The sequence below is a fragment of the Brevundimonas sediminis genome, from assembly GCF_048799765.1.
GTDB lineage: Bacteria > Pseudomonadota > Alphaproteobacteria > Caulobacterales > Caulobacteraceae > Brevundimonas.
On the sequence record NZ_JBLYQK010000007.1, the window covers coordinates 55386 to 106217 of the forward strand.

Here is a 50832-nt window from a genome sequence, read left to right on the forward strand (position 1 = left end):
GGGGGTAGCCGAACTCCTCGACCACCAGCGGCTTGCCGGCCTGCCCGGCCAGATCGATGTGCCGGGCCACATAGGCGCGCGACAGGTCGAGGGCGCGGGCGTGGGTGCCGGTCATGTCGGACCGGTCCAGCCAGCTCCAGTTGCCGGGCCAGACGTGGGCGGTGTGATAGTCGATGGCGTCGTCGGCCTGGGACGACTGCACGAGGCCGGGGCGCTCCATGGAGCCCATCAGGCCCTCGCCGCCGGTCGAGATTAGGTGACGGGGCGCCAGCGACTTGATCAGGCGGGCCGTGGCGCTGATCCAGCCATGGAAGTCCGGCAGGGTGCGGTCGACGGTGGCGTCCACACCGCCCGGGCGCGGCTCATTGGCCAGCTGCCAGGCCATGATGGCCGGGTCTTCGGCGTAGGGTCGGCCGGTGACGGTGTTCACCCGACCCACGATCCGGCGGACATGGGCGTGATAGCGGGCGATCGCGTCCGGGCTACGGTAGAAGCCCGAGACGAACTCCGGAAAGGCCGGCCAGGGCGCGTCGGCGTCGACGAACCGGCCGCCGTTGGTCCACAGCAGATAGGTCGCCATCCCGCCGGACCACTCCCAGAAATTGGTCAGGTAGAGCACGGCCTTCATCCCGCGCTTGCCGATTTCGGCCAGGGCGTGGTCCAGCCCCGTCAGCAGGGCCTCGTTGTAGACGTCGTCCTGACCATGGAAGGCCGGGCGCACCGCGTTCTTCAACGGCGAGAGCTCTGCCGAGGCGGCGATGCGGAGATTGGTCACCCCGTCCGACGCCAGCGCATCCAGTTCGCGCGCCAGCCGCGCCTCATGTCCGATCCAGGCCGCGTACCAGAGGTTGGCCCCGACGTAGCGGTAGGGCTTGCCGTCCAGGGTGAACTGCGTCCCCTCCCGACGCACGAAGCCGGACGAGGCGGTCTGCGCCAGAACAGGCAGGCCGGGGGCCGCCGCCACGGCGGCCGAGGCGGCGAGCAGGGCGCGGCGGTTGATCATCGGATCAGGCCTTCTCCACGAACGTGTCGATCACCTTCTTCTCGCCGGCCTTGTCGAAGGCGACGACCAGCTTGTTGCCCTCGATCGCCTTCACCGCGCCGTAGCCGAATTTCTGGTGAAAGACCCGGTCGCCGCGCGACCAGCCCGAGCCGGCCCTGGGATCACCGGTGGCGATCAGGCGACCGTCGCCCTCCAGCAGGGTCTGGCGGGCGGGCTGGGCGTTGGGCACGCGGCTGGCGGCGAAGGCCTGCCCCCGCTTCCAGCCGGGTGAGGAATAGCCGGAGCCGAAGGACGGCGCCTCGTCCCAGCGGCTCTTGGCCTCCTTCATGCCGGAGGAGGCCCCGTAGTAGCCGGTGTCCGACTGCGGCTCGACGTGGTCGATCGGCAGTTCGTCGACGAAGCGGCTGGGAAGCTGGCTGGTCCAGCGCCCGTAGACGAGACGGTTGGCGGCGAAGGAGATGCGGACGTCCGCCTTGCCCCGGGTCACGCCGACATAGGCCAGGCGGCGCTCCTCCTCGAGGCCCTTCTCGCCCTTTTCGTCGATGCTGCGCTGGCTGGGGAAGACGCCTTCCTCCCAGCCGGGCAGGAAGACGAGCGGGAACTCCAGCCCCTTGGCGCCGTGCAGGGTCATGATCTGCACCGAGTCCGCGCTCTCGCCGCGGTCCAGATCCATGACCAGCGACACATGTTCCAGATAGGCGGTCAGGCCGTCGAACTGCTGCATCGACTGCGTCAGCTCTTTCAGGTTGTCGAGCCGGGTCTGGCCGGTCGCCCGGTCGGCCTTCTGCATGTCGGTGTAGCCGCTCTCTTCCAGAACGGTCTCGGTCAGCTCCCAGTGGCTGGTGGTCTGACCGAGCGCACGCCAGCGGTCGATGTCGCGGATGAAGTTGGAGAAGGCGGTGCGGGTGCGGGCCTGGAGCTCGTCCGTGCCGATCAGGTGGCGCACCGCCGCCATGGCGGACACGCCGTTCTCGCGGGCGATCTGCAGCACCTTCTGCACGCTGGTGTCGCCCAGCCCCCGTTTGGGCACGTTGACGATCCGCTCGAAGGCCAGGTCGTCGTCCTCGGACAGGATCAGCCGCAGATAGGCGTGGGCGTCGCGGATTTCGGCCCGTTCGAAGAAGCGCGGGCCGCCGATGACGGTGTAGGGCACCGCCAGCATGACGAACCGCTCCTCGAACGCCCGCATCTGGAACGAGGCGCGCACCAGCACCGCCATATCCTTGTAGGCCACGCCCTGTTTGCGGGCGGTCTCGATCTCGTCGGCGATCAGCCGGGCCTCGGCCTCGCCGTCCCAGACACCCCGAACCCGGACCTTGTCGCCGGTCTTGTCCTCGGTCCACAGCGTCTTGCCCAGGCGGCTGCGGTTGGCCTTGATCAGGCCCGAGGCGGCGCCGAGGATGTGGTGGGTCGAGCGGTAGTTGCGCTCCAGCCGGATCACCTTGGCGCCCGGGAAGTCGCGCTCGAAGCGCAGGATGTTGTCCACCTCGGCTCCGCGCCAGCCATAGATCGACTGGTCGTCGTCGCCGACGCAGCAGACGTTGCCGGTCGAGGACGTCAGCAGGCGCAGCCAGAGATACTGGGCGACGTTGGTGTCCTGATATTCGTCGACCAGGATGTAGCGGAAGCGACGGCGATATTCTTCAGCGATATCCGCATGCTGAGACAGGATTGTGAGGTTATGCAGCAGCAGGTCGCCGAAGTCGCAGGCGTTCAGACTGACCAGTCGCGCCTGATAGGCGGCGTAGAGGGCGTGGCCCTTGCCGTTGGCGAAATCCTCTGACGGCGGCAGCTTGTCGGGCGTCCAGCCGCGGTTCTTCCAGTGGTCGATCAGGGTGTTGAGCGACTTGGGCGTCCAGCGCTTGGTGTCGAGGTTGGCGGCCTCAAGCAACTGCTTGCAGACGCGCTCCTGATCGTCGGTGTCCAGGATGGTGAAGGTCGACTTCAGCCCCACCAGCTCCGCGTGACGACGCAGGATCTGGGCGGCGACCGAGTGGAAGGTGCCCAGCCAGCGCAGCCCCTCGGAGGACGGTCCTATGAGGTGGGTGATCCGCTCGCGCATCTCGCGCGCGGCCTTGTTGGTGAAGGTGACGACCAGAAGCTCCCACGGCTTCGCCCGGCCGGTGGCCAGGATGTGCGCCAGCCGGGTGGTCAGCACCCGCGTCTTGCCGGTGCCCGCGCCGGCCAGCACCAGCACCGGCCCCTCCGTCGTCTCGACGGCATCCCGCTGCTCGGGGTTCAGGCCGGACAGATAGTCGGGCGCGCTGATCGGCGAGAGCCCGTCGGGGCCGCGCGCGCGGGCGAGATCGGAAATGCGGGGGGGAGCGGAATCGGTCATGGGGCCGGGAGAACATAAGGAGACCGGCAGGCCTTGTCAGCCGCCTCGTCCGGAACTCCTCGCCGCCACTCATCGTTCTGTCGGCCGGATACAACAGGAGAGGAGGGCCCTCATGGCCGAGAATTCCAGCAACAGCAGCGGCGGCAACACCGGACTGGCGTTTATCGTCGGCGGGCTGCTGGTGGTGGTCCTTGTGATCGCCTTCTTCGTCTTCGGCGGCGGCATCCCCGGGACGCAGAAGAAGGAAGTCGATGTCGACGTGAAGCTGCCCGAGGTTTCCGCGCCTTCGATGCCGTCCGGGAACTGATCCATGACGGACCCGAACGCCCCGCCGCCGGACCGGCCCGAGGTCGTCCATCATACGACCATCAACAACCCGCCGGCCAGAAGCGGCGGCGGCGGGTTCATGGGCTTCCTGATCGGCGGCCTGGTCGTTGTGGTCGCCATTATCGCCGTGGTCCTGTGGATGCGCGGCAGCGACATCGAGACGCCCCGGGCGACCGACATCGACATTGATGTCAGCGTTCCGGACGCGCCGAAGATGCCGGACCTGCCGCCTGTCGAGCCTCCGGCCCTGCCGAGTCCCGAACCGGCGCCGGCCGGCTAACGCAACTGGTAGGTGACGGTCGCGACCACGCGGACCCGCTTGTTCAGCGAGGTGGGCTCCGGATCGATGTCCTCACGCGCGAGGATCTCGAACGAGCCCTGCGTCGCCTGCCGGATCGGCCCGAGCGGTGCGCCGGAATCCTTGGCGAACTGCTCGGCGCCCGACCGCGCCGCGGCGGTGGCTTCGCCGATCATCGACGGGCGGATCTCGTTCAGACGGGTGAAGACGTAGTTCGGGGCCGCAAAGTCCAGTTGTACGCCCTGACGAACCAGATCGTTCAGCGCCCGCTCCGTCGTGGCCACCCGCTGGACGTCAGTCGTCCTCACCGTCACGCTCTGGGTCAGGATGTACCGGATCGTGTTCTGGGATGAGCCGTATTCCCGCGCGCGGGTGTCGGTGACCTGCATCCGCCCGACGGAGATCTGATCCTCCGGATAGCCCTGAGCCCGCAGGAAGGCGCGGACGCTGGCCAGATCGCGGTCGATCTGGGTCTGGGCCGTCGGCAGGTCGTCATTCGCGGCCTTGAAGCTGAGCGTCAGCACCGCGAGGTCGGCCACGACATTCCGCTCCGCCAGACCGCGCACGGTCACCTGCCGGTTGCCGACCTGAGCGTTGACGACCCCCGAGCCGATCAGGGCGCCGCCGCCGACCATGCCGGCCGCGATCAGACCGCCGAAGACGGCGGCAGGGAGCAGGGATTTATCCAGGGTGACGGGCACGTTCGGGCTCCATGACGGGAAGCCGACGATGCGCCTGTCCTCGCCGGAGTCAATCCGTCGAACCGTGATCCGCGAAGCTGTGATCGCCACCGGCCCAGGCGAGGGCGAGGAGGCGGCAGGCCGAGGCGAGGGGAGTGCGCCCGCGCGTCTCGTCGATGCGCTTCATCAGCCCGGCGTGCGACAGGCCCATCGCGGCTCCGACCTGGTCCAGGACCATCCAGAACTCGGGCTCGAGGGCCACGGATGTGGCGTGGCCGGACAGGGAGACGGAGCGTTTCCTGAGCATCCGTCCTCCCTACGGCGATCAGGGGACGGCGACCAGCATGATGTCGGCGGCGGCCGGCGCGTTGCGGGTCAACACCGCATGGCGGGTATCCGTGGTGAAGCGCAGGGCGCCGGTCGGATCCCGGATCTCGGCGCGCACCGCATAGGTGTGCCGCGGATCGATCTCGCTGGTCGGAACGCCGATGGTGACGTGGTACGGCGGGGCCCGGCCGTCCAGCACCTCCGTATGGTCGGCCAGGACGACCGCCGGCGCATCCGCGCGGCTGACATCCTCGACGCGGACCGTGAGGACATGGCCGGTGGTCAGGAGGATCCGCTCGCGGTAGCTCGCGGTGACATTCACCACCGTCATCCCGTGCGTCATCGGCGGACGCTGCTGTTCAGCCGTCGAGGCCGGAGCGCAGGCGGTCAGCGCGAGCGGCAGGATCGTCAAAAGGAGCGTGCGGCGCATCAGGGTCCTCCATGCAGCGGTGAGTGTAACGCATGTCTTGTGTTCAGGGTGCGGCGCCGCGTCGTTTCCCTGTCCGGCGAGACGCGATATGTTGCGCCCGCCCAGCAGGAAAGTGGCCGATGACCGTCGTCGATCTCGATGCCTCCGATCGCCTCCAGCCCCAGCGTCTGCAGCCCCTGAAGGCGCTGCGCGCCTTCCGCCGCCTCGTCCGGAACAAGGAGGACACCGCCCAGGTGTTCGAGATCATGCGCGCCCTTTCGGGCCGGTCTCTGGGCAAGGGCTATAACCGGATGCTGACGACGATGGAGGGCGGTCGACAGGCCTTCCTGCGGGACGAGCTGGCCCACAGGCTGGATGACCCCGCCTGGCTGGCCCGTTTCGAGCCCGGCACGGTCGGCGCCGCCTATCGCGAGTTCCGGGAGAGCCGCGGCTTCACCGCCGAGGGGCTGGCCGACGAGGCGCGCAAGGTCGCGCCGCTGGCGGATGCGCCGCATCCGATCATCTGGTACTCGCGTCGAATTCGGGACGTTCACGACGTCTGGCACGTGTTGACCGGCTACGGCACCGATGCCCTGGGGGAGGCCTGCGTGGTCGCCTTCTCCTACGCCCAGACCCGCAATGTCGGCTTCGCCTTCATCGGTTGGGGCGCGGCGCGCGAGATCCGGCGGGAGAACCGGACGATCCCCGCCCGCCGCGCGGTTCTGCAGGCCTGGCGGAATGGCCGCGCCGCCCGCTGGCTTCCCGGGCTGGACTATGAGGCCCTGTTCGCCCGACCGCTCGAAGAGGCGAGGGCCTGGCTGAATATCCGGCCGGCGACGCTGTACGACGCCGTTCCGATCGAGGCGCGGCGCGCCCTGAAGCTGCGCGCCTGAGCCGATTCCCGCCGACACAAGCGGCGCTTATGCCGGGGCCTGAAGAACCGCGCTTGCGTACATGCAGGGGCCCGGCGCATCTGCGGTCATGACCCCGTCCGAAGCTCCCGTCGCGCGCGCCCGCCTGTCCCGGACCACCCTGCTGGGGATGGGCGGCGTGATCGTCTGCGCGATGATCTGGGGCACGACCTGGTTCGCCATCACCCTGCAACTCGGCGCGGCGCCGAACATCGCCTCCATCGTCTGGCGGTTCGGACTGGCGTCGACGGTGCTGTTTCTCGGCTGTCTGGTGTTTCGTCAGAAGCTGCGGCTCACCCGGGCGCAGCATCTGGCCGCGCTGGGGCAGGGGGCGTTCGCCTTTTCCGTCAGCTACAGCTTCACCTATGCCGCCGAGGAGCATGTCGCCTCGGCCATCGTGGCGGTGAGTTTCGCCTCCCTGACCTTCATCAATCTGGTCCTGTTCCGCCTGATCGCCCGGCAGAAGGCTGCGCTGGCTTCATGGGGCGGGGCGCTTCTCGGGATCGCGGGCGTGGCCGTCCTGTCCGGCGGCGAGGTGCTGGGCGCCGGCTTCGACCGGCGCGCCGCGATCGGCGTCGGCCTGGCCCTGATCGCCACGACCGCCTCGGCCTTCGGCAACCTGTTCGCCTGGAAGGGGCAGCAGAAGGGCTCCGCCGCCATCCCGTCGACGGCCTGGGCCATGGCCTATGGCACGGCGCTGCTGACGCTCTACGGACTGGCGACCGGGGTGGAGTTCAGCCTTGCGCCCACGCCCGCCTACATCGGGTCGCTGCTCTATCTGTCGCTGTTCGGTTCGGTGATCGCCTTCGGCCTGTATTTCATCATCGCCCGCACCATCGGCTACGCCATGGCCAGCTACATCTCCGCCCTGACGCCGCCCATCGCCATGCTGGTGTCCGTGCTGTTCGAGGGGGCGCGGTTCGGCTGGCCGGCGCTGGCGGGACTGGCGCTGGTTCTGTCGGGGCAGGCCCTGTTGATCCGCGCGCCGAAGGCCTGACGTCGGATCGCGCGATGGCCGGGCCCTAGCGCCGGAACCAGCCGCTCTTCTTCTGCTTGCGGTCCGCCTCGCGAAGGGCGTCGGCCTCTTCCGGGGTCTTCGCCGTCGCCAGCGTCTCGCGACGGATTCGTTCGGCCGTCGCCCGGCGCATGGCGATCAGGGCGATCAGGCCCGCGCGGGTCCTCGGGGCATAGCCGCCCATCTCAGTCCTCCAGCTTCGACCCATCCAGAAGCTGTTCGGCGCGCGTCCGTTCCTTGTCGGCCTTCGTCCTGTCCGCCTTCGTGCGCCCGTGAGAGGCGCGGTTGGCCGCCGCCGCCGCTTTCGCCTCGGTCCTGGCCCGTTCCTTCCGGAACCGGTTCAGGTTCACGATCTCGCCCATGACGTTCTCCGTGATGCAACCGCCCGCCGACCGGACGGTTGTCCGGTCTCACCCAAACTGAGGAGAGTCCCATGGTAGACGCCAGCCAAATTCGTGAACATCTCGAAGTCGTCGGTTCGGACGGCGAGCATGTCGGTCGGGTGGACCACGTCCACGGCGACCAGATCGAACTGGCCAAGCTGGATCTGGCGGGCGGGTTCAAGCACCACATGATCCCGGTCAGTTGGGTCGATCACGTGGACGAGCACGTGCACCTGAACCTGACCCGGGACGAGGCCAAGGCCCGCTGGACCGAAAAGCACTGAGGCGGATCAGCTTCCCTCGGGCCTGACCTGCGGCGGAATGTCGAAGGCCAGTTCGCCGGTCTCCTTGATCAGACGCCAGCTCCTGAGCCGCTCGACGAAGACGCGGTTCGGGATGGCGTCCAGCGGGGTGTCCGACATCACCGCCGACAGGTCAGACGCCATCGCCTTGCTGCGGATATAGTAACCGTGGTGCACCCAGCGATCGGCGGCCGGCGCGGCCACCCGACTGTCCACCAGCACCACCTTCTTCGGCAACAGATCGACCAGCCGGGGACCGTCCGAGCCGAGGCGGTCGGGGTTGGCCTTGGTCTTGTCCGAGATCAGCAAGGCCTTGTCGGTGGCGTTGTAGTAGACGGTGACCTGCCGCCCGAGCCGGGGCAGGAGCCGCAGCTTGGTGTCGTGTTCGAAGGTGTCGTCGTCCTCGTCCGGCGCGGCCAGCAGGATCTGGTCGAACAGGCGGATCAGGCTGTCCCGGTCCTTCACGATCAGCGCCTGGAGGCCCTGCCTCAGCACATAGGCCCCCATGCTGTGCGCCAGCAGGTGAAGGCGGCGTTGGCAGTAGTTTTCGTTGGGCGTCTTCTCGACGAACTCGGCCAGCTTGAGGAAGGCGCGCGCCACGGCCGGGCCCGAGACGCGGGCGTCCTCCCGGTCGCTGTAATAGGACATCCACGGAATGGCCGCGCCGTCGGACGGCCAGCTGAAGACCACGACCGTGACGGGACGGGGCTCCGGGTCGTCCGCGTCGCGAACCGTCTGGTCCTGCGCCAGCATGGCCCCGGCCTCCAGCGCCCCCATGAAGGAGACGTTGAAGCCGTGGATGAAGACCAGGGTGTCGGACTTTGTCGGCCCCGCCATGACCTTGCGCAGGGCTTCCATGAATTTCCAGCCGCCCTGCTTCCGGGGGTCCTGCTCGGTCCGATCCTCCGGATAGACGTGGACATCCTTCAGCTTCGGCTTCCTCGGGTCACGGTCGAAGTCAGCGTAGCCGAAGCGGAGCGCCGCAGCGCCGTCCGGATTGAAGGCGGTCCCGAAGACCTGGACCTTGTTGCCTTCAAGGTGGTTTCGATTGGTCGCGAAGAACACACGGACTTTCGCCATCGGCTCCTCCCTCGCTCCCTGTCGTTCAATCAGGGATTGTGGTCAAACTATTCCGATACCAACGGTTTATCAATCCCCCCGCGGCTTACGACGAATTCACGAGCGCAGCCCGCAGTGAAGCCTATGTTGAGGTCATGATCCGTCTGATCCTCAATCTGCTCTGGTTCTTCTGCGGCGGCTGGCTGTCGGGCCTGCTGTGGCTGTTCGGCGGCGCGCTTCTGGCCCTGACCATTGTCGGCCTGCCCTGGACCTTCGCGGCCTGGCGCATGGCCAGCTACAGCTTCTGGCCCTTTGGTCGCGAGGTGGTCTGGCAGGACGATGTGCATCCGGTCGCCGGCGGCGTCGGCGTGGTCCTGAACGTGATCTGGTTCCTGGTGGCGGGCTGGTACATCGCCCTGTCGCACCTGCTGATCGCCATCGCCGAGTTCATCTCCATCATCGGCATCCCCTTCGCCCTGAAGGATCTGGAACTGGCCAAACTGGCCCTGGCGCCGGTGGGACGGACGATCCGCGAGAAGCCCTGAGCGTCAGAAGCCGGTGAACAGCCGGTCGAGGGCGCGGCGGATGCTGTCGACGGCCAGCGCCTCGACGTCCAGATCGGCGGATCGCGCCTCGTCGAGGAGCGACTGGTCGATTTCGATGTTCAGATCGACCTTGCCCATGCTCTCGAGGCTACCCGAAAACGGCGGGCCGGCCAATCAGACCCTGTGGTCGCGGCCCTCGCGCCGGCTATGGCGCACCCTGAGCGGTCCGGCGCGGGTATGTCAGCGCGCCAGCCGCATGGCGGTCGAGAGCTTGCGGAACCAGGCCTCGGTGAGGGCGGCCTGTTTGCGGAACTGGGCGTTGTCCGGGCTGACGCCGTGGCGACCGCCTTCGTAGAACGAAACGCTGAACACTTCGTCCCCCGCCGTCAGGCGCAGACCCAACCGGCGGATGCGGTCGGGAATGTCGCCGACGCCCTGCTCGGCGACGGGGACAGGGCTGACGGGATCGCCGTCCGGCTCGGCGCGGACCAGAACCGCTTCGTCCCGGACGCCTTCGACCGCGAGGAGCGAGGCGGTCGGGATAGCCCGCGACTGCTCGCCCTTCCCGACGATAATTTGTCCGCCGTCTGCGGACAGGCCGACGAAGCTGCCGTCATCCGGCGAGACGAACAGGTCATCGACGGCGTGGGTCTGTCGGACCCGGGCTTTGACGGCGGCAGCCCCGTCTCTGCGCGCCTTCTCCCGACTGATGGAGCGGAGCGTCAGCCAGGCGATGACGCCGATGATGGCGCAGAGCAGAAGGAACCTCATTCCAGTCCTCGCCAATCAAGGCCGCCGGGCAGGTCGAAGTCTGCGTAATCGACCTGAAGGACTCGACGACGACGGTCGGCGGATGAGGGATCTGAGGCGTGCAGGATCGGGGTGCGGTAGGCCCAGACCTCGCCGACGTTGGCCAGGCAGAGGGATTGGGGCAGGCGAGCGGCCTCGTGTTCGGCCTCCCGCGCCGGGACCCGGCCCAATCGGTGCGAGCCGAGCGCGATCCGCAAGGGCGCGTTGTCGGCATCGACCGGGTCGAGGTGGACTCGCAGGGTGACCATCCGCGCCAGCACCTCGAAGGGCGGGGCGACGTGGAGACGGCCGTCCTTTGTGGACCAGGGCCCGAAGCCTTCGACCTCGATCCGCTCGCGGACGGGCAGGGTGCGGTCCTGGTGCCAGGCCACGCTCCAGTTCGCCTCGGGCGTCTTGTCGAACAGGACGGCCCGGACGGGACGGGCGGCGGGCGAGGTCAGGGCCGCCGCCACCTGACCGATGGGGCCGTCGGCCGCCAGCAGTCCATCCAGCAGAGGCTCACAGGCGAGGCGAGCGCCCGGGCGGGCTCCGATCCTGGCGTCCGCCAAGGCCCGCAAGGCGTCGAGCGCGTCAGCGTCCAGCCGACGTCCGGCGTGAAGGGCTCCGTCGCGCTCGAACGCTTCGCGATCCATCAGCTCGGCGAGATCATGTTCTCGGGGCGGACGTACTGGTCGAACTCCTCGTTCGTCAGATAGCCGCCGCCGACGGCTTCCTCGCGCAGGGTGGTGCCGTTCTTGTGCGCGGTCTTGGCGATCTTGGCGCAGGCGTCATAGCCCAGTTTGCCGTTCAGGGCGGTGACCAGCATCAGCGAGTTCTCGAGGCCGCGCTTGATGTTGTCCTCGCGCGGCTCGATGCCGACGACGCAGTTGTCGGTGAAGCTGATGGCCGCGTCGGCGACCAGACGGACCGACTGCAGGAAGTTGTAGGCCATGACCGGGTTGAAGACGTTCAGCTCGAAATGGCCCTGCGAGCCGGCGAAGGTCAGGGCGGCGTTGTTGCCGAACACCTGCACGCAGACCTGCGTCAGGGCTTCACACTGGGTCGGATTGACCTTGCCCGGCATGATCGACGAGCCCGGCTCGTTCTCCGGCAGCGACAGCTCGCCCAGACCCGAACGCGGGCCGGAGCCCAGGAAACGGATGTCGTTGGCGATCTTGAACAGGCTGGCGGCGACCGTGTTGATGGCGCCGTGGCTGAAGACCATGGCGTCATGGGCGGCCAGGGCCTCGAACTTGTTCGGGGCGGTGGTGAAGGCCAGGCCGGTGATGCCGGCGATCTGCTCGGCGACCTTCTCGGCGAAGCCGACGGGGGCGTTCAGGCCGGTGCCGACGGCGGTGCCGCCCTGGGCCAGCTCCATCAGGGCCGGCAGGGTCTGCTCGATCCGCTTGATGCCGTTCTCGACCTGCTGGGCGTAGCCGCCGAACTCCTGGCCGAGGGTCAGGGGGGTGGCGTCCTGGGTGTGGGTGCGGCCGATCTTGATGATGTGCGCCCAGGCGTCCGACTTGGCCTTCAGCGCCGCGTGCAGATGCTTCAGCGCGGGCAGCAGGTCGTTGACGACCTGCTCAGCGCAGGCGACGTGCATGGCCGTGGGATAGGTGTCGTTCGACGACTGGCTCATGTTGACGTGGTCGTTGGGGTGGACCGGCTTCTTGGTCCCCATCTCGCCGCCCAGCATCTCGATGGCGCGGTTCGAGATCACCTCGTTGGCGTTCATGTTCGACTGGGTGCCGGATCCCGTCTGCCAGACGACCAGCGGGAAGTGGTCGTTCAGCTTGCCCTCGATGACCTCATTGGCGGCCGCGACGATGGCGGCGCCGAGGGTCGGGTCCAGCTTGCCCAGCGCCATGTTGGTCTCCGCGGCGGCCCGCTTGACGATGCCCAGGGCGCGGACGATCGGCAGGGGCTGCTTTTCCCAGCCGATCCGGAAATTGCCCAGCGAGCGCTGCGCCTGCGCGCCCCAGTACCGGTCGGACTGGACCTCGATCGGGCCGAAGGTGTCGGTTTCGGTGCGGTGCGTCATGGCAGGACTTTCAGGCGTGGCGGGAAGATGCGCGGGGGTGTAGCACGCAGGGATCAGGGGACAAGAAGCGGAGATATTCGATGCACGTTCGATCCGGCCTCGGGGGCGCCGTCCTGGCGCTGGCCTTCGCGGCTTCCGCGGCGGCCCAGACCGCTTCGCCGCCTTCTGTCGTTCTGGACACCGGGGCCGGGCGGATGGTGATCGTGGTCGATCTGGAGCATGCGCCGGTCACCGGCTGCAACTTCATCCGGGCCGCCTTGCGGGGCGCCTATGCCGACGGAAGCTTCTTCCGGACCGTGGTGGCCGCGACCAACGCCAATCCGAACCCCATCGACGTCATCCAGGCGGCGACCGTTCACGGATCGGACGACGCCAGCCAGCCGGCCATCCCGCTGGAGCGGACCCGGGACACCGGGCTGCGCCACACGGCGGGCGCGGTCTCGATGGCGCGGGACGGGCCGGATACGGCGACCACCAGCTTCTTCATCGTGACGCAGGACACGCCGTCGCTGGACTTCGGCGGCGGGCGCAACCCGGACGGACAGGGCTTCGGCGTGTTCGGCCATCTGATCGAGGGGCTGGACGTGGCCCGGCGCATCCAGGCCATGCCGGCGACCGACGAGGCGCTGGACGCGCCGGTCCGCATCCGCTCGGCCCATCTGTCGGGACCGGCCCCGAGCGCGTGCGGGCTCTGATGACCGCAGGCTGGATCGGCACGGGAAAGGTTCGCGCCCGCGAGAGCGGAGACGCCGTCGAGATCACCATCGAGGGGCTCACCACCCAGGCCAAATACTACAAGCCGCTGGTCTATGAGTTCATGCGCAAGGAATGGACCTCCCGGCCGTCGTGGGGGGACTATGTGGTCGAGATCGTCATGGAGCATGTCGGCGATCCGCCCTGGATGGACCTCGACAATCTGGCGAAGGCCCTGCTGGACGCGATCAAGGGCTATCTGTTCCACGACGACAGCCAGGTCGCCCGCCTGCTGGTCGAGCGTCGCGAGGGCGAGCGCGAGCGGATCACGATCCGGGCGTTTCCGCGTCGCTGACGGGGCGAGCCTGGGCCGTCAGACCTACCCAGAGTTCGAATTGTGCACTCGAAAAAATGGAGTGCACATCGTGCACATTTTCGCCTGAGACGGGGTGTGCGGGTGGTGGCTCAACCGGTGATGTCAAAGACCGGAGTGCAGTCTGGCATGCCGGTGCGTCGTTTCTGGACGTAGGCGCGGTTTCCCCTCTCCCGAGGGGAGAGGGGCGCGGAAGCGCTACGGCGTTCTGTTGCTGAACCGGAGCGTCGGCAGGCGCAGCTGCATGTTGGCGCCGACGAACAACTGGGGCTCCGAGGGATGGTCGACGGCGTATTCCGTCTCCTTGCGGTTCACGCAGGCGCGTGCGCCGGCGGCCAGGGCGAGGAAGTCGGACGCCTCCGGCAGGGCTTCCAGAATGCAGCCGTCGAACCAAGGATAGCGTTCGTCAGCGCCGCAGCCGAAGGAGGAGCGGTCCCTGCGGGCCGCGGTCAGCACCATCCGGTTCGGACCCTGCAGGGCGCTGACGAAAATGCCCGAATAGCAGGCCGAAACGACCACCACCGTCGGCCGCTCGCCGCAGACCGCGCGGACCAGGTTGGCCATGGCGTCGGGGGCCATGCGGGGCGCGTCGCCGAACACCATGCCGTCGGGGGCGCCGTGCGAGGTGAAATAGATCAGGCAGCCGCGGGTGGCGCGGGCGGCCGTCTCGCGCAGGCTGTTCACAACGACATCGGGCGCGGTCTTTTCGAGGCTGAAGTCGACCGTATCGGCGGGGTTGAAGCCGGCGCGCCGGAACCCCTGCGCCAGATCGCGGCGGGCGTTGTCGAACGCCTCAATGGGCCGGCCGTAGCCGTCGCGCCAGTCGGCCTGGATGATGGCCGCGGTCCAGCCGTCAAAGCGGCTTTGCGCCGAGGCGGGCGTGGCGAGGGCGAGAACGCCCGCCACCAGCACAATCAGACCCCGAAGCATGCGCAACCCCCGCTGTTCCAGTCAGGCGAGGTTAGCCCATGCAGCGATCAGGGGAAGGGGCTACTTCTTCCGGAACTGGTCCAGGGACACGACCTTCGGCGCATCGTCGCCGCCCAGCGGGGGCAGGGGGGCGTCCTCGGTCTCGGCCGCCGCAACCTCGGCGGCGATTTCCTCGATCGTGGCCGGGGCCTCGAACTGGAGCAGGAACTGCACCGACGGATCGTAGAAGCGGGTGACCGCCGTATAGGGCATGGCCAGCACCTTGGGCATGCCGCCGAACTTCAGCATCACCGAGAAGCGGGTCGGCTCGACCTTCAGGTCCCAGTACTGGTGCTGGAGGACGACGGTCATCTCGTCCGGGTATTTGGCCAGCACGTCCGGCGGGACGCTGACGCCGGGCGCCCGGGTCTTGAAGGTGATGTAGAAATGGTGCGCGCCCGGGATGCCGTCGGGACCGGCGGCCCGCTCCAGCGCAGCCTTGATCACCCCGCGCAGGGCGTCCTGCGCCAGCTGCTCGTAGTGCATGTCGTCCACGGGGGGCGTTTCTTCAGCCATCAGGTCGGGGTCTCGCTGTCCAGCGGCGGTGATACCCCCCGACGGGCGAGTGCGGAAGACCGCAAAGAGGGTTAGCGCCGGGATTCTGTCCCCAACGCGGGCATTTTCCGGCGGGTGTGTGTGAAGTGGAGGGCTTCTGTTGCCAGGCGCCCGCCATCCTTCCTGAAGTGAGGAGGGCGCTTCTCAAACGATGAGGAAGTGGAGGGCTTCTGTTGCCAGGCGCCCTCCGGGCCCCGCCTGAGGATCTGAACCCCCAGGAGTTAGTTCGGAATTACCGGAACCGCATTACGCGGCGACAGCGTATTCCCCAGCGAAGTTATCGTTCGCAGTTAGAAAATGACCCGATACGGTGGGTCAGGACGAGCGAAAGCAATCCTCTTTACACGTCCGTCGATGCTAGTCGGCCCCGCACTAACCCGCTGATAACCGGGAGAGAATGGTGGAGCCGCCGGGAATCGCACCCGGGTCCGGTCCGCTTATTACAGGCACGTTTATCGCCATAGTCCGGCCGAAACCGAACAGGGGGAATATAGGCGCTAACGGGCAGGATTTGAAGGGCGAAGGTCGATGCTTCAGCGCGCCCGGCTACCGGGACACCCTCCAGTCACGGAGCTTGAAGGCGCGGCGCATCCCGAAAACATCCCGTGCGGGCTCGAATGCGCCCTGCTCGCGGAGGAGCGTGCAGGCTTGCAGGTCCTGTGCGTCGTCTCCGGTTGAAACGACGATCATGCAGCCGGCGACGGCGCCATGGGGCGAAATCAATAACTCGAACCGGAGTTGGTCGGCCGTGGGAGCCGGCAAGGCAGAGCGAATCCGGGTCCGGCTGTCGCGCGACAGGGTCGGAGGAATCTCGTTCCGGGTCACAGGCAGCATGGCTTTGAACCGGCCGTCCTGCTGGGCGATCATCAGATAGGCTGGGCTGCTGTCCGGAAAATCGTATCGGCCTTGAAGAGCTGCGTCGCAGGCGAGGGCCTGGAACGCCCGGTCACCGCCGCCTCCACGGACAGTGCATCGAGGCTGTTCCGCACCATCCCGCCTGCTTACGGCAACGCCCACCCAGGGTCCGTCGGAAGCCCGTGTCCGGTCGAACATCTCCAGTCCGGTTACCCTGATGCTGGTTTCGGCGTGGCGGGGCGGCCAGCTCTCGCCAAGTTGCAGACGGGGCGGCTGCAGAGGATCGTTGCGGACGAGCCGTGCAGGGCGCCGAGCGACGGTGTCGAAGCTGACAATGACCTCATAGCGGTCTTGGGTCGGCGCTCCGTTCGCATTCAAAGCGTGACGAAAGCGAGCGCGCCGCGTCACTTGCCGACAGATCGCGTCTCCAAGCCCGTCTTCGGTGGAGACCTCGATTTCACAACTGCTGACCCGACCGGACGGATCCACAATCAACACCAGCGACGTGTAGTCGCCTAGATCGGGGTTGGCGCGTGATGCGGTCCAGATCGGATCGGTCTCATCCAGCCAGTCAACGAGTTCGCCGATGGGGGCCGCGCGCCTCAGAAGGTCGGAATCCATCCGGAATGTGCTGGAGGGGCCTTCGGAGTTTCCCCTGATGCTGGCGACTGAATAGCCATCCGCTAAAGCCTTCGACGCAATGGCGCCGGAGGCGAGGGCGAACGCTATCGCCATGATCTTGCTGATACTCGACCGCATCGCACTCCCCCAAAGGCGGCGCGACTATTGCGGCTCACCTCGTCGTTGGGAAGACGTCCGTCGTTCCGCTCACACCCTCTTCCAGCCCGGCGTCTGGTTCCTGAACCAGGTCAGCTGACGCTTGGCGTAGTTGCGGGTCGACTGGCGAGTGGCGTCGATGGCCTGATCGAGGGTGATCTCGCCGGCCAGATGGGCGGCGAACTCGCGCACGCCGACGGCCTTCATGGCGGGCAGGTCGGGGGACAGGCCGCGGGCGACGAGGGCGCGGACCTCCTCCAGCGCGCCCTGTTCGACCATCAGGCCGACGCGCAGGTCGCAGTTGGCGTAGAGGGTGGCGCGGTCCGGCTCGACCACCAGCCCGGTCCATGAGCCGGGGGCCAGCAGGGGCGTGGTGTCGGCGGTCCAGTCGCTGAGGGCGCGGCCGGTGTGCTCGGCCACGGCGCGGGCGCGGATCAGGCGCTGGCGGTCGCCCTGTTCGATGCGGGCGGCGGCGGCGGGGTCCAGCTCGCCCAGACGGCGGCGGAAGGCGGTCTCGCCCTCGGTCTCGAAGGCGGCTTCGACGGCGTCGCGCACCGCATCCGGCACGTCGGGAATATCGGCCAACCCCTTGGTCAGGGCTGTGAAATACAGGCCCGTGCCGCCGACCAGCAGGGCCGGGCGACCGGCGTCGGCCAGTTCGTCCAGCACCGGCATGATCGCGCGGCTCCAGCGGCCCACGGACCAGGCCTCCGCCGCGTCGGCGACGCCGTAGAGACGGTGCTCGATCTCGGCTTCATCCGCCTCGGACGGGCGGGCGCTGAGCACGCGCAGGTCGGCGTAGAGCTGCTGGCTGTCGGCGTTGAGGATCACAGCCCCGGTGCGCGCAGCCATCTCCATCGCCAACCGGGACTTGCCCGAGGCGGTGGGGCCGGCGATGAGCGTGATCTGGGGCTGGGACAATTCGAGGCTCGCGGGGCGGGTCTTCCGGCGATAGAACGCAGGCCCCGCAGCCGCAACCCGCTCCCAGTTTCGGAAAGCCTGAAGCCTTGCCCGATCGCGCCACCGTCATCGCCGCCCTCGACGCCATCACCGACCCGAGGACCGGGCAGGGACTGGTCGCCGGCGGACTGGCGCAGGGGCTGGCCGTGACCGAGGACCGGGCGGGCTTCGTCATCGAGGTTCCGGCGGGCGAGACGGCGCGCTACGCCCCGGTCCGCGACGCCGCCGAGGCCGCGTTGAAAGCCCTGCCGGGCATGACCCGCGTCTCCGTCATCCTGACGGCCGAGACCGCGCCGGCGAGCAAGCCGCGCCGGACCGCCAGCCTGTCGCCGCAGGCCGTGGACCAGACCCGGCCCAAGGCCCCCGTCGCCACCGATCGCCCCGCCCATGTGCGCAGGGTGCTGGCCGTCGCCTCGGGCAAGGGCGGGGTGGGCAAGTCCACGGTGGCCGTGAACCTGGCGGCGGCGCTGGCCGCGCGGGACCTGTCGGTCGGGGTGCTGGACGCCGACGTCTACGGCCCGTCGCTGCCGACCATGCTCGGCGTCTCGGGCAAGCCCGACTATGTCGACGGCATGATCCAGCCCCATGTCGTGCAGGGGCTGAAGGCCATGTCGGTGGGGCTGCTGACCAGGGCCGAGGACGCCATGGTCTGGCGCGGGCCGATGGCGTCCCAGGCCCTGACCCAGATGCTGACCCAGACCCGCTGGGGCACGGAGGACGCGCCGCTGGACGTGCTGGTCGTGGACCTGCCGCCCGGCACGGGCGACGTGCAGTTGACCCTGATCCAGAAGACGCCGCTGGACGGGGCGGTGATCGTCTCGACGCCGCAGGAGGTGGCGCTGGCCGACGCCCGGCGGGGGCATGCCCTGTTCGAGAAGGTCGGCGTGCCGACCCTGGGCCTGATCGAGAACATGACCGGCCCGATCTTCGGCAAGGGCGGGGCCGAGGCGGAGGCCGCGCGCCTGGGCGTGGCCTACCTCGGCGACATCCCGCTGGACGCCTCGGTGCGCGAGGGCGGGGATGCGGGCGCGCCGGTCGTGCTGGCTGATCCGCAGGGCGATGTGGCGGTCCGTTTCGCGGGCTTCGCCGAACAGATGGCGAAAAAACTGGGCGTCTGAGGGTTTTCAAACGCAACGCGAACGGCCACCTTCCCGGTTCCAGTCGCTATCGAGAGCCTTCCATGTCCGTCGACGCCCTGTTCCGTCCCTTCACCATCAAGGGGCTGACCCTGCCGAACCGCATCGTCATGGCGCCGATGACGCGGTCCTTCTCTCCGAACGGCATCCCGTCCGAAGGCGTGCCCGGCTACTACCGTCGCCGCGCGGAAGGGGGCGTGGGCCTGATCGTCACCGAGGGCACGGTGGTCGAGCGTCCGGCGGCCCGCAATGACGCCGCCGTCCCGGTCTTCCATGGCGAGGCCCTGCCGGAGTGGCGGAAGGTGGTGGACGAGGTCCACGCCGCCGGCGGCCTGATCGCGCCGCAGATCTGGCACGTCGGCTCGGCCCGCGGGCAGGGCGAGGACTGGCAGCCGCTGGGCAAGGTCGACAGCCCCTCGGGCCTGGCCGGTCTGGGCCGTCAGAAATACGAGGCCATGACCGAGGAGGACATCGCCGACACCATCGCCGCCTTCGGCCGTTCGGCCCGCGCGGCGAAGGAGATCGGCTTCGACGCCGTCGAGATCCACGGCGCGCACAGCTATCTGATCGACCAGTTCTTCTGGAACGTCCTGAACGTCCGCACCGACAAATGGGGCGGCGCCACCATCGGCGAGCGCGCCCGCTTCGGCGCCGAGGTGGTGAAGGCGGTGCGCGAGGGCATCGGCCCCGACCTGCCGCTGATCCTGCGCCTCTCGCAGTGGAAGAGCGGCGCCTATGACGCCAAGAACGCCCACTCGCCGGAAGAGCTGGAGCAGTGGCTGTCGCCGCTGGCCGAGGCGGGAGTGGACGTCTTCCACTGCTCGCAGCGCCGGTTCTGGGAGCCGGAGTTCGAGGGCTCGGACCTCAATTTCGCCGGCTGGACCAAGAAGGTCACCGGCCTGCCGACCATCACCGTCGGCTCGGTGGGACTGGACGGGGAGTTCATCGCGGCCTTCGGCGGCGCGGGGTCCAAGCCCGCCTCGCTGGACGGCCTGATCGCGCGACTGGAGCGTGAGGAGTTCGATCTGGTCGCCGTCGGCCGCGCCCTGCTGGCCGACCCGTACTGGGTCGAGAAGGTCCGCGATGGCCGTCACGACGAACTGCAGGACTTCACCCGCGAGGCGATGCAGACGCTCAGCTAGGGCGCGTCGGGTTCAGGGGCGCTCGGCGGTGACGTCGAGCCCCCGCAGGACGGGCTGCCCGTCCCTGATCCAGACCTTGACCTGCATCGCGCGGGCCAGGGCGGTTTCCCTATAACCGGGGAAGGGGCCGGGGCGCGGAGTCCAGGCCTCGTCGACGCAGGGCACCGACAGGATCAGCTCCAGTCCGGCGGGCAGGTCGCCCCTCTCGACCGAGGCGATCCGGCCTTCGATCCGGCATTCGCCCTCCAGAACGCCCGGGGCCATCATCTGCACATGGCTGACATCGAACACCACCACATCCGTGGCCTCGGCGCGGGCGCGCTCATAGACGTAGGGCGGCAGCTCGGCCAGGGCGGGGCCGGCGACGACGCAGGTCGCGGCCGTCACGGCGATCAGACGGCGCGTCGGCATCAGCGTCTCTCCAGCGTCCGGAAGGTGAAGGCGTGGTCGTCCTTCTCCCCGGCAGGATGCGCCTCGGACGAGACTTCCGTCCAGCGGTCGGCGTCAAATTCGGGGAAGTGCACGTCACCGTCGGGCGCGGCGTCCACCTCGGTGATGTAGAGCCGCTTCGCGCGCGGCAGCACCGCCTCGAACAGGGCCGCGCCGCCGATCACGCAAACCTCGTCCACCCCGTCCTCTTCCGCCTGTTCGCGGGCGATCTCGATCGCCTCATCCAGATTGGTGACGACCAGCGCCCCCCTGGCCTCGCCGTCCTGGCCATAGCCCTCGTCGCGGGTGACGACGACGTTCAGCCGGCCGGGCAAGGGTTTGAGCGGCAGGCTCTCCCAGGTCTTGCGGCCCATGATGCAGGGCTTGCCGATGGTGATGGCCTTGAAGCGCTGCAGGTCGCTGCGCAGCCGCCAGGGCAGGTCGCCGTCGCGTCCGATCACGCCGTTGGAGCCGCGGGCGACGACGAGGCAGAGGGAGGGAAGGGGCACAAGGGACCTCGCGTGCGCGGTCGGCTCCGCGCTCTTTCCACGGCTGTTTGCGCGATTCAGGGGGTGAGGTTCAAGCGGTCAGGGCGCGATGCCGAAGGAGACCTCCATACGCTCCGGCGCGCCGTGGCCGGGTTCAACGATCTGGATGTAGAAGGCGCTGTGGCGGCGGATGTCGGGAATGACCATCGCGCTCCACAGCGACGGTCCGGACTCGCTGGCCCGCGGCTCGCGCCACTGGCTGACGGTCCAGCGCCTGCGCCCGGCCTCAAGGCTGTCGCGAACCGCCGTGGCGAAGGCCCCGCCGTCATCGCGCCAGTTGTCGATGCCCAGGCTGCAACCGTTGCGGCCGATGGTGATCGTCGCCTCGCGCCCGTCCGCAAGGGCTATGCGATCCCACGCGGCGGCGGGGGCTTCGGCCCGGCCGGTCATGACGGCCAGGCACTTCTCGGACAGGTCCAGAGTCGCGGCCGCGGCGTCCGGCGGCTCAGGGGTTTGCAGAACCAGGGCGGCGAGCAGTGTCAGGATCACGGGGTTTCTCCAGCCAGTGCAGCCATTTGCGCTGCATCGCCTGCTCGATGTCCACCCCCGCGGCCTGACAATAGATGAGCAACATGCCCAGCACGTCGGCCGCCTCGTCGCCCAGCTTGTCGTGATCCGCCGTCCCGCGCGCCCGGCCGGTGGTGCGCAGATGCTCGGCGACCAGTTCGCCCAGCTCCTCCTGCACCTTCAGCAGGGCCCAGTCGCCGGACGCGGCCTTGTCCCGGTCGATGCCGTGCTCGCGGGCGTAGATGTCGGAGATTTGCAGGACGGAGTCCTGCAGGGCCTTGAGGTCCATCAGACCGCGACCGGCGCCTTGATGTGCGGCCAGGGCTGGTACCCATCAAGCACGAAGTCCTCCAGCCGGTAGGCGAACAGGTCGTCCTTCGGCGTGAGGGTCATGGTCGGCAGGGGCAGGGGTTCGCGGGTCAGCTGCAGTTGCGCCTGTTCGATGTGGTTCAGGTACAGGTGGGCGTCGCCGAAGGTGTGCACGAACTCGCCCGGCTCCAGCCCGCAGACCTGGGCCATCATCATCGTCAGCAGGGCATAGCTGGCGATGTTGAACGGCACGCCCAGGAAGACGTCGGCCGAGCGCTGGTACAGCTGGCAGCTGAGCTTGCCGTCAGCCACGAAGAACTGGAACAGGCAGTGGCAGGGCGGCAGGGCCATGTCGTCCACGTCCGCCGGGTTCCAGGCGCTGACGATGTGGCGGCGGCCGTTGGGGTTGGTCTTCAGCCCGTGGACCAGCTTTTCGATCTGGTCGATGACGCGGCCGTCCGGGGCGGACCACGAACGCCATTGCTTGCCGTAGACCGGGCCCAGCTCGCCCTCGGCGTTGGCCCATTCGTCCCAGATGCTTACGCCGTTTTCCTTCAGCCAGCCGATATTGGTCTCGCCGCGCAGGAACCACAGCAGTTCGACGATAATCGAACGCAGGTGCAGCTTCTTGGTGGTCAGGACCGGGAAGCCCTTGGACAGGTCGAACCGCATCTGGCGGCCGAACACGCCCAGCGTCCCGGTGCCGGTGCGGTCGTCCCGGCGCGCGCCGTTCTCGAGGATGTCGCGCAGCAGGTTGAGGTACTGGTGCTCCGGGTGATCGGCCGGGGCGGCGGGTACGTCGATCAGGTCAAAGGCGGCGCTCATGGGGACACAGTGTCGCCGATTCGCCTCCAAGGGCAGACCATCGATTCGGTTGCTCACAGGAACGTGGTCGGCGCAGGGCCCGGTCCGGATCAGGCGCCGCACCGCCGATCGGCGTCAGGGGTCTCGGTCCGGTCAGATCCGGGGCGTCCCGGGTTGGCGCGGGCGGGGGCGAACCCCCGCCCGGCCGGGTCAGCGGGTCGCCGCGATGAAGTCGGGATCCGCGAACAGCAGGCTGATCAGCTTCTCCACGGTGGCCGGATAGCCCTGCACCGCCGCGGGGATGGCCACCGCGCCGATGAACGACGACGGCCACTGGTGTTCGCCGGTGAGCTCCTTGTCGTAGACCACCTGGCCGTCGCGGGTCAGCACGAAGCGGGCGCCGACCGCGCCGTCGCCGGTGCTGATGCCGGCGGCGTTGAGCCGGTTAGTGGTCAGGGTCCCGGACAGACGCAGGGCCGCCGCGTCGCCGAAGCGCCCGGCGTTGCGGAGTTCGGCTTCCAGCGCTTCCTGCAGATAGGTGCTGAACGTGCCGTCGACGCCGGAGCCGCTCATGGTGCTGCCGCGCAGGACGAAGCTGCGATTGCTGACGCCTTCGTTCGCGGTGAAGGCGTCGACGCCGATCATCGCCGTGCCCGAGCGCAGGGACTGCAGATTGGCGATGCTGGGCTGATAGGTCGGCGCCGGCGTGCTGACGCAGGCGGCGAGGGTGGACATGACCGCCAGGACGGCGGCGCTGCGGATCAGGCGGCGCATCAGTTGAACGCTCCCTTGTCGGCCAGCTGGTCCAGACCGTTCCAGATGATCTGGTCCATGATCTGGTGGACGCCGTCGATGGGCGTCACGGCCGTCAGGCCGGCCGGGCCGGACTTGTTGCCGATCGTGGTGTGCAGGGCATGGCGCACGTCCACCGAGGTGGTCTGGCCGGCGCGGCTGTAGGTGACCTGGGCGACGTAGACGTCGGTCACCATGCTGCCCACGGCGCCGAGGGTGAGGCCGACGCCGAAGCCTTCGGCCTCCGCGTTCTCGCCTTCCAGCGGCCTGTTGTCGATCACGACGGTCAGCAGGCCGGCGTCAGGGCCGGCGGCGTCGCGCGAGACGGACGAGAACAGGCCCGACTCGGCGGCGACCGCGATGATCCGCGGCTGGATTTCAGAGGTCGCGGCGGCGTTGATGGCGCCCTTGGTGCGGAACTCGACCGCAACCTGGACCGGGCGCGCGGTGGCCGGCGCGGCGATGTCGGCGCGGCCCACCATCGGCAGCGCGGGGTCGACATAGGATTTCATCGAGAGACAGCCCGTCAGGACGACGGCGCACGTCAAAAGAGCCAGGCCGCGAACGGCGTGGCGGACAAGATTGGACTTCACAGATCCCCCCGGGGCGAAAAAGCAGCCGAAAAACAGGCTGCTACCCGCTTAGCTCACAACCGTGGCCGTTCCAATATGGGGGTACTTGGCGAAAATACATCTTCAGGTGGTTTGTTGCGTCGGCGATTGTCCGGGGGCGGATCATCACCTATCCGCCGAATCCGCCGCCCTCCAGAAACGCCTGCTCCTCGGCCGTCGTCTCGCGTCCCAGACAGGCGTTGCGGTGCGGGAAGCGGCCGAACCTGACGATGATGTCGCGGTGGATGTGACCCCATTTCTGCAGGTCCGCGTCATCGCCGATCAGGGCCAGATAGCGGTCCTGGTCCTCCAGCCGCTCGGAATGCTCGAACGGCAGCAGGAGGAAGTTCCGCAGGTCGGTCTCGAACGCCAGATGATGGCCGCGCGCCACCGCCTGTTCGGCGAAATGGCGGGCCAGCGGGTCGGTGGCGAACTGGTGCGCCGTGCCGCGGAAGCAGTTGCGCGGGAACTGGTCCAGCAGGATCAGCAGGGCCAGCGATCCCTCCGGCGTCTCGGCCCAGTGATCCAGCTCACGCCGCGCCGCCATCATGTGGCCGTGGGCGAAGCGCTGGCGGAAGACGTCGTCGAAGGCGTCATCCTTGGCGAACCACTTGCCGGGGCCGGCCTCTTTCCAGAAGCCGATGACGTCGGAAGGCTGTAGGTCTGTGCTCATGACCCAGACCCTACCCAATCCGCTTCCCGCCTACCACGACGCCGACTGCGACCTTTCGATCATCCGCGGCAAGCGCGTGGCCGTGATCGGTTACGGCAGTCAGGGGCGGACCCATGCGCTGAACCTGCGCGACTCGGGGGTGACCGACATCGTCATCGGGCTGAAGGCGACTTCGGCGACGCGGGCGAAGGCCGAGGCGGACGGCTTCACCGTTCTGACCGCGGGTGAGGCGACGGCGGGGGCGGATGTGGTCGCCGTCATGGTCTCGGACGAGGCGCACCGCGATCTGTGGCGCGACGAGCTGGAGCCCAACATCCGGCCGGGCGCGGCCCTGATCTTCGCCCATGGCCTGTCGGTGCGGTTCGAGCTGGTGAAGCCGCGCGCGGACCTGGATGTGATTCTGGCCTCGCCCAAGGGAATCGGGCCGCGCATCCGCGACCTGTATGAGGCCGGGGAGGGGGTCTTCTGCCTGTTCGGGGTGCAGCAGGACTTCACCGGCGGCGCCCATGCCCTGGGCCTTTCCTATGCGGCGGCGCTGGGTTGCGGCCGCAAGGGCATTCTCGAGACCACGATGAGGGACGAGTGCGAAAGCGACCTGTTCGGCGAGCAGGTGGTCCTGTGCGGCGGCGTGGCCGAACTGGTCGACGGGGCCTTCATGACGCTGGTTAACGCCGGCTATCCGCCCGAGGTGGCGTGGTTCGAGTGCTTCTATGAGCTGAAGCTGGTCACCGACCTGATGTTCGAGAAGGGAATCGCCGGGGCGTTCGGGCGAATCTCCAACACGGCCGAGTACGGCGCCTATCTGACCGGGCCGCGCATTATCGGCGACGCCTCAAAGGCGGCGATGGATCAGGTGCTGGACGAGGTGCAGTCCGGCGCCTTCGTGAAGAAGCTCATGACCGACCATGACGCCGGCTCCCCGGAGCTGCTGGCCCGCCGCAAGGCCCTGGGCGAACGCACCATCGAAAGCGTCGGCGCGCATCTGGCGGCGGTGGCGTCCAAAGCGGGGGGCTGAAACGAAAAGAGCCTCCCGAAGGAGGCTCTTTCGCTTGTTTCCAGGGTCTCGGGAAACCCTTGGAAAGAATGGTCGGAGTGAGAGGATTCGAACCTCCGACCCCTGCGTCCCGAACGCAGTGCTCTACCAGGCTGAGCCACACTCCGACTTGAGGAGGGGGCTTATAGCGACGCGTTTTTGCGCCCGCAAGCGGAGAAAACGCCTTCCGGTAAATAGTTTGCGACCCGGTGATCGGCGACCGCCGCTCGCCCGAAAGCTCTCCGAAAACGGAGATGAAAGAAGCTGCGAAAAGCCTCTTGCGTCCCGCTTCGCCCCGGCGTATCTGACCGCCTCCTCGCCGCAGGGCGGGGCGACGCCGGACCTGCTGGGGAATGGTGTAATGGTAACACTCCGGTTTTTGGTACCGTCATTCTAGGTTCGAGTCCTAGTTCCCCAGCCATCCGCTTCCGGCCTTCAGAACATCCTGATCTGTCCCGCATGCCGATCGCGTGAGCGGTCGCTTGCGCGCGCCGGGGGTGACCGGGGCGGTGAAGCCCGGCTATGCACGGGCATGACCTTCGTTGAGCTCAATCCGTCGCTGAAGACCTCGCGAACGGCGACGCACTTCTTCTTTCTGAACGGGCCTTTCAGTCAGTGGCATCCCGCCGCGTTCGAGGCCGTGCTGCCCGGTGAGGGGACGCCGCGCAAGTTCAACTGCGCGGAGCAGTTCATGATGGCCGGGAAGGCGGCCCTGTTCGCGGATGCGGAGATGCTCGAACGGATCATGGCGGTCGGGCAGAAGCGCGACTGGCGCGAGGCGCCGAAGGCGCACAAGGCGCTGGGGCGGCTGGTGAAGGGATTCGACGCCGGCGTCTGGGACGCGAACGCCCGTGAGATCGTCTTCACCGGCAACCTCGCCAAATTCGGTCAGGCGGAGAACCTGCGCAAATACCTGCTGGCGACCGAGGATCTGATTCTGGTCGAGGGGGCGCACTACGACCCGGTCTGGGGCGTCGGGCTGGCGTGGGACGATCCTCGAATCGTTGATCCCGCCAACTGGCAGGGGAGCAACTGGCTGGGCGAAGCCTTGATGCGCGTCCGGACGGCTTTGGCCGCCTAGTGCGTCCGGGCGGTTTCCAGCGGCAGGCGGATGCGGACGCCGACGCCGGCGCCGGGGGCGGTTTCGAGGCTCATGGAGCCGCCGAGGTGGTCGACCAGCCCCTGCACCAGCGACAGGCCTTCGCCCGGCTGGATGGTCTCGGCGCCGATGCCTGAATCGCGGACCACCAGGCTGACGCCGCCGACCGCGCGCGAGAAGGCGACGGCGATGGCGCCGCGGCGGTCGTCGGGGAAGGCGTGGCGGCAGGCGTTGGAGATCAGCTCATGGGTGATGATCGCCATCGGCAGCAGATGGCTGTCCGGCATCAGGGTGGTCTGGCCCCGCACCTCGATGCGGACGGGCCGGCCCGCACAGGCGCGGCTCCAGAAGGCGGCGACATCGTCCAGATAGCCGGCGAAATCGAGCGGCCCGCCGGCGGTCATCCGGCGGCTGATCAACTCCATGGACGCGGTGACGTCGCTGAGCCAGGTCAGGTGGCGCAGGCTTTCGGGATCGGTCACGCTGCGCAGGCGAATCCCCACCAGCGTCTGAAGCAACTGGTAGCCCCCCAGAAGGCGGGTCTGCAGTTCGACGATCCGGTCTTCCGCAGCCGCGGTCATCTGTCCCCCGAGGGTTGAAAAGGCCGGGAATTCCTAGCTCACGCAGAACCAAATAGCCAATCATGCGTTCGCATGTCCGCTGGCGGACACAACAGTGTAAATGCGTCTGGTTAGCGTGTGTGTGGGGGAAGTCGCGTGTCCGACCTGCCGGACCTTCGGGTCATGATCGTGGAAGACCAGGCCTTGCTGGCGATGGAGCTGGAGCTCGTGCTGGGCGAATCCGGCTGCGACGTCGTCGGCTGCGCCATGGACAAGGCGGGGGCCTTCGCCATTGCGGAGCGCGAGCGCCCGGATCTGGCCCTGATCGACGTCAACCTGCTGGACGGCATGACCGGGCCGCAGATCGCGCAGAAGCTCGTGGCGGACCACGGCGCGGCGGTGGTCTTCCTGACCGCCAATCCCGAACAGATCCCGGACGGCTTCGCCGGCGCCCTGGGCGCGGTGTCCAAGCCGTTCGACGAGCAGACCCTGCGGGCGGTGGTCCAGTTCGCCCGGCAGTTCATCCTGCACCGCACGGTCGGCACGCCGCCGCGACGCTTCCGTCTGGCCCCCTGGCTGATGACGCCGCCGGACGACATCGCGCCGCACTGACGGATGAACCGTGCGAGGCTGGTGGGAGCGGAGCCGGCGAAGTGATTGGTGATTAGTGGGGGGCGGCTTCGGGGCCGGCGCCCGCCAACGACGCACTGCGCAAGCGGCATCGAACCACTAGTCACCAACCGCCAATCACTTCCCAGCCGCCGTCAGGGAAGACGCGACGTGTCCCCTGACGGCGTGTCTGCCCGCTACTGCACCTTCAGACGCATGAAGATCATGCCGCCGTCAGGGTCGCCGCCGTAGAGCGGTTCGAGCGCGCCGGGAACCTGGTTGACGCTGTACAGGGCGCCGAGGCCGAAGCGGACATTGTCGGCCAGCCGCCAGTCGTGGACCGCCCCGACCGAGGCCTTCGCCACCGTATGGAGGTCGCCGTGGCCGCCGCCGAGGCCGGGGACCAGCTCATCCGTCTCGATCCGCTCGGCGCGGGCGAAGACGGTCCAGCGGTCGTCCGGGCTGATCGCGCCCTCCAGCAGCCAGCCGTCCTTGCTCTCGTCGTGATCGTTGATCTTGCGGCCCCAGGCGACGGTCGTGGACCACCAGCCCTCGGCGCCGATCCGGCGGGTGTGGATGGCGCTGACCGAGAGCTTGCGGTCGTTCTCGTCCGGTTCGAGTTGTTCGGGGCCGGTGACGTCGGCGTACGAGGCCTGGAAGGACCAGTTGTCGGTCGGGTTCCAGGTCCCGCGGACAGCCCAGCTGTCGAACTCGGGCGGATCGAAGTCGTAGCGGTTCTGATCCGGCTCGCGCCCGGTGAAGGACGAGGCCTCCAGCTTCACCCGGTCGTGGGCCCAGCCGAGGGTGGCGACGCCGAAGACGATGTGGGTCGAATCCAGCCAGTGGTGGGTGATCGGCGCCTCGGGACTGTCCATGGCGCTCATGCGGTGCATGAAGGCGGGCGGTCCGAAGGCGGGTTCGCCGGGGTAGCCGATGTAGGCGAAGACCGTGTCCTTGTCGGTCAGCGGTCTGGCGTAGCTGGCCGACAGCTCCATCACCAGCTCGTGCGGATGCTGGCGATCGACCAGCGGGTTGACGCCATCGGCGGTCTCGCCCGCCGCGAGCAGCAGCGGATAGCCGTCCTTGCCCATGAAGGGGTCGGGGCTGAGCATGGCGCGCAGGTTCAGGGTTGAGCCGTCGGCGAAGTCGCGGCGCGCCGAACTCATGACCATGCCGCTGACGAAGGTCTTGTCGTCGCCGCGCGGGCCGTTCTGACGGTCGTAAACCAGGTTGAGCTGGAGGTGGCTCATCAGGCTCCAGTCGCCGAGGCGGCTGTGCACGCCGCCGTGCTGTGAGGCATCAGGCTGCCAGGCGGTGCCGGAGGCTTCGCGGGTCATCGGCCAGGGGCCGAGATTGCCGGTCATGGCGTGGCCGGAGTGATCCATCTCCGGCCCGTCAGGAGCGGCGGGGTTCATCCCGGACATGGCGTGACCGGCGTGGGGGGCGGCGGCGGAAGGCTGCTGTTGCGGCGCGGAGGCCGGGTGGTGGTCGTGCTGCTGGGCCGCTGCCGGAAGGGCGAGCGCGAGCAGGGAGGCCCCGGCGAGGGGGGCGAGAAGGCGGGCCATGAACGGCTCCTTGAGTGCGTGTCTGATCCGGCGCCGGGGGTCCGGCGCGTGCGAGAGGGCTCGGGATCAGGCGCGGGGAGGACCGTGCTCGGGCGTCGGGGCCTGGCCGATCAGACGGGCCACGGGAAGGGGACTCAGGTCCGGCGCCGCAGCGGCGCGGGCGGCCTCGACCGGCGCCGGGAGCGGGGCGGTGACGCACATGACGCAGCAGGCCATGACCTTGATCGCCTTGGCGGGCGCTCCGGAGGGAGCCTCGCCATGGTGCACGGAACCGCTCCTGGCGCGGGCCGGCGCCTCATGGCAGGGCGGCGCCGCGGGCCCGGCCGCCGCAGCGGGCAGGGCGCCGAGGGTCAGCACCGCGAGGGCGCCGCACAGCATCAGCAGGGTCCGCAGGAGGGCCATGGACGCAGACCTAGGCCTTCCGGACCCCGCTCGCAACGGTCTCAGAGCCGCAGCCCGTCCGTGACCGGCGGCGCGCCGTCGGGCGTGAGGTCCAGCTGCATCAGAACCACGTCGATCCAGCGATCGAACTTCCAGCCGGTTTCGCGCCAGACGCCCGCCTCACGGAAGCCGGCGGAGCGGTGCAGGGCGATCGAGCCCGTGTTGGCGCTGTCGCCGATGGCGCCGATCAGATGGCGCAGGCCCATGGCGCGGGCGCGGTCGATCAGGGCGGCCATGAGGGCCCGGCCCACGCCCCGGCCCTGGGCGTCCGGCGCGACATAGACCGACAGCTCGACGCAGTAGCGATAGGCCGGGCGCAGCCGGAAGGGCGACAGATAGGCATAGCCGACGACCCGGCCGTCGAGCTCGGCCGTCAGCCACGGCAGGTCCAGCTTGCGGACTCCGGCCAGCCGGGACGCCATTTCAGCCTCGTCCGGGGGATCAAGCTCGAAGGTCGCCGTCCGGTGCAGAACCTCATCCGCATAAAGGGCGGTGATGGTCCCGAGGTCGGCCTCTGTGGTGTCTCTGAGCAGGGGAGCCATTGTTTTCATTCGCCATCGTCAGAATTGGTCAGTGACAGAACGCGGTTCTGTCCTCTAGTTTCAAGGTCCAGATCGATCCCGGAGCCTGACATGAAGCCGATCCCTCTCATCGCCGGTCTTGTCCTCGCCCTCTCGGCCCTGCCGGTGAGTGTCAACGCCCAGACGCGTTCGGACAAGAACGTGGCCGGGAGCTACGGCCAGGCCACTATCGACCTGAAGGTCTGCAACCGCAGCGGACGCGACGCCACCGTGGCGGTCTCCTATGTCCAGCCCGGCGAGAGCCAGTTCATCAATCGCGGCTGGTATGACGTCGCCAACGGCGCCTGCCGCGACCTCGTCACCACGGGCAACGCGAATTTCTACTTCTACGCCGACGCCACAGACGGGTCGGGACGGAGCTGGCAGGGCAGCCACACGCTCTGCGTCGAGTACCCGGGCCCCTACACCTTCTATTCGACCGGCGCGAGCGAGTGCGACTACGGGCAGGACGTCCGGAACTTCACGGCGTTTCACGCCGACGAAGCCGGCGCCTGGACCTGGACCCTCAATCCGTAGGGGCCGAGGGGGAGCGGGCTCAGGCCTGCTCCCAGCCCTTCCGGATGGCCCAGATGGCGAAGGCGTAGACGATCGCGATGTCCTTCAGATAGTCGAAACGGCCCGATGAGCTGAAGTGGCCGGCGGTCATGTTGATCTTCAGCAGGACCGGCTTGCCCGAGGTGGTGGCCGGACGCAGTTTGGCGACCCACTTTTCCGGCTCCCAGTAGGTGACGCGCGGGTCGGACAGGCCGCCGGTGGCCAGCACCGCTGGATAGGCCTTGGCCTCGACCTGGTCATAGGGGCTGTACGAATACATGTAGTCGTACGCCTCGGGATCGGTGATCGGGTCGCCCCACTCGGGCCATTCGCCCGGGGTCAGCGGCAGGCTGACGTCCGACATGGTGTTGATCACGTCCACGAAGGGCACGTCGCCGATGACCCCGGCCCAGAGGTCGGGGCGCATGTTGTTGATCGCGCCCATCAGCAGGCCGCCGGCGGACCCGCCGTGGGTGACGATGTTGCCGGCGCGGGCGTAGTTCTTCTCGATCAGATGCTCGGCGGCGGCGATGAAGTCGGTGAAGGTGTTCTTCTTCGTCATCCGGCGCGCGGCCAGGAACCAGCCCCAGCCCTTGTCCGAGCCGCCCCGGATGTGGGCGATGGCGTAGATGAAGCCGCGATCCACCAGCGACAGGCGGTTGGTGTTGAAGCCCGCGCCCATGGGGATGCCGTAGGAGCCGTAGCCGTACAGCAGGACCGGGGCCGAGCCGTCCACCGGCGTCGATTTGCGGCGCAGGATGGTGACGGGGACCAGCGCACCGTCGGAGGCCGGAGCGTTCAGCCGCTCGACCACATAGTCGTCGATGTTGTGGCCCGACGGGACCTCCTGCGTCTTGCGCAGGGTCCGCTCGCGGGTGGCCATGTTGTAGTCGAAGGTCTGCGCGGGTGTGGACGGCGAGGTGTAGACATACCGCGTCATCGGCGAGTCGTATTCGTAGGTCCCGCTGAGGCCCAGCACATAGGCGGGCTCGTCCACGGCGATGGCGTGCTCCTCGCCCGCGCGGGTGCGGATGACGATCCGGGTGTTGGCGTCATAGCGCTCGACCCGGGCCAGATGGTCGGCGAAGGGCGAGATGCTCTCGATCAGGCGGCCTTCGGTGAAGGGCACCAGATCGGTCCAATGGGCGCGGCCCGGGGCGTCGGTCGGGGCGGTGACGATCTTGAAGTCCACGGCGCCGTCGGCGTCCGTGCGGATGACCCAGCGGTCACCCCAGTGGTCGGCGTCATAGCGCACCGCCTCGCGGCGCGGCTCGATGACGACCGGGGTCGCCTCGGGCTGGTCGGCGGGGACGAAGCGGTATTCGGTCTGCTCGCCGTTGCCGCTGGTGATGAGGATGAACTTGTCGTCGGCGCTGGTCCCCAGCCCCATGTACATGCCGTCGTCCGGCTCCTCGTACACGGTGGTGATCTCGCCGCCGCGGACGAGGCGCTTCAGGATCTTGTCCGACCGGCCGTTGTCGTCGCGGTTGATCCAGAAGATCCATTGGGCGTCCGCCGAGAAGACGAAGTCGCCCATGGCGCTGTCGATCGTCTCACCGATGAAGGCGCCGGTGGCGATGTCGGTGACGTAGATGCGGTAGACCTCGGAGCCCTGGGCGTCCTCGGCGTAGGCGAACAGGCTGTGGTCACGGCTGTGTTCGGTGGCGCCGACCGAGGAGTAGGCCTTGCCCTCGGCCAGCTGGTTGGCGTCGAGCAGGACGACCTCGCCGTTGGCCTGACCCTTGGGGCGGCGGCAGTAGAGCGGGTGCTGCTGGCCGGTCTCGAAGCGGGTGTAATACTCCCACGGGCCGTCGGGCAGGGGGACGGAGCTGTCGTCCTCCTTGATGCGACCCTTCATCTCCTCGAACAGCTCAAGCTGGAGCGGCTCGGTCGAGCGCATCATGGCCTCGCGATAGGCGTTCTCGGCGTCCAGATGCTCCTTGACGTCGGCCTTGATGATCGACGGATCGCGCAGGACCTGCTGCCAGTTGTCGTCCTTCATCCACTGATAGTCGTCGGTCCGCGTGCGGCCGAGCTGTTCAATGGTGACGGGGATCTTCTTGGCGACGGGCGGGACGGGCGCGTTGGACATCGAGGCTCCGGCGGGGGTCTTGGAATTGGCCATGGCGGGGAGGGCCGTCGCGGCGAGTGCGGCGGCGGAGGTGGCGATAAGGTCGCGGCGATTCATGACAGGCTCCCCGTTGGACGGCGGACCTTGGGCGTGGTCGCGGAGAGGGTCAACGGCTGAACGCTCACCTCCCCATCGCCCATTCAAGGCGATGGGGAGGACAGATCGGCGTCTTCGCCGATCAGGAGGGGGCGGCGCAGGCGGTAAGTGGTTAGCCGCCGACACCGGCGTTCGAGGCGTCTCCTGCCGACACAGAGCCGCCCTCACCTGATCGACGCTGGACGCGTCGATCTGTCCTCTCCATTCGCTTGAGGGCGAACGGAGAGGTGAGTGGTCGGGAACTCAGCCCACCAGCACGTCCACGCTCATCCGTTCCAGCAGGGCGCCGCCCTGGCCGACGGCCGCGAGGCGGCTGGAGACATGGCCGAGGACGTTGGCGGCGTAGACCTCGTAGAGCGCGATCTTGCCCTCGAGCCAGACCGGATCGCCCCGGCCGGCGTCGAGCTCGGCGCGAGCCCAGAGCGCGCCCCTGGCCAGCATCCAGCCGCCGGTGACGTCGCCCAGCAGCTTCAGATAGGCGTCGGCGGCGGCCAGCACGTCGGCGGCGCGCGCCGGCTCCTGCTTGGCGTCGAGCAGCCACAGGGTGGCGTCCTGGACCGCCTCGACCGCATTGGCGAAGCGCTCGACCGGCTTGCCGCTGTACAGGCGGGGCAGCTGGATCAGGGTTTCCTTGAAGTCGGCGATCAGGGCCTTGGCGGCGTCACCGCCGTCCTGCGACAGCTTGCGGCCGACCAGGTCCATGGCCTGGATGCCGTTGGTGCCTTCGTAGATCGGGGCGATGCGGGCGTCGCGATAGTACTGGGCCGCGCCGGTCTCCTCGATGAAGCCCATGCCGCCGTGGACCTGCACGCCCTGGGAGGCGACCTCGCAGCCGACGTCGGTGGACCAGGCCTTGGCGATGGGCGTGAACAGGTCCTCGCGGCCCTTCCACTTGCGGCGGTCCTCTTCGGTGGCGGCGTGGCGGGCGAGGTCGGCGGCGACCCCGGTCGACAGGCAGATGGCGCGGGCGGCGGCGATCTTCGCCTTCATCACGCTGAGGGTGCGGCGCACGTCCGGGTGATCGACGATCGGGCTGTTGGCGACGCCGGTCCAGACGCTGCGGCCCTGCTTGCGCTCCTGCGCGTACTGCAGGGCGTGCTGGTAGGCGCGCTCGGCGATGCCGACGCCCTCGACGCCGACGGCGAGACGGGCGGCGTTCATCATGACGAACATATGGGCGAGGCCCTGGTTGGGCTGGCCGACCAGTTCGGCGGTGGCGTCCTCATAGGCCATGACGCAGGTGGGCGAGCCGTGGATGCCCAGCTTGTGCTCGACGCTGACGGGATGGAAGCTGTTGCGTTCGCCCAGCGAGCCGTCGGCGTTGACGTGGTATTTCGAGGCCAGGAACAGGCTGATGCCCTTGGGCCCCGGGGGGGAGTCGGGCAGGCGGGCGAGGACCAGGTGGACGATGTTGTCCGTCGCGTCGTGATCGCCCCAGGTGATGAAGATCTTCTGGCCCGACAGTTTGTAGGTTCCGTCGCCGTTCGGGATCACCGTGGCGGTCAGGGCGCCGAGGTCCGAGCCCGCGCCCGGCTCGGTCAGGACCATGGCTCCGGTCCACTCGCCGGACACCAGACGGGTCAGGTAGGTTTCCTTCTGGCTGTCCGTGCCGACGGCCTCCAGCGCCTCGATGGCGGCGAGGGACAGCATGGGGCACAGGCCGAAGGCCATGTTGGCCGAGTGGACGGTCTCATAAGCCGCCAGCTCCAGCGCCTTGGGCAGTTGCTGGCCGCCGGAGTGGGTCTGGGCGGTCAGGCCGGTCCAGCCGCCGGCGGCGAACTGGCGGTAGGCGTCCGAGAAGCCGGGGGCGGGCGTGACGTTGCCGTCCTTGCAGACCGAGCCCTTCTGGTCGCCCACGCGGTTCAGGGGGGCGAGGACTTCCTCGGAGAACTGGCCTGCGGCCTCGAGCACCGCACCCATCAGGTCGGCGTCGTAATCGGGGAAGGCGCCGGTGGCGGCGACCTGGTCAATGCCGGCGACGGCTTGCAGGGCGAAGGCGATATCGCGGATCGGGGCGCGGTAGGTCATCGGAGGTCCGGGACTGTCGAGAACGGCATGGTGGTGATGACCCTTTCCCCCTCCCTTGTGCAAGGGGTGGCGAAGCGGGTCGGATCGACGCACAGTGACGGGGCGCCGTCACGGAAGGGAAGTCATGGCTGAACCACGTCACCGATACTCCGCACTCTCGCTGGTCCTGCACTGGCTGATCGCGGCCATGATCCTGGCCCAGATCCTGTTGATCACTGCGCACGAGGCGACCGAAGGGCCGCTGTCGCGCGAGTTCGTGCAGATCCACAAATCTCTGGGCCTGACCATCCTGCTGCTGACGCTGGTGCGGATCGGCTGGCGGATCGCCCATCCCGCCCTGCCGCTGCCCGAGCGGATGAAGGGCTGGGAGCGGATTCTGGCGCGCGGCGCCCATGTGCTGTTCTACGTGGCCCTGATTGTCCTGCCGCTGACGGGCTGGGCGGCCAGCTCGGCGATGGGGCGCGATATCGTCTGGTTCGGCCTGTTCAACTGGCCGCTGCTGCCGATCGGCGGCGGTCGCGAGACGGCCGGGGCGCTGATGGACCTGCACGGCATCGCGGTGAAGGCGGTCTATGTGCTGCTGGCCCTGCACGTCCTGGGCGCGCTGAAGCACCAGTTCATCGACCGGGACAATGTCCTGCACCGGATGATCCCGCTGATTCCACGCCGCCCGTGACCGGGTTGGGCCGCGTCGGGCGTCCGCTCGCCGGGGTCGCGCTGTGGGGCGTCCTGGCTGCGCTGGCCCCGCCGCCGGAGGCGTGGAGCATTGATCGCGCGGGCTCGACCATCGACCTGTCGGTCCGCAGCTTCGCCGGGGTCCATACGGGGCGGTTCGAGGACTGGACCGGGGACATCCTGGTCGACCCGGACGCGCCTGAACGCTCAAGGGCGACGGTGACCGTGCAGGTCCGGTCGCTGCGGATGCAGCCCGGCCCGGCCACCGAACGGGCGCTGGGCCCCGGATTTCTGGATGCGGCGCGCTATCCGGTGATCCGGTTCCAGCTGCGCGCCCTGCAGCCCGAGGGCGGTGGGCGCTATACGGCGCGGGCCGATCTGACCGCCCGGGGGGTGACCCGGCCGGTCAGCTTCCCCATGGACTTGCGCACCGAGGGGGCGAGGGCGCAGATGACCGGCGGCTTCGCCTTCGACCGGGCGGACTTCGGCATAGGGACTTCCGGCGTTTGGAACGGTTTGATCGATCGACAGGTGACGGTGCGGGTCGCGCTTCAGGCGCGGCGGGCATGAGTGGCGCGGAAGAGGCCGCCGCCCGGGCGCTGGCGGACGGCAAGCTGATCCTGCTGCCGACCGAGACGGTCTACGGGCTGGGCGCCGACGCCTCGAACGCGGCGGCCGTGGCGGCGATCTTTGAGGCCAAGGGAAGACCGCGCTTCAACCCCTTGATTTCACACGTCGCCGATGCGGCGGGCGCCGAGCGGATCGCCCTGTTCGACGCCAACGCCCGCAAGCTGGCCGAGGCCTTCTGGCCCGGGCCTCTGACCATCGTCGCGCCGGTGCGGGACCGCGAGGCGGTCTGTGACCTGGCCCGCGCCGGGCTGGACAGCGTGGCGGTGCGCGTGCCGGGCCATGCCAGGGCGCGCGCGGTGCTGGGCCTTTTCGGCGGGGCGGTGGTGGCGCCGTCGGCCAACCGCTCGGGGCGGCCCAGCCCGACCACCTTCCAGGACGCGATGGACGAAACCGGCTTCGCCGCCGCCGAGGGCGTGGACGGCGGCCCCTGCGCCGTGGGGGTCGAAAGCACGGTGGTCTCGGTGCTGGGCGGCAAGGTCAGCCTGCTGCGCCCCGGCTCGGTGACGCGCGAGGAGCTGGAGACCGTGGTCGGCCCGCTCGACACGGGCGGGGAGGGGCACCGCTCGCCCGGCCGCCTGACGCTGCACTATGCGCCGGACGCGCCGGTGCGGATCAATGTGACGACCCTGCACAAGGGTGAGCTGCTGCTGGGTTTCGGGCCGGGGGTGGGCGATCCGCGCTGGAGCCTGAGCCCGACGGGCGACCTGCGCGAGGCGGCGGCGAACCTGTTTCGCCGCTTCCGGGAGGCGGACCGCGAGAAGCCGGGCGGGATCGCGGTGTCGCCGATCCCCGCCGACGGCCTCGGAGAAGCGATCAACGACCGCCTGAAGCGGGCGGCGGGGCATATCGGTTAGGGCTAAGGCGCTCTCGCCAGCACCTGCCCAGCCCCGTAGGTCCCGCTGAGACGGCCCGCCAGCGCCCAGTCCAGCACCGCCTGATAGTAGCCCGGCGCGTAGCCCAGCATGGTCCGGGTCCCGTCCGGCGCGGTCTCGTACCGGATGATGCCGTGGTCGGTGTCGGGGAATTCCAGCAGGGTGATCGGGCGGCCCTGTGCGGACAGGGCGATCAGGCGGGCGCGGGTGGCTTCTGGCGGGGCGCCGAGGTCTTCGGCGGCCTGGATCCAGAGCATGGGCGTGTCGAGCGCGGTCAGGACCGGGAGCGGGTCGTAGCTCCAGGGCGTGCCGATATCCAGCCGGGGCGCCATGGCGATGATGGCGTCGTTGGGAGTGTTCAGCAGGAAGCCGGTGAACTCGCCCTTGATGTCGGCGACCCACGGCTCGGCGCGGTAGCGGGCCCGGACGGCCTCCAGATCGGCGAAGCCGACGGCGCCGTGGGAGGCGATGAAAGCGCCGGTGACGTCGGTGATGGCGCGGGCCTGCGCCAGCACCTCGGGACCCCAGCCCTTGCCCTTGAGGTCGAGCTGGACCTGGTCGGCGTCCTCGGACAGCGGGCCGTAGGCGAGACCGAAGCCGACGGTGACGAAGTCGACGGGGGTGAGGCTGGCCGCCAGCGGGGCGACCCAGCCGCCCTGGCTGCCGCCGTGCAGGCCGATGCGTCCGGCGCGGTCGCCGGCGAGGCGGCGGGCCTCGATCACGGCGGCGGCGGCGTCCTCGGCAAGCAGGTGGAAATCCTGGGTGTAGGACCCCTCTGACCCGCCCGAGCCACGCTTGGCGTAGACGAAGACGCCGACGCCGGAGGCCGGGGCGAAACGCTGGAAGGCGTTGAAGTCGAGGGCGTTGGCGCCTTCGGAGCCGTGGACCTCGACCATGATGGGGACCGGTCCATCGCCGGGCGGCAGGATCAGGCGGCCGTTGAGGCGGGTTCCGTCCGGGCTGGTGAAGGTCGTCTCCCGCACGTCGAGGGCGATGCGGGCGCCGGGATGGCCGTCAAAGGTGATGCGGCCCTGATCGCAGGCGCCGAGCTGGGGCTGTGGACCCTCGATGCGGCGGGTGGAGCCGAGGGTGCTGATCCAGTGACCGTCGGCGTCCACGGTCATGCGGCCGGTGGAGCCGTCGAGACGGCGCCAGCGCAGGCCACGCTCGGGCAGGGGGGCGACGTCGATCCAGCCGCCGTCATCCAGCCGGTAGACGCCGACATGGCAGACCATGGCAGGGTCGGGACGCTCACCGACGTCGGCGCCCGGCAGCTGGGCCCGCGCGGGGGTGGCGAGGAGGGAAAGGGCTGCGGCCAGGACGGCGAGCAGGACAGCGCTGTTCAGCGGCGGGGGGAGGTCGAGGGGCACGGCGGTTCCGATCAGGCAGTGGGGGGTTCGGCGAACCGGATTGCCCGGGGCGCGGCGGCTCGCTAGGCCTGATTTCGCGAACGGCGCCGGGGCTGCGCGAACGGGGCGACATGGGCGATCAGGCGGTCAGGACAGGCGGAATGTCGGCGGCGCGGCGGTGGTCGCTCGACCTCGGCCTGCTGGTCTTCATCGGCCTGATGATGGGGTTCCTGGCCCCCTTCGCCTCGGACCAGGCGCCGGTCGCGGGACGCTATGCCCACTGGATGGTGGTCATGGTCGGCGGGGGGCTGATGGCCTTCGGCGCGGACGAGGCGCTGCGGACGAGGCTGCCGGTGACCTGGCGGCGGCTGGTCGCGGCCTCAGGGCTGATGACGCCGCCGACGGCCCTGCTGGTTATGATCAGCGGGCGGCTGCTCGCGGGCGGCCGGATCAGCGGTCCCATCTATCTCGACCTGTTGTGGCAGGTCTGGCCGATCCTGCTGGCGGTTATGGCGGTGCGGGCGCTGGTCTGGCGGCGGGCGCCGGTCCGGGTCGAGACACGGACGGTGATCGAAGCTCCTCTGCCCGAGGCCGAGGCGGCGTTCCGGCGGCGGCTGTCGGCCAAGCGGCGCGGGGCGCGGCTGATCGCCGTGGAGGCGCACGACCACTATCTGAAGGTCCATACCGACGCGGGCGAGGAACTGATCACCCTGCGCTTCGCCGACGCGCTGGAGGAGCTGACGCTGGCCCATGGCTGGCGGGTGCATCGCTCATGGTGGGTGGCGGCGGATGCGGTCGAAGGCGCGCGCTGGCGGCGCGGGGCCGGGGAGCTGCGGCTGGTCGGCGGGCTGGTCGCGCCGGTGAGCCGGACCCATCGCGCGATGCTGAAAGAGGCGGGGTGGGGTTAGAGGAACCGCGCCTTCACATCGACGCTGGACCGCTCCCCGACCGCGTCGAAGCATTGCGCCAGCCAGTCTTCCGCCGCCTCCCGGCCATAGCCCTTGAGCCGGTTGAGGAAGGTCCACTCCGTGTCGAATTTCGAGCCCAGCGACAGCGGCCCCAGCCAGCGGTCCCTTTCGATGGCGTGCATACGGATGGCCTGGACGCGGTGGCGGCTGCCGGCCTTCAACTGGCCGTCGGTGATCAGGGACTGGAGCAGGGCGAAGGCGCGCAGTTCGGAGACGAGCGGGGCGTTGAAGACGATCTCGTTCAGGCGATCCATGATCTCGCCCGCCGCATGGGGCGTCTCCTCGCGGACGAAGGGGTTGAGGGGCAGGATCAGGATATCGTCCGGCGTGTCCGGGTGGATCAGGGGCCAGAGCGCCGGATTGGCCAGATAGCCGCCGTCCCAGTAGGGCTCGCCCCCGATCTCGACCGCCTGGAACAGGTGGGGCAGGCAGGACGAGGCCAGCAGGACGTCGGGGGTGATCTCCGGCGTGCGGAAGACGTGGGCGCGGCCCTGTTTGACCGCCGTGGCCGAGACGAAGAACTGGATGGCCGAGGCGCGGACGGCGTCGAAATCGACAGCGTTGTCGAGGACGCGCTTGAGCGGGTTCAGGTTGAAGGGATTGAACTGGTACGGGCTCATCGACAGGGCGAGGTTCTCGCCCGTGCGCCACAGGCCTGTGTCCTTGAGCCAGCCGGGCGTCAGGGCCTGGCTCCAGATGGCGCTGTCGCCGAAGACGTTGCGGCCGCCGGACTGGTTCACCTCGCGCCAGAGCTTGTCGAGCCGGGTCCGGGCGGCGTCAGGGCCGCCGGCCTCGAGGCCCGAGATGAGGGCGGCGCCGTTCATGGCCCCGGCGGAGGCGGCGGTGACGGCGCGGACGTCGAGACGGCCGTCCTCGAGCAGGCGGTCGAGCACGCCCCACTGGAAGGCGCCGTGGGCGCCGCCGCCCTGCAGGGCGAGGCTGATGGTCGGGCGAGGGGAGGCGGCCTTGGGTTTGGTCAGAGCCAGCCTCCTTTTCGAGCCTACTGGGCGGTCCAGCCGCCGTCGATGGAGAAGCTGGCCCCGTTGGCCGAGGCGCCGAGGTCGCTGACCAGATAGAGGAACATGCCCGCCAGCTGGTCGGTGGTGACGAACTGCTTGGTCGGCTGGGAGCCGAGGATGACGTCCTTCAGCACCTGCTCCCTGGACATGCCGCGGGTGCGGGCCTGATCGTCGATCTGCTTGTCCACGATGGGGGTGTGGACGAAGCCGGGGCAGATGGCGTTGCAGGTGATGTTGTCCTGGGCCAGCTCCAGGGCGACGGTCTTGGTGAAGCCGATGACGCCGTGCTTGGCCGCGACATAGGCCGACTTGAACGGGCTGGCGACCAGGCCGTGGGCCGAGGCGATGTTGACGATGCGGCCGCGGCCCTGGGCCTTCATGATCGGGATCGCCGCCCGCGTCGCATAGAAGGTCGACGACAGGTTGATGGCGATGATCTGTTCCCACTTGTCGGCGGGGAATTTCTCGACGGCCTCGACGTGCTGGATGCCGGCGTTGTTGACCAGGATATCGACGCGGCCCAACTCGTGCTTCGCATAGGCCACCATGTCGGCGACTTCCTCGCCCCGGGTCATGTTGGCGGCGTGATAGCGGACGCGCACGCCGCAGCTGGCCTCCATCTCGGCGCGGGTGCGCTCGATCTCGGCGGGATCGCCCAGTCCGTTGATGACCACGTCGCCGCCGCGGCTGGCCACGGCGCGGGCGAGGGCGAGGCCGATGCCCGAGGTCGAGCCGGAGATGACCGCCACCTGGCCTTTCAGGTCGCCGATGTCGCGGAACGGCTCGCTCTCGCTGGAGGCGTCACCGCGCTTGGGCCACTTGAACATGCTGTTTCCCCGTTGGAGGTCTTTTCGACTCTGCCTGTGGTCTTACGCCATGAATCCGGTCGGGCTCAAGAATTTCCCGATCTGGTGAATATCCAGTCCGTGTCGGTGGAGGCCTCGACGTCGAAGCGATAGCCGTCGCGGTCGAAGGCCTTGAGGTCTTCCGCCCGGTCGATGCGCCTGTCGACGGCGTAGCGCGCCATGGTCCCGCGGGCGCGCTTGGCGAAGAAGGAGATGATCCGGCGCACGCCGTCCTTCTCCTCATAGAAATGAGGCGTGACGACCGGCAGTTTGAGCGCGCGGGCGTCGACCGCGCCGAAATATTCTTGGCTGGCCAGGTTCACGAGGGTCGGGTCCTCCTGCCCCTCGGTGTCGGCGTTCAGGCATTTCGACAGGCGATCGCCCCAGAAGTCGTACAGGCTGGACCCGCGACGGGTCTTCAGCCGCGTGCCCATCTCGAGGCGATAGGGCTGGATCCGGTCCAGCGGCCGCAGCACGCCGTACAGGCCCGACAGGATGCGCAGGTGCGACTGGGCGTAGTCCAGACCGGCGACGTCCAGCGTGCGCGCCCGCAGACCCTCATAGACATCGCCCGCGAAGGCGAAGGCGGCCTGAACCCCGTCTGTCGAGTCGGGCTGGAAGGCCTGGAAACGCTCACGGTTCAGCCGGGCCAGATCGTCCGACAGGCTCATCAGGCTGCGCAATTCGGCCACGGTGCGGGCGCGCGCGGTCCTGGACAGGGAGGCCGTGTCCTCGAGGAAGCGGCGCTCCGAGGCGGGGGTGGCCGGGTCGGCTTCGGTGAAGTCCAGCCGCTTGGCCGGAGACAGGACGATCAACATGGCGCCCTGTTAGGCCTGTTCGGTGACGATTTGAACCGGGCGTCGGGTCGCGGTCGGCGACGGACGCTCAGGCGCGGTTGGCATGCAATCCGGCGAGGATGGCCGACAGCACGGCGGGCAGGCGCTCGGGCAGGTCCTCGGCGATCAGGCCCGGGCCGAACAGACGGGCGGCTTCGGCGTGCATCCAGACGGCGGCGCGGGCGGCGTCGAAACTGTCCATCCGCTGGGCCAACAGTCCGCCGATCATGCCCGCCAGCACGTCGCCCGTCCCGGCTGTGGCCAGCCAGGGCGTGCCGTTGTCGTTGACGGCCAGACGTCCGTCCGGCGCGGCGATCACCGTAGCCCGCCCCTTCAGCACCACCACCCCGCCGGCGCGGCGCGCGGCCTCACGGGCGGCCGGCTCGCGGCCGGTGTCGAGCAGGTCGGGGAACAGACGTCTGAACTCGCCCTCATGGGGAGTCAGGACATCGTCCCGGTCCAGCAGGCCGAACAGGTCGTCCGGCGCGTCCCGGAATACGGTCAGCGCGTCCGCGTCGACGATGAGGGCGGCGCCGGTTTCGGCCAGGGCGCGCACATTGGCGGCGGTGACGTCGTTGACGCCGGCGGCCGGCCCGATGACGACGGCGTCCATCTCGCGCGCCGCGGCCGCGAGGGCCTCGTCGGAAGCGAAGGGGGTCAGCATCACCGCCTCGATCGCCGGGGCGATCACCGGCGCGGCGTCCGGCGGACAGAGGATGCGCACGACCCCCGCCCCGATGCGCAGGCCGGCGCGCGCGGCCAATCGCGCGGCCCCGGTCCGGGTGGCGCGGCCGGACACCACGCCCAGCCGACCGCGCGCATGCTTGTGCGCGTCCGGGCCGGGCCAGGGCAGGGCGTTTCGCCAGTCGGGAAGGTCTGTCACGCTCACTTCGCCTCTCCTCCGTTCACGGATGGCGTCATCGGTGGAAAAGGGCTTGCCTTATTGTGCAATGCAATGTCCCTTTGGTGCCCGAGCGCGAGGCATTCAAGAGCCCGCCCGGGAACGCCGATGAAAAAGATTGAAGCCGTCATCAAGCCATTCAAGCTGGATGAAGTGAAAGAGGCCCTGCAGGACGCGGGCGTCCAGGGCATGACCGTGCTCGAGGCCAAGGGTTACGGCCGTCAGAAGGGCCATTCGGAGCTGTATCGCGGCGCCGAATACGTCATCGACTTCCTGCCCAAGATCAAGATCGAGGTGGTGGTGCCGGACGACCTGGCCCCCTCGGTGATCGAGGCCATCCAGACCGCCGCCCGGACCGGAAAGATCGGCGACGGCAAGATTTTCGTGTCTGACGTCGTGGACGTCATTCGCATCCGAACCGGTGAGACGGGCGCGCAAGCGGTCTGATCACCCAGACTACCGGTTGGTCCTTCCGGTCCGACCGTGACGATCCTCCCATAAGAAACAGGACTCTCGAAGAATGAGCGACGCCGGCAAGATCCTTAAGGACATCAAGGAGAAAGACGTCCGCTACGTCGATCTCCGCTTCACCGACACGCGCGGCAAGCTGCAGCACGTCACCTTCGATATCGACCTGGTCGACGAGGAGTTCCTCGAGGAAGGCACGATGTTCGACGGCTCGTCGATCGCGGGCTGGAAGGCCATCAACGAGTCCGACATGCTGCTGAAGCCGGACCTGAAGACCGCCTACATCGATCCCTTCTACCAGCAGACGACCCTGTTCCTGTTCTGCGACGTGCTGAACCCGGACACCGGCGAGGCCTACAACCGCGACAGCCGCTCGATGGCCAAGAAGGCCCTGGCCTATGTGCAGAGCTCCGGCGTGGGCGACGCGGTCTTCTTCGGTCCGGAAGCCGAGTTCTTCATCTTCGACGACGTGCGCTGGTCCACCCAGCCGCACGACACCGGCTACACCTATGACTCGACCGAGCTGCCGGCCAACACCGGCGCCGAGTACTCGGAAGGCAACATGGGTCACCGCCCGGGGCCGAAGGGCGGCTACTTCCCGGTGAACCCGGTCGACTCGGGCCAGGACCTGCGCGGCGAAATGCTGTCGGTCATGAAGGACCTGGGCCTCGACCCCGAGAAGCACCACCACGAGGTGGCGCCGGCGCAGCACGAGCTGGGCCTGAAATTCTCGGACCTGCTGACCATGGCCGACCGCCTGCAGCTGTACAAATACGTGATCCACAACGTGGCCGCCTCGTACGGCAAGTCGGCGACCTTCATGGCCAAGCCGATGTTCGCCGACAACGGCTCGGGCATGCACGTGCACCAGTCGATCTGGAAGGACGGCCAGCCGCTGTTCGCCGGCGACAAGTACGCCGGCCTGTCGGACATGTGCCTGTGGTACATCGGCGGCATCATCAAGCACGCCAAGGCCATCAACGCCTTCTCGAACTCGACGACCAACTCGTACAAGCGTCTGGTCCCGGGCTATGAGGCGCCGGTCAAGCTGGCCTATTCGTCGCGCAACCGCTCGGCCTCGATCCGTATTCCGTGGGTCAACTCGCCGAAGGCCAAGCGCATCGAGGCCCGCTTCCCGGATCCGATGGGCAACCCCTACCTGACCTTCGTCGCCCTGCTGATGGCCGGCCTCGACGGCATCGAGAACCGGATCGATCCGGGCGCGGCCGCCGACAAGAACCTGTACGACCTGCCGCCGGAAGAGCGCGGCAACATCCCGGAAGTCTGCGGCTCGCTGAAGGAAGCCCTGGACAGCCTGGACGCCGACCGCGCCTTCCTGAAGAAGGGCGGCGTCATGGATGACGACTTCATCGACAGCTACATCGAGCTGAAGCAGGAAGAAGTCGCGCGGCTGCAACTGCACCCGCACCCGGTCGAATTCGACATGTACTACAGCTGCTGATCGACAGCGGGGGCTGATCGAGGAGGGCGCCGGACGGGAGACCGTCCGGCGCCCTTTTCGTTTGGGGCGACGTCAGGTCCCGGACCTCACGCGGTCGAGCGGCGGGGCGTGTGTGGGGTACGCAAACGCGCGGGCGTTCCGTCGCCTCAGGCGGTCAGGCCCTCGGCCTCGTCGGCCTTCCTGCGGCGCAGTTCGATGATGCGGACGCACCAGATGGAGATCTCGTAGAGCAGCACCAGCGGCACGGCGAGCATCAGCTGGCTGATGGGGTCCGGCGGGGTGACGACGGCGGCGACGACCACGACGGCGACGATGGCGTAGCGGCGGAACTCGGACATCATCTTCGACGAGATGATCCCGGCCATCCCCAGCAGGGTGGTGACCACCGGCAGCTGGAAGCACAGGCCGAAGGCGAGCATCAGCGAGGTTACCAGACTGAGGTATTCGGAAATCTTGGTGTTCAGCTCGACCGTGATGCCGTCGGCCGCGATCTGCTGGCTGAGCGAGAACCACATGACGAACGGCAGCATGACGAAATAGACCAGAGCCGCGCCGACAATGAACAGGACCGGGGCGACGAACAGGAAGGGCAGGAAGGCGCCCTTCTCGTTGCGGTACAGGCCCGGGGCGACGAATTTGTACAGCTGCCAGGCCAGGACGGGGAAGGCCACGACGACGGCGCCGAAGCCGGCCACCTTCATCTTGGTGAAAAGCTGTTCCAGCGGTCCTGTGGCCTGCAGGGCGACCGTGGTCTCGGCGTTGACGGGCAGGGGGTGCAGGCCGGAGGTGACGGCGATCAGCTCCAGCGGATTGGCGCCGTGCCCGCCCGCGGCCTGGGCGATCGAGTGCATCGCATAGGCGGCCTGGAAGGGTTTGATCAGCCAGATCTGGATGTCGGCGGCGAAGTAGAAGCAGCCGATGAAGGCGAGGATGAAGGCGACCACGCAGACCAGCAGCCGGCCGCGCAGCTCGATCAGGTGATCCATCAGCGGCGCGCGCGACGCCTCGATCTCGGTTTCATCCCGTTCGGTGGCGCTCACTGGTCGGCGGCCTTCTTGCGGGGGGTTTTGGGCTTCGCCGCCGTGCGCGTCGCAGCCGGTTTGGCGGCCGTCTTGCGGACGGTCTTCGGCGCGGCGGGCGCCTCGGCCCCGGCGGCTTTCGATTTCGGCTTGCGGGGCGCCTTGCGCGCCGGTTGCGGGGCGGGCGCAGGCTCCAGCGGCTGCATCACCGGGGCAGCGTCAGGCCATTCCTCCGGTCCGGTGAGGGCCGGCGGCGGCGTCGACGGCGCGTCCAGCGGACGGTTCAGGTCGTCGCTGATGCTCCGGAACGTCGCCTCGGCCTCCTTGCCCAGGGGCATCATGTTATTCTGACCGTTGCGCAGGGCCTCAACCTCCTTGCGCAGATCGTCCAGCTCGGACTGGCGAGCCATTTCGTCGAAGCTGTGCCGGAACTCATTGGCCATGTTCCGGGCCCTGGCGACCCACTGGCCCAGCTTCCTCAACATGGCAGGCAGCCGTTCAGGCCCCACGACAAGCAGGGCCACGATGGCGATCACGATATATTCCGCACCCCCGATACCGGGGCCCAGGCCACCCATCCGTCAGCTTCTCCGGCGCGCAGGCGCGCTTACGACTTCAGGTCTTCCTTTTCCGCGTCGGTGCGCGGAAGGGCGCCGGCGCGGTCATCCGAAGGCTTGTTCTCATCGGTGTCCTTCAGGCCGTCGCGGAAGGCCTTCACGCCCTTGGCGGCGTCGCCCATCAGGCCGGACAGCTTGCCGCGACCGCCGAACAGCAGAAGGACCACAAGGCCGACGATGACCCAATGCCAGATGCTCATGGAGCCCACGGGAAACTCTCCTCATTCGGGCCGATCCGCGGCCCGGTGCATATCTTCACGCCGCATATAGGCGGTTCGGTGGCGCGACGCCAAGGGAACCTGTTACAGCGCGCGGATGAGTCACGTCATCATCCACACCGACGGCGCCTGCAAGGGCAATCCGGGCCCCGGGGGCTGGGGAGCGATCCTTCAGGCGGACGCGGGCCGGGAGAAGGAATTGTGGGGCGGCGAGCCGCTGACCACCAACAACCGCATGGAGCTGATGGCCGCCATCATGGCGCTGGAGGCCCTGAACCGGCCGTGCCGCGTCGATCTGCACACGGACAGCAAATACGTCATGGACGGCATCACCCAGTGGATCCGCGGCTGGAAGGCGCGGGGTTGGAAGACGGCCGACAAGAAGCCGGTCAAGAATGAAGACCTGTGGAAGCGGCTTGATGCGGCCCGCTCACGCCACGAGGTGAAGTGGCACTGGGTGAAGGGACATGCGGGGCATGAGCTGAACGAGCGCGCCGACCGCCTGTCGAACAAGTGGATCGAGGAGCAGCGGCGCTAGGGCTGGGCCTTCAGGGCGTAGGACAATCCGTTGTCCTTTGGCGCGAGTTCCAGCCAGATCCCGCCGTCGTCCACGCACACCGGCGCGCTCAGTTCATCCATTCGGGCCGGATTTTGGGAGCTCAGGCTGTCGCGGAAGGCGGCCGAGGGGCCAGCGTCAGCCGATTCCTTGGTCAGAACCCGGTCTCCGTCCCAGAAATAGTAGGTGACGCCGGCGCGGTCCGAGCCGCTGCACTCGCCGTGCTGGCTGCAGTCGACGGTCATCAGGCGCTCGTCCGTGGACCGCAGCGCCTCGTTGAAGCCGATCAGGCCGAAATTGTCCGCCTGGGCCAAGGGCACGCAGGCGGACAGGATCGTCGCCGTGAGGGCTCCTATCAAGCCGCCCGCACCTTCAGCAGCGGTCCGTCGATGCTCTCGACGATGACGCTTTCACCGGCCGGAGGCGCGGCGCCCTCGATCTCGGCCGACCATTCGGCGCCCGAGACGAAGACGCGGCCGCGGCCGTCGACGAAGGCCTGGACCACCTGGGCCCGCTGCCCGATCAGGCGGCTGTCCCGGGCGTTGATGTCCGGAACGTCGGACGGGTTCACCCTCTGGATCAGGCGGCGCGACAGCAGGGTCGCGGCGACCGTCAGGGCGGCGAACAAGGCGACCTCGCCCCAGAAGCCCAGCGGCAGGCCGATGGCGGTCAGGACCGCCACCACCCCGGCCGCCACGGCGGGCCACAGCAGCCACTCGGTCGAGAAGGCCGCCTCGACCGCCAGCAGGATCACGCCCAGCGCCAGCCAGATCCAGAAGGGCTGGTTGCTGTGGAAGTCGATCAGGGCGTCCATGGATCAGGTCCTCGGAACGGAGGTGCGGGGCGGACGGGGCGGCGCCGGCGGCTTGGGCGGGGCAGGCGGCGTCGGGCGTGATCCCGAACCTTGCTGCTCCTGCGCCAAGCCGACCAGCTGGCCGATGCCCGCGATGGTGCCGACCAGGGCGCCCATCTCGGACGGGACGATGACCGTCTTCTGCTGCGGGCTGCGGGCCAGTTCGGCAAAGGCCTCCACATATTTCTGGGCGACGAAGTAGTTGATGGCGTTCACGTCGCCCCGGGCGATGGCTTCCGACACCATGGCGGTGGCGCGGGCTTCGGCCTCGGCCTCACGTTCGCGGGCCTCGGCGTCGCGGAAGGCGGCCTCGCGGCGACCTTCGGCTTCCAGAATGGCCGACTGCTTGGCGCCCTCGGCGCGGGCGATGGCGGCCTGCTTCTCGCCGTCCGCCTCGGTGATGACGGCGCGGCGCTCGCGCTCGGCCTTCATCTGGCGGGCCATGGCGTTGGTGATGTCGGCCGGGGGCGACAGATCCTTGATCTCGATCCGGTTGGCCTTCACGCCCCACGGCTCGGTGGCCGAGTCGATCACCTGCAGCAGGCGGGTGTTGATCGAGTCGCGCTGCGACAGCACCTCGTCCAGCTCCATCGAGCCGACGACGGTCCGCAGATTGGTCATGCAGAGCTGGGCGATGGCGTAGGGCAGGTTGTCCACACGATAGGCGGCGCGGGCGGCGTCCATCACCTGGATGAAGACGATGCCGTCGACCTTCACCATGGCGTTGTCCTTGGTGATGACCTCCTGCGTCGGGACGTCCAGCACCTGCTCCATCATGTTCATGCGGCGGCCGATGCGCTCGACGAACGGCGTCAGGATGCTGATGCCCGGGGACAGGGTGCGGGTGTATTTGCCGAAACGTTCCACAGTGAATTCGCGCCCTTGCGGCACGATCTTCACCACGCTGAACAGCAGGACGAAGGCCAGAACGACCAGCGCCACGAAGAAGAGAATAGAAAAGTCCATCAAAGCCTCCCAATCCCGCTGAGGTTATCACCCGGGGGCGGCCCCGCCAGCGAAACCGGACAGGAGATCATGAACTCGCTGTAATGTTCGCGCGGGAGTCGCGTCGGGCGGCGGCCACTGCGATGATCCGCCGCGTCTCGGACCAGTCGATCAGGGCCTCGACCTGATCCAGCGGCACGAACCGCGCCTCGAGCGCGTCGTCGCCCGCGACGGGCTCGCCGGACAGCCACTCGGCGGCGTAGTCGATCAGGACGTAGTGGCGGTCCGCCTCGGGGAAGATGCCGTCCACGACATCCAGCAGGCTGGTGATGCGGGCGACGACCCCGGTCTCTTCCTTCAGTTCGCGCAGCGCCGCGTCGAGGGCGCGCTCGCCCGGCTCGATCCGCCCGCCGGGCAGGCTCCATTCGCCCATGCGCGGCGGCTTGCCGCGACGGATCAGAAGGACGGTGTCCTCGCGGAGGCAGACGACGCCGACGGCGGGGACGGGGAGGGGAGAAGGCATCCGGTCTCAGTACCGATTCAGGCTGCAGATGTGTCGAAAGCTTAACTTGCCGCGAGCTCGGCCTTCGATTGAGCATGGTGACATGCAAACAGTTCTCAAAGCCCTGCTCGCCTTCGCCCTGGCGCTCGTCCCGACGACCGCCGCCGTGGCCGCTGTCCAGCGCGATGATCCCCGGATCGCCGAGACCATCGACGGCTATGTCCGCAACCGGGGCTTCAACGGCGTGGTGCTGGTGGCCAATGCCGACGGCGTGGTCACGCATCAGGCCCGGGGCGTGTCGTCGATCGAGCTCGGGGCCCAACTGCAGCCGGATGATGTCTTCCGCGTCGGGTCGCTGACGAAGCCGCTGACTGCCGTGCTGGTCCTGTCACTGGTCGAGGAGGGCAAACTTCGCCTCGACGGCACGCTGGGCGACTATCTGCCGGAGCTCTATGCGGGCACGGTCGTCAGCGGGATCACGGTCGAGCAGCTGCTGGCGCATACGTCCGGGCTGAAGGACGTGCCCGGCAACTACAACGATCCCTTCTGGGCCACGGCGGCGCGGCAGACCTTCACGCCCGAGGCCTTCGCCCGAGCCTGGATTTCGCCGGAGCTGTCCAACCCGCCGGGTCGGTTCCGCTACAACAACAACGGCTTCTTCCTGCTGGGCCTGATCGTGGAGCGGGTGACCGGGACGTCGTACGCCGAGGCCATGAGGATCCATGTGTTCGAACCGGCGGGCATGACGCACAGCGGGGTCTACGATGTCCGGACCGTCGTGCCGCATCTGGTGAGCGGCTATGCGCGGTCCGACCTCGGGACCATGGACCGGCCGATGTTCATCGATCCGACGGTCAGCT

At 68.6% G+C, this 50832-nt stretch carries 64 protein-coding genes, 2 tRNA genes and 1 other RNA gene (2 of these 67 running past the window's edge); 23 read left to right on the top strand and 44 right to left on the bottom strand.

Translation table 11 applies throughout. From position 1 onward, the window contains the following. Both ACLQ7T_RS06145 and ACLQ7T_RS06150 read right to left on the bottom strand, forming a co-directional pair. On the bottom strand, window positions 1-1003 hold the 5' portion of the coding sequence (locus ACLQ7T_RS06145) for a glycoside hydrolase 5 family protein (RefSeq protein WP_420478626.1). The gene continues 299 nt to the left of window position 1, outside the view; only the first 1003 of its 1302 coding nucleotides appear in the window; it begins with the start codon at window positions 1001-1003; its stop codon lies off the left edge, out of view. 4 nt (window positions 1004-1007) lie between these two features. Then, window positions 1008-3341 carry an ATP-dependent helicase gene (locus tag ACLQ7T_RS06150; protein WP_420478627.1) on the bottom strand — a complete coding sequence of 778 codons (2334 nt, stop codon included), beginning with the start codon at window positions 3339-3341 and terminating at the stop codon, window positions 1008-1010. A gap of 112 nt (window positions 3342-3453) precedes the next feature. On the opposite strand from ACLQ7T_RS06150, the gene ACLQ7T_RS06155 reads away from it, so the two are divergent. Continuing rightward, window positions 3454-3648, top strand: a complete 195-nt coding sequence (locus ACLQ7T_RS06155) for a hypothetical protein (protein WP_420478628.1) — start codon at window positions 3454-3456, stop codon at window positions 3646-3648. A gap of 3 nt (window positions 3649-3651) precedes the next feature. After that, window positions 3652-3948 (top strand): hypothetical protein, encoded by a 297-nt coding sequence (locus tag ACLQ7T_RS06160; RefSeq protein ID WP_420478629.1) that lies wholly within the window; start codon window positions 3652-3654, stop codon window positions 3946-3948. Here the strand turns inward: ACLQ7T_RS06160 and ACLQ7T_RS06165 are convergent. Genes ACLQ7T_RS06165 through ACLQ7T_RS06175 form a run of 3 tightly spaced genes read right to left on the bottom strand, consistent with a single transcriptional unit; the run spans window position 3945 to window position 5403 of the window. Next, window positions 3945-4667, bottom strand: a complete 723-nt coding sequence (locus ACLQ7T_RS06165; protein WP_420478630.1) for an SIMPL domain-containing protein — start codon at window positions 4665-4667, stop codon at window positions 3945-3947. The two genes, ACLQ7T_RS06160 and ACLQ7T_RS06165, sit on opposite strands and share 4 nt — an antisense overlap. A 49-nt stretch (window positions 4668-4716) precedes the next feature. Further along, entirely contained in the window at window positions 4717-4953 is a 237-nt protein-coding gene (locus ACLQ7T_RS06170) for a ribbon-helix-helix domain-containing protein (RefSeq protein WP_420478631.1), read from the bottom strand. Between the two features lie 18 nt (window positions 4954-4971). Next, window positions 4972-5403, bottom strand: coding sequence for a YbaY family lipoprotein (locus ACLQ7T_RS06175; protein WP_420478632.1), 432 nt, complete (start codon window positions 5401-5403; stop codon window positions 4972-4974). A 119-nt stretch (window positions 5404-5522) separates the two neighbouring features. Between ACLQ7T_RS06175 and ACLQ7T_RS06180 the strand changes: the two genes are divergently transcribed. Both ACLQ7T_RS06180 and ACLQ7T_RS06185 read left to right on the top strand, forming a co-directional pair. Continuing rightward, entirely contained in the window at window positions 5523-6275 is a 753-nt protein-coding gene (locus ACLQ7T_RS06180) for a Coq4 family protein (RefSeq protein WP_420478633.1), read from the top strand. 88 nt (window positions 6276-6363) lie between these two features. After that, window positions 6364-7290, top strand: a complete 927-nt coding sequence (locus tag ACLQ7T_RS06185; RefSeq protein WP_420478634.1) for a DMT family transporter — start codon at window positions 6364-6366, stop codon at window positions 7288-7290. A gap of 25 nt (window positions 7291-7315) precedes the next feature. Here the strand turns inward: ACLQ7T_RS06185 and ACLQ7T_RS06190 are convergent, their stop codons facing one another. After that, window positions 7316-7492: a hypothetical protein gene (locus ACLQ7T_RS06190; RefSeq protein WP_420478635.1), complete on the bottom strand. Its 177-nt coding sequence runs from the start codon at window positions 7490-7492 to the stop codon at window positions 7316-7318. 1 nt (window position 7493) lies between these two features. Next, a complete protein-coding gene (locus ACLQ7T_RS06195) occupies window positions 7494-7670 on the bottom strand; it encodes a DUF4169 family protein (protein ID WP_420478636.1) in 177 nt (58 codons plus the stop codon). 71 nt (window positions 7671-7741) lie between these two features. Between ACLQ7T_RS06195 and ACLQ7T_RS06200 the strand changes: the two genes are divergently transcribed. Next, window positions 7742-7975 carry a DUF2171 domain-containing protein gene (locus tag ACLQ7T_RS06200; RefSeq protein ID WP_420478637.1) on the top strand — a complete coding sequence of 78 codons (234 nt, stop codon included), beginning with the start codon at window positions 7742-7744 and terminating at the stop codon, window positions 7973-7975. Between the two features lie 6 nt (window positions 7976-7981). Here the strand turns inward: ACLQ7T_RS06200 and ACLQ7T_RS06205 are convergent, their stop codons facing one another. Continuing rightward, on the bottom strand, window positions 7982-9073 hold the full coding sequence (locus ACLQ7T_RS06205) for an alpha/beta hydrolase (protein ID WP_420478638.1): 1092 nt from the start codon (window positions 9071-9073) through the stop codon (window positions 7982-7984). A 134-nt stretch (window positions 9074-9207) separates the two neighbouring features. On the opposite strand from ACLQ7T_RS06205, the gene ACLQ7T_RS06210 reads away from it, so the two are divergent. Continuing rightward, window positions 9208-9597 carry a YccF domain-containing protein gene (locus tag ACLQ7T_RS06210; protein ID WP_420478639.1) on the top strand — a complete coding sequence of 130 codons (390 nt, stop codon included), beginning with the start codon at window positions 9208-9210 and terminating at the stop codon, window positions 9595-9597. Between the two features lie 3 nt (window positions 9598-9600). On the opposite strand, the gene ACLQ7T_RS06215 is transcribed toward ACLQ7T_RS06210, so the two are convergent. From ACLQ7T_RS06215 to fumC, 4 genes are all read right to left on the bottom strand, one after another. Next, window positions 9601-9735, bottom strand: a complete 135-nt coding sequence (locus tag ACLQ7T_RS06215; protein ID WP_420478640.1) for a hypothetical protein — start codon at window positions 9733-9735, stop codon at window positions 9601-9603. Window positions 9736-9837: 102 nt separating this feature from the next. Then, window positions 9838-10368, bottom strand: a complete 531-nt coding sequence (locus ACLQ7T_RS06220) for a hypothetical protein (protein ID WP_420478641.1) — start codon at window positions 10366-10368, stop codon at window positions 9838-9840. Then, window positions 10365-11039, bottom strand: coding sequence for a phytanoyl-CoA dioxygenase family protein (locus ACLQ7T_RS06225; RefSeq protein ID WP_420478642.1), 675 nt, complete (start codon window positions 11037-11039; stop codon window positions 10365-10367). Before ACLQ7T_RS06225 ends, ACLQ7T_RS06220 begins: the two co-directional genes overlap by 4 nt. After that, the gene (gene fumC / locus ACLQ7T_RS06230) at window positions 11039-12427 is read right to left on the bottom strand and encodes a class II fumarate hydratase (protein ID WP_420471981.1); all 1389 of its coding nucleotides are present in this window, start codon (window positions 12425-12427) and stop codon (window positions 11039-11041) included. Before fumC ends, ACLQ7T_RS06225 begins: the two co-directional genes overlap by 1 nt. Window positions 12428-12507: 80 nt before the next feature. Between fumC and ACLQ7T_RS06235 the strand changes: the two genes are divergently transcribed. Both ACLQ7T_RS06235 and ACLQ7T_RS06240 read left to right on the top strand, forming a co-directional pair. After that, window positions 12508-13122, top strand: coding sequence for a peptidylprolyl isomerase (locus ACLQ7T_RS06235; protein ID WP_420478643.1), 615 nt, complete (start codon window positions 12508-12510; stop codon window positions 13120-13122). Continuing rightward, window positions 13122-13475, top strand: a complete 354-nt coding sequence (locus ACLQ7T_RS06240) for a RusA family crossover junction endodeoxyribonuclease (RefSeq protein ID WP_420471979.1) — start codon at window positions 13122-13124, stop codon at window positions 13473-13475. The genes ACLQ7T_RS06235 and ACLQ7T_RS06240 overlap by 1 nt, the downstream gene beginning before the upstream one ends. 216 nt (window positions 13476-13691) lie before the next feature. Here ACLQ7T_RS06240 and ACLQ7T_RS06245 read toward each other — a convergent pair whose 3' ends face one another. The 5 genes from ACLQ7T_RS06245 to miaA form a co-directional block, all read right to left on the bottom strand. Then, entirely contained in the window at window positions 13692-14423 is a 732-nt protein-coding gene (locus ACLQ7T_RS06245; protein WP_420478644.1) for a C13 family peptidase, read from the bottom strand. Between the two features lie 60 nt (window positions 14424-14483). Beyond that, window positions 14484-14978, bottom strand: a complete 495-nt coding sequence (locus tag ACLQ7T_RS06250; RefSeq protein ID WP_420478645.1) for an SspB family protein — start codon at window positions 14976-14978, stop codon at window positions 14484-14486. Between the two features lie 197 nt (window positions 14979-15175). Next, window positions 15176-15537, bottom strand: a transfer-messenger RNA (tmRNA) gene (gene ssrA, locus ACLQ7T_RS06255). A 26-nt stretch (window positions 15538-15563) separates the two neighbouring features. Further along, on the bottom strand, window positions 15564-16631 hold the full coding sequence (locus ACLQ7T_RS06260; RefSeq protein WP_420478646.1) for a hypothetical protein: 1068 nt from the start codon (window positions 16629-16631) through the stop codon (window positions 15564-15566). 69 nt (window positions 16632-16700) lie between these two features. Next, on the bottom strand, window positions 16701-17570 hold the full coding sequence (gene miaA / locus ACLQ7T_RS06265; protein WP_420478647.1) for a tRNA (adenosine(37)-N6)-dimethylallyltransferase MiaA: 870 nt from the start codon (window positions 17568-17570) through the stop codon (window positions 16701-16703). 86 nt (window positions 17571-17656) lie between these two features. On the opposite strand from miaA, the gene ACLQ7T_RS06270 reads away from it, so the two are divergent. Both ACLQ7T_RS06270 and ACLQ7T_RS06275 read left to right on the top strand, forming a co-directional pair. Further along, entirely contained in the window at window positions 17657-18727 is a 1071-nt protein-coding gene (locus ACLQ7T_RS06270; RefSeq protein WP_420478648.1) for an Mrp/NBP35 family ATP-binding protein, read from the top strand. A 62-nt stretch (window positions 18728-18789) separates the two neighbouring features. Further along, window positions 18790-19887, top strand: a complete 1098-nt coding sequence (locus ACLQ7T_RS06275) for an NADH:flavin oxidoreductase (protein ID WP_420471973.1) — start codon at window positions 18790-18792, stop codon at window positions 19885-19887. Window positions 19888-19899: 12 nt separating this feature from the next. On the opposite strand, the gene ACLQ7T_RS06280 is transcribed toward ACLQ7T_RS06275, so the two are convergent. The 8 genes from ACLQ7T_RS06280 to ACLQ7T_RS06315 all read right to left on the bottom strand — a co-directional run bounded on the left by ACLQ7T_RS06280 (window position 19900) and on the right by ACLQ7T_RS06315 (window position 24560). Further along, window positions 19900-20298, bottom strand: a complete 399-nt coding sequence (locus ACLQ7T_RS06280; RefSeq protein ID WP_420478649.1) for a hypothetical protein — start codon at window positions 20296-20298, stop codon at window positions 19900-19902. Next, window positions 20298-20825 carry a dihydrofolate reductase gene (locus ACLQ7T_RS06285; protein ID WP_420478650.1) on the bottom strand — a complete coding sequence of 176 codons (528 nt, stop codon included), beginning with the start codon at window positions 20823-20825 and terminating at the stop codon, window positions 20298-20300. Before ACLQ7T_RS06285 ends, ACLQ7T_RS06280 begins: the two co-directional genes overlap by 1 nt. Before the next feature lie 78 nt (window positions 20826-20903). After that, window positions 20904-21353, bottom strand: coding sequence for a hypothetical protein (locus ACLQ7T_RS06290; RefSeq protein ID WP_420478651.1), 450 nt, complete (start codon window positions 21351-21353; stop codon window positions 20904-20906). After that, window positions 21310-21660, bottom strand: a complete 351-nt coding sequence (locus tag ACLQ7T_RS06295) for a nucleoside triphosphate pyrophosphohydrolase family protein (protein WP_420478652.1) — start codon at window positions 21658-21660, stop codon at window positions 21310-21312. Before ACLQ7T_RS06295 ends, ACLQ7T_RS06290 begins: the two co-directional genes overlap by 44 nt. Next, window positions 21660-22505, bottom strand: coding sequence for a thymidylate synthase (locus ACLQ7T_RS06300; protein WP_420478653.1), 846 nt, complete (start codon window positions 22503-22505; stop codon window positions 21660-21662). Before ACLQ7T_RS06300 ends, ACLQ7T_RS06295 begins: the two co-directional genes overlap by 1 nt. 189 nt (window positions 22506-22694) lie before the next feature. Further along, window positions 22695-23258: a hypothetical protein gene (locus ACLQ7T_RS06305; RefSeq protein WP_420478654.1), complete on the bottom strand. Its 564-nt coding sequence runs from the start codon at window positions 23256-23258 to the stop codon at window positions 22695-22697. Beyond that, window positions 23258-23788: a hypothetical protein gene (locus ACLQ7T_RS06310; RefSeq protein ID WP_420478655.1), complete on the bottom strand. Its 531-nt coding sequence runs from the start codon at window positions 23786-23788 to the stop codon at window positions 23258-23260. The genes ACLQ7T_RS06305 and ACLQ7T_RS06310 overlap by 1 nt, the downstream gene beginning before the upstream one ends. Before the next feature lie 229 nt (window positions 23789-24017). Further along, entirely contained in the window at window positions 24018-24560 is a 543-nt protein-coding gene (locus tag ACLQ7T_RS06315; protein WP_420478656.1) for a DUF924 family protein, read from the bottom strand. Here ACLQ7T_RS06315 and ilvC point away from each other — a divergent pair. Then, window positions 24559-25575, top strand: a complete 1017-nt coding sequence (ilvC, locus tag ACLQ7T_RS06320) for a ketol-acid reductoisomerase (protein ID WP_420478657.1) — start codon at window positions 24559-24561, stop codon at window positions 25573-25575. The two genes, ACLQ7T_RS06315 and ilvC, sit on opposite strands and share 2 nt — an antisense overlap. Before the next feature lie 69 nt (window positions 25576-25644). Here the strand turns inward: ilvC and ACLQ7T_RS06325 are convergent. Further along, window positions 25645-25721: transfer RNA gene (locus ACLQ7T_RS06325), tRNA-Pro, on the bottom strand. Between the two features lie 219 nt (window positions 25722-25940). Between ACLQ7T_RS06325 and ACLQ7T_RS06330 the strand changes: the two genes are divergently transcribed. Beyond that, window positions 25941-26014: transfer RNA gene (locus tag ACLQ7T_RS06330), tRNA-Gln, on the top strand. Between the two features lie 111 nt (window positions 26015-26125). Further along, on the top strand, window positions 26126-26674 hold the full coding sequence (ybiA, locus tag ACLQ7T_RS06335; protein ID WP_420478658.1) for a riboflavin biosynthesis intermediates N-glycosidase: 549 nt from the start codon (window positions 26126-26128) through the stop codon (window positions 26672-26674). Here ybiA and ACLQ7T_RS06340 read toward each other — a convergent pair. Further along, window positions 26671-27273: a sensor histidine kinase gene (locus ACLQ7T_RS06340; RefSeq protein WP_420478659.1), complete on the bottom strand. Its 603-nt coding sequence runs from the start codon at window positions 27271-27273 to the stop codon at window positions 26671-26673. The genes ybiA and ACLQ7T_RS06340 overlap by 4 nt on opposite strands. 135 nt (window positions 27274-27408) lie before the next feature. Here ACLQ7T_RS06340 and ACLQ7T_RS06345 point away from each other — a divergent pair, with 135 nt between their 5' ends. Continuing rightward, window positions 27409-27864, top strand: coding sequence for a response regulator (locus tag ACLQ7T_RS06345; RefSeq protein ID WP_420471962.1), 456 nt, complete (start codon window positions 27409-27411; stop codon window positions 27862-27864). A gap of 194 nt (window positions 27865-28058) precedes the next feature. Here the strand turns inward: ACLQ7T_RS06345 and ACLQ7T_RS06350 are convergent, their stop codons facing one another. From ACLQ7T_RS06350 to ACLQ7T_RS06360, 3 genes are all read right to left on the bottom strand, one after another. Further along, the gene (locus ACLQ7T_RS06350) at window positions 28059-29426 is read right to left on the bottom strand and encodes a hypothetical protein (protein ID WP_420478660.1); all 1368 of its coding nucleotides are present in this window, start codon (window positions 29424-29426) and stop codon (window positions 28059-28061) included. 66 nt (window positions 29427-29492) lie between these two features. Continuing rightward, on the bottom strand, window positions 29493-29828 hold the full coding sequence (locus tag ACLQ7T_RS06355) for a hypothetical protein (protein ID WP_420478661.1): 336 nt from the start codon (window positions 29826-29828) through the stop codon (window positions 29493-29495). 41 nt (window positions 29829-29869) lie between these two features. Continuing rightward, window positions 29870-30409: a GNAT family N-acetyltransferase gene (locus ACLQ7T_RS06360; RefSeq protein WP_420478662.1), complete on the bottom strand. Its 540-nt coding sequence runs from the start codon at window positions 30407-30409 to the stop codon at window positions 29870-29872. A 90-nt stretch (window positions 30410-30499) separates the two neighbouring features. Here ACLQ7T_RS06360 and ACLQ7T_RS06365 point away from each other — a divergent pair, with 90 nt between their 5' ends. After that, a complete protein-coding gene (locus ACLQ7T_RS06365) occupies window positions 30500-30964 on the top strand; it encodes a DUF1036 domain-containing protein (protein WP_420478663.1) in 465 nt (154 codons plus the stop codon). 19 nt (window positions 30965-30983) lie between these two features. Here ACLQ7T_RS06365 and ACLQ7T_RS06370 read toward each other — a convergent pair whose 3' ends face one another. Together ACLQ7T_RS06370 and ACLQ7T_RS06375 are read right to left on the bottom strand one after the other, a co-directional pair. After that, window positions 30984-33170, bottom strand: coding sequence for a S9 family peptidase (locus tag ACLQ7T_RS06370; protein WP_420478664.1), 2187 nt, complete (start codon window positions 33168-33170; stop codon window positions 30984-30986). A gap of 282 nt (window positions 33171-33452) precedes the next feature. Beyond that, window positions 33453-35237 carry an acyl-CoA dehydrogenase gene (locus ACLQ7T_RS06375; RefSeq protein WP_420478665.1) on the bottom strand — a complete coding sequence of 595 codons (1785 nt, stop codon included), beginning with the start codon at window positions 35235-35237 and terminating at the stop codon, window positions 33453-33455. A 124-nt stretch (window positions 35238-35361) separates the two neighbouring features. Between ACLQ7T_RS06375 and ACLQ7T_RS06380 the strand changes: the two genes are divergently transcribed. Genes ACLQ7T_RS06380 through ACLQ7T_RS06390 form a run of 3 tightly spaced genes read left to right on the top strand, consistent with a single transcriptional unit; the run spans window position 35362 to window position 37396 of the window. Then, on the top strand, window positions 35362-35913 hold the full coding sequence (locus ACLQ7T_RS06380; RefSeq protein ID WP_420478666.1) for a cytochrome b: 552 nt from the start codon (window positions 35362-35364) through the stop codon (window positions 35911-35913). Beyond that, window positions 35910-36482 (top strand): YceI family protein, encoded by a 573-nt coding sequence (locus ACLQ7T_RS06385; RefSeq protein ID WP_420478667.1) that lies wholly within the window; start codon window positions 35910-35912, stop codon window positions 36480-36482. Before ACLQ7T_RS06380 ends, ACLQ7T_RS06385 begins: the two co-directional genes overlap by 4 nt. Beyond that, complete coding sequence (locus tag ACLQ7T_RS06390; RefSeq protein ID WP_420478668.1) at window positions 36479-37396, top strand: L-threonylcarbamoyladenylate synthase; 918 nt, start codon at window positions 36479-36481, stop codon at window positions 37394-37396. The genes ACLQ7T_RS06385 and ACLQ7T_RS06390 overlap by 4 nt, the downstream gene beginning before the upstream one ends. A 2-nt stretch (window positions 37397-37398) precedes the next feature. Here ACLQ7T_RS06390 and ACLQ7T_RS06395 read toward each other — a convergent pair whose 3' ends face one another. After that, entirely contained in the window at window positions 37399-38784 is a 1386-nt protein-coding gene (locus ACLQ7T_RS06395; RefSeq protein ID WP_420478669.1) for an alpha/beta hydrolase family protein, read from the bottom strand. 140 nt (window positions 38785-38924) lie between these two features. Here ACLQ7T_RS06395 and ACLQ7T_RS06400 point away from each other — a divergent pair, with 140 nt between their 5' ends. After that, on the top strand, window positions 38925-39671 hold the full coding sequence (locus ACLQ7T_RS06400; protein WP_420478670.1) for a LytTR family DNA-binding domain-containing protein: 747 nt from the start codon (window positions 38925-38927) through the stop codon (window positions 39669-39671). Here the strand turns inward: ACLQ7T_RS06400 and ACLQ7T_RS06405 are convergent. From ACLQ7T_RS06405 to ACLQ7T_RS06420, 4 genes are all read right to left on the bottom strand, one after another. Then, complete coding sequence (locus tag ACLQ7T_RS06405; protein ID WP_420478698.1) at window positions 39668-40717, bottom strand: patatin-like phospholipase family protein; 1050 nt, start codon at window positions 40715-40717, stop codon at window positions 39668-39670. The two genes, ACLQ7T_RS06400 and ACLQ7T_RS06405, sit on opposite strands and share 4 nt — an antisense overlap. 14 nt (window positions 40718-40731) lie before the next feature. Beyond that, window positions 40732-41577 carry a 3-hydroxybutyrate dehydrogenase gene (locus ACLQ7T_RS06410; RefSeq protein ID WP_420478671.1) on the bottom strand — a complete coding sequence of 282 codons (846 nt, stop codon included), beginning with the start codon at window positions 41575-41577 and terminating at the stop codon, window positions 40732-40734. A gap of 65 nt (window positions 41578-41642) precedes the next feature. Next, window positions 41643-42413 (bottom strand): peroxide stress protein YaaA, encoded by a 771-nt coding sequence (gene yaaA / locus ACLQ7T_RS06415; RefSeq protein WP_420478672.1) that lies wholly within the window; start codon window positions 42411-42413, stop codon window positions 41643-41645. A 67-nt stretch (window positions 42414-42480) separates the two neighbouring features. Beyond that, entirely contained in the window at window positions 42481-43320 is an 840-nt protein-coding gene (locus tag ACLQ7T_RS06420) for an NAD(P)H-hydrate dehydratase (RefSeq protein ID WP_420478673.1), read from the bottom strand. Window positions 43321-43440: 120 nt separating this feature from the next. Between ACLQ7T_RS06420 and ACLQ7T_RS06425 the strand changes: the two genes are divergently transcribed. Both ACLQ7T_RS06425 and glnA read left to right on the top strand, forming a co-directional pair. Further along, the gene (locus ACLQ7T_RS06425; RefSeq protein WP_420471947.1) at window positions 43441-43779 is read left to right on the top strand and encodes a P-II family nitrogen regulator; all 339 of its coding nucleotides are present in this window, start codon (window positions 43441-43443) and stop codon (window positions 43777-43779) included. A 73-nt stretch (window positions 43780-43852) separates the two neighbouring features. Then, window positions 43853-45262, top strand: coding sequence for a type I glutamate--ammonia ligase (gene glnA, locus ACLQ7T_RS06430; RefSeq protein WP_420478674.1), 1410 nt, complete (start codon window positions 43853-43855; stop codon window positions 45260-45262). A gap of 146 nt (window positions 45263-45408) precedes the next feature. On the opposite strand, the gene tatC is transcribed toward glnA, so the two are convergent. Genes tatC through ACLQ7T_RS06445 form a run of 3 tightly spaced genes read right to left on the bottom strand, consistent with a single transcriptional unit; the run spans window position 45409 to window position 47107 of the window. Beyond that, window positions 45409-46302: a twin-arginine translocase subunit TatC gene (tatC, locus tag ACLQ7T_RS06435; RefSeq protein ID WP_420471945.1), complete on the bottom strand. Its 894-nt coding sequence runs from the start codon at window positions 46300-46302 to the stop codon at window positions 45409-45411. Further along, window positions 46299-46859, bottom strand: a complete 561-nt coding sequence (gene tatB / locus ACLQ7T_RS06440; RefSeq protein ID WP_420478675.1) for a Sec-independent protein translocase protein TatB — start codon at window positions 46857-46859, stop codon at window positions 46299-46301. The genes tatC and tatB overlap by 4 nt, the downstream gene beginning before the upstream one ends. A 29-nt stretch (window positions 46860-46888) precedes the next feature. Continuing rightward, window positions 46889-47107, bottom strand: a complete 219-nt coding sequence (locus tag ACLQ7T_RS06445) for a twin-arginine translocase TatA/TatE family subunit (protein WP_420471943.1) — start codon at window positions 47105-47107, stop codon at window positions 46889-46891. A 106-nt stretch (window positions 47108-47213) separates the two neighbouring features. On the opposite strand from ACLQ7T_RS06445, the gene rnhA reads away from it, so the two are divergent. After that, window positions 47214-47654, top strand: a complete 441-nt coding sequence (rnhA, locus tag ACLQ7T_RS06450) for a ribonuclease HI (protein WP_420478676.1) — start codon at window positions 47214-47216, stop codon at window positions 47652-47654. On the opposite strand, the gene ACLQ7T_RS06455 is transcribed toward rnhA, so the two are convergent. The 4 genes from ACLQ7T_RS06455 to ACLQ7T_RS06470 form a co-directional block, all read right to left on the bottom strand. Beyond that, complete coding sequence (locus ACLQ7T_RS06455) at window positions 47651-48031, bottom strand: hypothetical protein (RefSeq protein WP_420478677.1); 381 nt, start codon at window positions 48029-48031, stop codon at window positions 47651-47653. The genes rnhA and ACLQ7T_RS06455 overlap by 4 nt on opposite strands. Then, window positions 48028-48486: an NfeD family protein gene (locus ACLQ7T_RS06460; protein ID WP_420478678.1), complete on the bottom strand. Its 459-nt coding sequence runs from the start codon at window positions 48484-48486 to the stop codon at window positions 48028-48030. The genes ACLQ7T_RS06455 and ACLQ7T_RS06460 overlap by 4 nt, the downstream gene beginning before the upstream one ends. A 3-nt stretch (window positions 48487-48489) precedes the next feature. Next, entirely contained in the window at window positions 48490-49491 is a 1002-nt protein-coding gene (locus tag ACLQ7T_RS06465; RefSeq protein ID WP_420478679.1) for an SPFH domain-containing protein, read from the bottom strand. Window positions 49492-49558: 67 nt separating this feature from the next. Next, window positions 49559-49993 (bottom strand): NUDIX hydrolase, encoded by a 435-nt coding sequence (locus tag ACLQ7T_RS06470; RefSeq protein WP_420478680.1) that lies wholly within the window; start codon window positions 49991-49993, stop codon window positions 49559-49561. An 82-nt stretch (window positions 49994-50075) separates the two neighbouring features. Here ACLQ7T_RS06470 and ACLQ7T_RS06475 point away from each other — a divergent pair, with 82 nt between their 5' ends. Next, window positions 50076-50832, top strand: the 5' portion of a protein-coding gene (locus ACLQ7T_RS06475) for a serine hydrolase domain-containing protein (RefSeq protein ID WP_420478681.1). The gene runs 701 nt beyond the window's last position; 757 of the gene's 1458 nt are visible here — the first part of the coding sequence; it begins with the start codon at window positions 50076-50078; its stop codon lies off the right edge, out of view.

What these genes read in the sequence shown, in the direction of transcription:
- ACLQ7T_RS06400 (WP_420478670.1), top strand. Translation starts at nt 38,925, where the DNA reads ATGTCGGCGGCGCGGCGGTGGTCGCTCGACCTCGGCCTGCTGGTCTTC.
- ACLQ7T_RS06425 (WP_420471947.1), top strand. Translation starts at nt 43,441, where the DNA reads ATGAAAAAGATTGAAGCCGTCATCAAGCCATTCAAGCTGGATGAAGTG.
- ACLQ7T_RS06225 (WP_420478642.1), bottom strand. Translation starts at nt 11,039, where the DNA reads ATGGATCGCGAAGCGTTCGAGCGCGACGGAGCCCTTCACGCCGGACGT.
- ybiA (WP_420478658.1), top strand. Translation starts at nt 26,126, where the DNA reads ATGACCTTCGTTGAGCTCAATCCGTCGCTGAAGACCTCGCGAACGGCG.
- ACLQ7T_RS06340 (WP_420478659.1), bottom strand. Translation starts at nt 27,273, where the DNA reads ATGACCGCGGCTGCGGAAGACCGGATCGTCGAACTGCAGACCCGCCTT.
- ACLQ7T_RS06460 (WP_420478678.1), bottom strand. Translation starts at nt 48,486, where the DNA reads ATGGACGCCCTGATCGACTTCCACAGCAACCAGCCCTTCTGGATCTGG.
- ACLQ7T_RS06205 (WP_420478638.1), bottom strand. Translation starts at nt 9,073, where the DNA reads ATGGCGAAAGTCCGTGTGTTCTTCGCGACCAATCGAAACCACCTTGAA.
- ACLQ7T_RS06305 (WP_420478654.1), bottom strand. Translation starts at nt 23,258, where the DNA reads ATGCGCCGCCTGATCCGCAGCGCCGCCGTCCTGGCGGTCATGTCCACC.
- ACLQ7T_RS06355 (WP_420478661.1), bottom strand. Translation starts at nt 29,828, where the DNA reads ATGGCCCTCCTGCGGACCCTGCTGATGCTGTGCGGCGCCCTCGCGGTG.
- yaaA (WP_420478672.1), bottom strand. Translation starts at nt 42,413, where the DNA reads ATGTTGATCGTCCTGTCTCCGGCCAAGCGGCTGGACTTCACCGAAGCC.
- ACLQ7T_RS06195 (WP_420478636.1), bottom strand. Translation starts at nt 7,670, where the DNA reads ATGGGCGAGATCGTGAACCTGAACCGGTTCCGGAAGGAACGGGCCAGG.
- tatB (WP_420478675.1), bottom strand. Translation starts at nt 46,859, where the DNA reads ATGGGTGGCCTGGGCCCCGGTATCGGGGGTGCGGAATATATCGTGATC.
- ACLQ7T_RS06390 (WP_420478668.1), top strand. Translation starts at nt 36,479, where the DNA reads ATGAGTGGCGCGGAAGAGGCCGCCGCCCGGGCGCTGGCGGACGGCAAG.
- ACLQ7T_RS06200 (WP_420478637.1), top strand. Translation starts at nt 7,742, where the DNA reads ATGGTAGACGCCAGCCAAATTCGTGAACATCTCGAAGTCGTCGGTTCG.
- ACLQ7T_RS06250 (WP_420478645.1), bottom strand. Translation starts at nt 14,978, where the DNA reads ATGGCTGAAGAAACGCCCCCCGTGGACGACATGCACTACGAGCAGCTG.
- ACLQ7T_RS06280 (WP_420478649.1), bottom strand. Translation starts at nt 20,298, where the DNA reads ATGCCGACGCGCCGTCTGATCGCCGTGACGGCCGCGACCTGCGTCGTC.
- ACLQ7T_RS06465 (WP_420478679.1), bottom strand. Translation starts at nt 49,491, where the DNA reads ATGGACTTTTCTATTCTCTTCTTCGTGGCGCTGGTCGTTCTGGCCTTC.
- ACLQ7T_RS06410 (WP_420478671.1), bottom strand. Translation starts at nt 41,577, where the DNA reads ATGTTCAAGTGGCCCAAGCGCGGTGACGCCTCCAGCGAGAGCGAGCCG.
- ACLQ7T_RS06175 (WP_420478632.1), bottom strand. Translation starts at nt 5,403, where the DNA reads ATGCGCCGCACGCTCCTTTTGACGATCCTGCCGCTCGCGCTGACCGCC.
- ACLQ7T_RS06180 (WP_420478633.1), top strand. Translation starts at nt 5,523, where the DNA reads ATGACCGTCGTCGATCTCGATGCCTCCGATCGCCTCCAGCCCCAGCGT.
- rnhA (WP_420478676.1), top strand. Translation starts at nt 47,214, where the DNA reads ATGAGTCACGTCATCATCCACACCGACGGCGCCTGCAAGGGCAATCCG.
- ACLQ7T_RS06310 (WP_420478655.1), bottom strand. Translation starts at nt 23,788, where the DNA reads ATGAAATCCTATGTCGACCCCGCGCTGCCGATGGTGGGCCGCGCCGAC.
- ACLQ7T_RS06170 (WP_420478631.1), bottom strand. Translation starts at nt 4,953, where the DNA reads ATGCTCAGGAAACGCTCCGTCTCCCTGTCCGGCCACGCCACATCCGTG.
- ACLQ7T_RS06235 (WP_420478643.1), top strand. Translation starts at nt 12,508, where the DNA reads ATGCACGTTCGATCCGGCCTCGGGGGCGCCGTCCTGGCGCTGGCCTTC.
- ACLQ7T_RS06160 (WP_420478629.1), top strand. Translation starts at nt 3,652, where the DNA reads ATGACGGACCCGAACGCCCCGCCGCCGGACCGGCCCGAGGTCGTCCAT.
- ACLQ7T_RS06350 (WP_420478660.1), bottom strand. Translation starts at nt 29,426, where the DNA reads ATGGCCCGCCTTCTCGCCCCCCTCGCCGGGGCCTCCCTGCTCGCGCTC.
- ACLQ7T_RS06150 (WP_420478627.1), bottom strand. Translation starts at nt 3,341, where the DNA reads ATGACCGATTCCGCTCCCCCCCGCATTTCCGATCTCGCCCGCGCGCGC.
- ACLQ7T_RS06215 (WP_420478640.1), bottom strand. Translation starts at nt 9,735, where the DNA reads ATGGGCAAGGTCGATCTGAACATCGAAATCGACCAGTCGCTCCTCGAC.
- ACLQ7T_RS06210 (WP_420478639.1), top strand. Translation starts at nt 9,208, where the DNA reads ATGATCCGTCTGATCCTCAATCTGCTCTGGTTCTTCTGCGGCGGCTGG.
- ACLQ7T_RS06370 (WP_420478664.1), bottom strand. Translation starts at nt 33,170, where the DNA reads ATGAATCGCCGCGACCTTATCGCCACCTCCGCCGCCGCACTCGCCGCG.
- ACLQ7T_RS06365 (WP_420478663.1), top strand. Translation starts at nt 30,500, where the DNA reads ATGAAGCCGATCCCTCTCATCGCCGGTCTTGTCCTCGCCCTCTCGGCC.
- ACLQ7T_RS06220 (WP_420478641.1), bottom strand. Translation starts at nt 10,368, where the DNA reads ATGAGGTTCCTTCTGCTCTGCGCCATCATCGGCGTCATCGCCTGGCTG.
- ACLQ7T_RS06260 (WP_420478646.1), bottom strand. Translation starts at nt 16,631, where the DNA reads ATGCGGTCGAGTATCAGCAAGATCATGGCGATAGCGTTCGCCCTCGCC.
- ACLQ7T_RS06380 (WP_420478666.1), top strand. Translation starts at nt 35,362, where the DNA reads ATGGCTGAACCACGTCACCGATACTCCGCACTCTCGCTGGTCCTGCAC.
- ACLQ7T_RS06360 (WP_420478662.1), bottom strand. Translation starts at nt 30,409, where the DNA reads ATGGCTCCCCTGCTCAGAGACACCACAGAGGCCGACCTCGGGACCATC.
- ACLQ7T_RS06470 (WP_420478680.1), bottom strand. Translation starts at nt 49,993, where the DNA reads ATGCCTTCTCCCCTCCCCGTCCCCGCCGTCGGCGTCGTCTGCCTCCGC.
- ACLQ7T_RS06190 (WP_420478635.1), bottom strand. Translation starts at nt 7,492, where the DNA reads ATGGGCGGCTATGCCCCGAGGACCCGCGCGGGCCTGATCGCCCTGATC.
- fumC (WP_420471981.1), bottom strand. Translation starts at nt 12,427, where the DNA reads ATGACGCACCGCACCGAAACCGACACCTTCGGCCCGATCGAGGTCCAG.
- ACLQ7T_RS06155 (WP_420478628.1), top strand. Translation starts at nt 3,454, where the DNA reads ATGGCCGAGAATTCCAGCAACAGCAGCGGCGGCAACACCGGACTGGCG.
- ACLQ7T_RS06300 (WP_420478653.1), bottom strand. Translation starts at nt 22,505, where the DNA reads ATGAGCGCCGCCTTTGACCTGATCGACGTACCCGCCGCCCCGGCCGAT.
- ACLQ7T_RS06275 (WP_420471973.1), top strand. Translation starts at nt 18,790, where the DNA reads ATGTCCGTCGACGCCCTGTTCCGTCCCTTCACCATCAAGGGGCTGACC.
- ACLQ7T_RS06245 (WP_420478644.1), bottom strand. Translation starts at nt 14,423, where the DNA reads ATGCTTCGGGGTCTGATTGTGCTGGTGGCGGGCGTTCTCGCCCTCGCC.
- ilvC (WP_420478657.1), top strand. Translation starts at nt 24,559, where the DNA reads ATGACCCAGACCCTACCCAATCCGCTTCCCGCCTACCACGACGCCGAC.
- ACLQ7T_RS06315 (WP_420478656.1), bottom strand. Translation starts at nt 24,560, where the DNA reads ATGAGCACAGACCTACAGCCTTCCGACGTCATCGGCTTCTGGAAAGAG.
- ACLQ7T_RS06295 (WP_420478652.1), bottom strand. Translation starts at nt 21,660, where the DNA reads ATGGACCTCAAGGCCCTGCAGGACTCCGTCCTGCAAATCTCCGACATC.
- glnA (WP_420478674.1), top strand. Translation starts at nt 43,853, where the DNA reads ATGAGCGACGCCGGCAAGATCCTTAAGGACATCAAGGAGAAAGACGTC.
- ACLQ7T_RS06240 (WP_420471979.1), top strand. Translation starts at nt 13,122, where the DNA reads ATGACCGCAGGCTGGATCGGCACGGGAAAGGTTCGCGCCCGCGAGAGC.
- ACLQ7T_RS06375 (WP_420478665.1), bottom strand. Translation starts at nt 35,237, where the DNA reads ATGACCTACCGCGCCCCGATCCGCGATATCGCCTTCGCCCTGCAAGCC.
- ACLQ7T_RS06185 (WP_420478634.1), top strand. Translation starts at nt 6,364, where the DNA reads ATGACCCCGTCCGAAGCTCCCGTCGCGCGCGCCCGCCTGTCCCGGACC.